This is a genomic window from Seonamhaeicola aphaedonensis, assembly GCF_003386195.1.
GTDB classification, from domain to species: Bacteria; Bacteroidota; Bacteroidia; order Flavobacteriales; family Flavobacteriaceae; genus Seonamhaeicola; species Seonamhaeicola aphaedonensis.
This window is the reverse complement of sequence record NZ_QRDX01000002.1, coordinates 279,675-337,345: the sequence shown is the minus strand read 5'-3', so window position 1 is coordinate 337,345 and position 57,671 is coordinate 279,675. Positions and strand designations below refer to the sequence as shown.

The 57,671-nt window shown below is 32.6% G+C and carries 56 protein-coding genes and 1 pseudogene (1 of these 57 only partly in view); 37 read left to right on the top strand and 20 right to left on the bottom strand.

Annotated elements, in window-relative coordinates; all coding sequences use genetic code 11:
* The 3 genes from DFQ02_RS05240 to DFQ02_RS05230 all read right to left on the bottom strand — a co-directional run.
* Positions 1–107, bottom strand: the 5' end (the start) of a protein-coding gene (locus DFQ02_RS05240) for a VOC family protein (RefSeq protein ID WP_116039942.1). Its footprint begins 265 nt before the window's first position; the window shows 107 of its 372 coding nt (coding positions 1–107); the start codon lies at positions 105–107; its stop codon lies beyond the left edge, outside the window.
* 135 nt (positions 108–242) lie between these two features.
* A complete protein-coding gene (locus tag DFQ02_RS05235) occupies positions 243–1,280 on the bottom strand; it encodes a ThuA domain-containing protein (protein ID WP_116039941.1) in 1,038 nt (345 codons plus the stop codon).
* A gap of 312 nt (positions 1,281–1,592) precedes the next feature.
* Positions 1,593–3,074, bottom strand: coding sequence for a TonB-dependent receptor (locus DFQ02_RS05230; RefSeq protein ID WP_116039940.1), 1,482 nt, complete (start codon positions 3,072–3,074; stop codon positions 1,593–1,595).
* Between the two features lie 216 nt (positions 3,075–3,290).
* On the opposite strand from DFQ02_RS05230, the gene DFQ02_RS05225 reads away from it, so the two are divergent.
* Together DFQ02_RS05225 and DFQ02_RS05220 are read left to right on the top strand one after the other, a co-directional pair.
* Positions 3,291–4,055: an MBL fold metallo-hydrolase gene (locus DFQ02_RS05225; protein ID WP_116039939.1), complete on the top strand. Its 765-nt coding sequence runs from the start codon at positions 3,291–3,293 to the stop codon at positions 4,053–4,055.
* A gap of 58 nt (positions 4,056–4,113) precedes the next feature.
* A complete protein-coding gene (locus tag DFQ02_RS05220) occupies positions 4,114–4,614 on the top strand; it encodes a hydrolase (RefSeq protein WP_116039938.1) in 501 nt (166 codons plus the stop codon).
* Here DFQ02_RS05220 and DFQ02_RS05215 read toward each other — a convergent pair.
* Both DFQ02_RS05215 and DFQ02_RS05210 read right to left on the bottom strand, forming a co-directional pair.
* Positions 4,611–4,982 (bottom strand): DNA topoisomerase IV, encoded by a 372-nt coding sequence (locus DFQ02_RS05215; protein WP_116039937.1) that lies wholly within the window; start codon positions 4,980–4,982, stop codon positions 4,611–4,613. The two genes, DFQ02_RS05220 and DFQ02_RS05215, sit on opposite strands and share 4 nt — an antisense overlap.
* Before the next feature lie 27 nt (positions 4,983–5,009).
* Positions 5,010–5,390, bottom strand: coding sequence for a helix-turn-helix domain-containing protein (locus DFQ02_RS05210; RefSeq protein ID WP_116039936.1), 381 nt, complete (start codon positions 5,388–5,390; stop codon positions 5,010–5,012).
* A 281-nt stretch (positions 5,391–5,671) separates the two neighbouring features.
* Here DFQ02_RS05210 and DFQ02_RS05205 point away from each other — a divergent pair, with 281 nt between their 5' ends.
* A complete protein-coding gene (locus DFQ02_RS05205) occupies positions 5,672–6,820 on the top strand; it encodes a M14 family zinc carboxypeptidase (RefSeq protein ID WP_116039935.1) in 1,149 nt (382 codons plus the stop codon).
* Positions 6,821–6,890: 70 nt separating this feature from the next.
* The gene (locus tag DFQ02_RS05200; protein WP_116039934.1) at positions 6,891–7,373 is read left to right on the top strand and encodes an Lrp/AsnC family transcriptional regulator; all 483 of its coding nucleotides are present in this window, start codon (positions 6,891–6,893) and stop codon (positions 7,371–7,373) included.
* Positions 7,374–7,427: 54 nt separating this feature from the next.
* Here DFQ02_RS05200 and aroB read toward each other — a convergent pair whose 3' ends face one another.
* On the bottom strand, positions 7,428–8,495 hold the full coding sequence (gene aroB, locus DFQ02_RS05195) for a 3-dehydroquinate synthase (RefSeq protein ID WP_116039933.1): 1,068 nt from the start codon (positions 8,493–8,495) through the stop codon (positions 7,428–7,430).
* A 95-nt stretch (positions 8,496–8,590) separates the two neighbouring features.
* Here aroB and DFQ02_RS05190 point away from each other — a divergent pair, with 95 nt between their 5' ends.
* Positions 8,591–9,778, top strand: a complete 1,188-nt coding sequence (locus DFQ02_RS05190) for a proline dehydrogenase family protein (protein WP_116039932.1) — start codon at positions 8,591–8,593, stop codon at positions 9,776–9,778.
* Positions 9,779–9,785: 7 nt separating this feature from the next.
* Here DFQ02_RS05190 and DFQ02_RS05185 read toward each other — a convergent pair whose 3' ends face one another.
* From DFQ02_RS05185 to DFQ02_RS05175, 3 genes are read right to left on the bottom strand one after another with little or no spacing between them, the layout of a single operon-like run.
* Entirely contained in the window at positions 9,786–10,379 is a 594-nt protein-coding gene (locus tag DFQ02_RS05185) for a sugar transferase (RefSeq protein ID WP_116039931.1), read from the bottom strand.
* A gap of 4 nt (positions 10,380–10,383) precedes the next feature.
* Positions 10,384–10,737 (bottom strand): hypothetical protein, encoded by a 354-nt coding sequence (locus tag DFQ02_RS05180; RefSeq protein ID WP_116039930.1) that lies wholly within the window; start codon positions 10,735–10,737, stop codon positions 10,384–10,386.
* A 26-nt stretch (positions 10,738–10,763) separates the two neighbouring features.
* Positions 10,764–11,963, bottom strand: coding sequence for an alanine dehydrogenase (locus DFQ02_RS05175; protein WP_116039929.1), 1,200 nt, complete (start codon positions 11,961–11,963; stop codon positions 10,764–10,766).
* A 186-nt stretch (positions 11,964–12,149) separates the two neighbouring features.
* Here DFQ02_RS05175 and DFQ02_RS05170 point away from each other — a divergent pair, with 186 nt between their 5' ends.
* Entirely contained in the window at positions 12,150–14,576 is a 2,427-nt protein-coding gene (locus tag DFQ02_RS05170; protein ID WP_116039928.1) for an outer membrane beta-barrel protein, read from the top strand.
* Here DFQ02_RS05170 and DFQ02_RS05165 read toward each other — a convergent pair.
* From DFQ02_RS05165 to porX, 4 genes are all read right to left on the bottom strand, one after another.
* Positions 14,573–15,043, bottom strand: coding sequence for a hypothetical protein (locus tag DFQ02_RS05165; protein ID WP_245940199.1), 471 nt, complete (start codon positions 15,041–15,043; stop codon positions 14,573–14,575). The genes DFQ02_RS05170 and DFQ02_RS05165 overlap by 4 nt on opposite strands.
* 13 nt (positions 15,044–15,056) lie before the next feature.
* Positions 15,057–15,203, bottom strand: coding sequence for a hypothetical protein (locus DFQ02_RS15175; protein WP_181896358.1), 147 nt, complete (start codon positions 15,201–15,203; stop codon positions 15,057–15,059).
* 169 nt (positions 15,204–15,372) lie between these two features.
* A complete protein-coding gene (tsaE, locus tag DFQ02_RS05160) occupies positions 15,373–15,804 on the bottom strand; it encodes a tRNA (adenosine(37)-N6)-threonylcarbamoyltransferase complex ATPase subunit type 1 TsaE (protein WP_116039926.1) in 432 nt (143 codons plus the stop codon).
* A 90-nt stretch (positions 15,805–15,894) separates the two neighbouring features.
* A complete protein-coding gene (gene porX / locus DFQ02_RS05155; RefSeq protein WP_116039925.1) occupies positions 15,895–17,448 on the bottom strand; it encodes a T9SS response regulator signal transducer PorX in 1,554 nt (517 codons plus the stop codon).
* A 66-nt stretch (positions 17,449–17,514) separates the two neighbouring features.
* Between porX and DFQ02_RS05150 the strand changes: the two genes are divergently transcribed.
* The 19 genes from DFQ02_RS05150 to hisIE all read left to right on the top strand — a co-directional run bounded on the left by DFQ02_RS05150 (position 17,515) and on the right by hisIE (position 36,810).
* Complete coding sequence (locus tag DFQ02_RS05150; RefSeq protein WP_116039924.1) at positions 17,515–18,735, top strand: HD domain-containing protein; 1,221 nt, start codon at positions 17,515–17,517, stop codon at positions 18,733–18,735.
* A gap of 94 nt (positions 18,736–18,829) precedes the next feature.
* Positions 18,830–19,852: a UDP-3-O-(3-hydroxymyristoyl)glucosamine N-acyltransferase gene (gene lpxD / locus DFQ02_RS05145; RefSeq protein WP_116039923.1), complete on the top strand. Its 1,023-nt coding sequence runs from the start codon at positions 18,830–18,832 to the stop codon at positions 19,850–19,852.
* Complete coding sequence (locus DFQ02_RS05140; RefSeq protein ID WP_116039922.1) at positions 19,843–21,249, top strand: bifunctional UDP-3-O-[3-hydroxymyristoyl] N-acetylglucosamine deacetylase/3-hydroxyacyl-ACP dehydratase; 1,407 nt, start codon at positions 19,843–19,845, stop codon at positions 21,247–21,249. Before lpxD ends, DFQ02_RS05140 begins: the two co-directional genes overlap by 10 nt.
* Before the next feature lie 93 nt (positions 21,250–21,342).
* The gene (gene lpxA / locus DFQ02_RS05135; RefSeq protein ID WP_116039921.1) at positions 21,343–22,128 is read left to right on the top strand and encodes an acyl-ACP--UDP-N-acetylglucosamine O-acyltransferase; all 786 of its coding nucleotides are present in this window, start codon (positions 21,343–21,345) and stop codon (positions 22,126–22,128) included.
* Between the two features lie 4 nt (positions 22,129–22,132).
* Complete coding sequence (gene efp / locus DFQ02_RS05130) at positions 22,133–22,699, top strand: elongation factor P (protein ID WP_116039920.1); 567 nt, start codon at positions 22,133–22,135, stop codon at positions 22,697–22,699.
* Positions 22,700–23,644 (top strand): UDP-3-O-(3-hydroxymyristoyl)glucosamine N-acyltransferase, encoded by a 945-nt coding sequence (locus DFQ02_RS05125; protein WP_116039919.1) that lies wholly within the window; start codon positions 22,700–22,702, stop codon positions 23,642–23,644. It abuts the gene before it with no gap.
* 98 nt (positions 23,645–23,742) lie between these two features.
* A complete protein-coding gene (gene sucD / locus DFQ02_RS05120) occupies positions 23,743–24,615 on the top strand; it encodes a succinate--CoA ligase subunit alpha (RefSeq protein ID WP_116039918.1) in 873 nt (290 codons plus the stop codon).
* A 115-nt stretch (positions 24,616–24,730) separates the two neighbouring features.
* The gene (gene fabG / locus DFQ02_RS05115; RefSeq protein ID WP_116039917.1) at positions 24,731–25,477 is read left to right on the top strand and encodes a 3-oxoacyl-[acyl-carrier-protein] reductase; all 747 of its coding nucleotides are present in this window, start codon (positions 24,731–24,733) and stop codon (positions 25,475–25,477) included.
* A 4-nt stretch (positions 25,478–25,481) separates the two neighbouring features.
* Positions 25,482–27,518, top strand: a complete 2,037-nt coding sequence (locus tag DFQ02_RS05110) for a VWA domain-containing protein (protein ID WP_116039916.1) — start codon at positions 25,482–25,484, stop codon at positions 27,516–27,518.
* Complete coding sequence (locus DFQ02_RS05105; RefSeq protein WP_116039915.1) at positions 27,518–28,294, top strand: SDR family NAD(P)-dependent oxidoreductase; 777 nt, start codon at positions 27,518–27,520, stop codon at positions 28,292–28,294. The genes DFQ02_RS05110 and DFQ02_RS05105 overlap by 1 nt, the downstream gene beginning before the upstream one ends.
* A 35-nt stretch (positions 28,295–28,329) precedes the next feature.
* On the top strand, positions 28,330–29,145 hold the full coding sequence (locus DFQ02_RS05100) for a prohibitin family protein (protein ID WP_116039914.1): 816 nt from the start codon (positions 28,330–28,332) through the stop codon (positions 29,143–29,145).
* A 310-nt stretch (positions 29,146–29,455) separates the two neighbouring features.
* Positions 29,456–30,313: an ATP phosphoribosyltransferase gene (gene hisG, locus DFQ02_RS05095; RefSeq protein ID WP_116039913.1), complete on the top strand. Its 858-nt coding sequence runs from the start codon at positions 29,456–29,458 to the stop codon at positions 30,311–30,313.
* A gap of 42 nt (positions 30,314–30,355) precedes the next feature.
* Positions 30,356–31,642, top strand: coding sequence for a histidinol dehydrogenase (gene hisD, locus DFQ02_RS05090; RefSeq protein ID WP_116039912.1), 1,287 nt, complete (start codon positions 30,356–30,358; stop codon positions 31,640–31,642).
* 99 nt (positions 31,643–31,741) lie between these two features.
* Entirely contained in the window at positions 31,742–32,779 is a 1,038-nt protein-coding gene (hisC, locus tag DFQ02_RS05085; RefSeq protein ID WP_116039911.1) for a histidinol-phosphate transaminase, read from the top strand.
* Complete coding sequence (hisB, locus tag DFQ02_RS05080) at positions 32,776–33,912, top strand: bifunctional histidinol-phosphatase/imidazoleglycerol-phosphate dehydratase HisB (protein WP_116039910.1); 1,137 nt, start codon at positions 32,776–32,778, stop codon at positions 33,910–33,912. Before hisC ends, hisB begins: the two co-directional genes overlap by 4 nt.
* Positions 33,913–33,971: 59 nt before the next feature.
* The gene (gene hisH, locus DFQ02_RS05075; protein WP_116039909.1) at positions 33,972–34,610 is read left to right on the top strand and encodes an imidazole glycerol phosphate synthase subunit HisH; all 639 of its coding nucleotides are present in this window, start codon (positions 33,972–33,974) and stop codon (positions 34,608–34,610) included.
* 1 nt (position 34,611) lies between these two features.
* A complete protein-coding gene (gene hisA, locus DFQ02_RS05070) occupies positions 34,612–35,337 on the top strand; it encodes a 1-(5-phosphoribosyl)-5-[(5-phosphoribosylamino)methylideneamino]imidazole-4-carboxamide isomerase (protein WP_116039908.1) in 726 nt (241 codons plus the stop codon).
* A 64-nt stretch (positions 35,338–35,401) separates the two neighbouring features.
* The gene (hisF, locus tag DFQ02_RS05065) at positions 35,402–36,157 is read left to right on the top strand and encodes an imidazole glycerol phosphate synthase subunit HisF (RefSeq protein WP_116039907.1); all 756 of its coding nucleotides are present in this window, start codon (positions 35,402–35,404) and stop codon (positions 36,155–36,157) included.
* A gap of 59 nt (positions 36,158–36,216) precedes the next feature.
* Positions 36,217–36,810, top strand: coding sequence for a bifunctional phosphoribosyl-AMP cyclohydrolase/phosphoribosyl-ATP diphosphatase HisIE (gene hisIE, locus DFQ02_RS05060; protein WP_116039906.1), 594 nt, complete (start codon positions 36,217–36,219; stop codon positions 36,808–36,810).
* A 55-nt stretch (positions 36,811–36,865) separates the two neighbouring features.
* Here the strand turns inward: hisIE and DFQ02_RS05055 are convergent, their stop codons facing one another.
* Entirely contained in the window at positions 36,866–37,285 is a 420-nt protein-coding gene (locus DFQ02_RS05055; RefSeq protein WP_116039905.1) for a hypothetical protein, read from the bottom strand.
* A 100-nt stretch (positions 37,286–37,385) separates the two neighbouring features.
* Between DFQ02_RS05055 and DFQ02_RS05050 the strand changes: the two genes are divergently transcribed.
* Together DFQ02_RS05050 and DFQ02_RS05045 are read left to right on the top strand one after the other, a co-directional pair.
* Positions 37,386–38,162 (top strand): tRNA pseudouridine synthase A, encoded by a 777-nt coding sequence (locus tag DFQ02_RS05050; RefSeq protein ID WP_116039904.1) that lies wholly within the window; start codon positions 37,386–37,388, stop codon positions 38,160–38,162.
* A gap of 68 nt (positions 38,163–38,230) precedes the next feature.
* Positions 38,231–38,914, top strand: a complete 684-nt coding sequence (locus DFQ02_RS05045) for a DUF2461 domain-containing protein (RefSeq protein WP_116040056.1) — start codon at positions 38,231–38,233, stop codon at positions 38,912–38,914.
* Positions 38,915–39,008: 94 nt separating this feature from the next.
* Here DFQ02_RS05045 and DFQ02_RS05040 read toward each other — a convergent pair whose 3' ends face one another.
* On the bottom strand, positions 39,009–39,425 hold the full coding sequence (locus tag DFQ02_RS05040) for a glyoxalase (protein WP_116039903.1): 417 nt from the start codon (positions 39,423–39,425) through the stop codon (positions 39,009–39,011).
* Between the two features lie 171 nt (positions 39,426–39,596).
* Here DFQ02_RS05040 and DFQ02_RS05035 point away from each other — a divergent pair, with 171 nt between their 5' ends.
* From DFQ02_RS05035 to leuB, 5 genes are all read left to right on the top strand, one after another.
* A complete protein-coding gene (locus DFQ02_RS05035) occupies positions 39,597–40,484 on the top strand; it encodes a DUF72 domain-containing protein (protein WP_116039902.1) in 888 nt (295 codons plus the stop codon).
* Between the two features lie 222 nt (positions 40,485–40,706).
* A complete protein-coding gene (leuC, locus tag DFQ02_RS05030) occupies positions 40,707–42,116 on the top strand; it encodes a 3-isopropylmalate dehydratase large subunit (protein ID WP_116039901.1) in 1,410 nt (469 codons plus the stop codon).
* A 53-nt stretch (positions 42,117–42,169) separates the two neighbouring features.
* Positions 42,170–42,769 carry a 3-isopropylmalate dehydratase small subunit gene (gene leuD, locus DFQ02_RS05025; protein WP_116039900.1) on the top strand — a complete coding sequence of 200 codons (600 nt, stop codon included), beginning with the start codon at positions 42,170–42,172 and terminating at the stop codon, positions 42,767–42,769.
* Between the two features lie 54 nt (positions 42,770–42,823).
* Positions 42,824–44,323, top strand: a complete 1,500-nt coding sequence (locus DFQ02_RS05020) for an alpha-isopropylmalate synthase regulatory domain-containing protein (RefSeq protein ID WP_181896357.1) — start codon at positions 42,824–42,826, stop codon at positions 44,321–44,323.
* A gap of 17 nt (positions 44,324–44,340) precedes the next feature.
* A complete protein-coding gene (gene leuB / locus DFQ02_RS05015; RefSeq protein WP_116039898.1) occupies positions 44,341–45,396 on the top strand; it encodes a 3-isopropylmalate dehydrogenase in 1,056 nt (351 codons plus the stop codon).
* Between the two features lie 66 nt (positions 45,397–45,462).
* On the opposite strand, the gene DFQ02_RS05010 is transcribed toward leuB, so the two are convergent.
* The 3 genes from DFQ02_RS05010 to DFQ02_RS05000 all read right to left on the bottom strand — a co-directional run bounded on the left by DFQ02_RS05010 (position 45,463) and on the right by DFQ02_RS05000 (position 47,956).
* Positions 45,463–46,257 carry a hypothetical protein gene (locus DFQ02_RS05010; RefSeq protein WP_147297732.1) on the bottom strand — a complete coding sequence of 265 codons (795 nt, stop codon included), beginning with the start codon at positions 46,255–46,257 and terminating at the stop codon, positions 45,463–45,465.
* A 116-nt stretch (positions 46,258–46,373) separates the two neighbouring features.
* Positions 46,374–47,669 carry a mechanosensitive ion channel family protein gene (locus tag DFQ02_RS05005; protein ID WP_116039896.1) on the bottom strand — a complete coding sequence of 432 codons (1,296 nt, stop codon included), beginning with the start codon at positions 47,667–47,669 and terminating at the stop codon, positions 46,374–46,376.
* Positions 47,666–47,956 (bottom strand): DUF3817 domain-containing protein, encoded by a 291-nt coding sequence (locus DFQ02_RS05000; protein WP_116039895.1) that lies wholly within the window; start codon positions 47,954–47,956, stop codon positions 47,666–47,668. Before DFQ02_RS05000 ends, DFQ02_RS05005 begins: the two co-directional genes overlap by 4 nt.
* A 395-nt stretch (positions 47,957–48,351) precedes the next feature.
* On the opposite strand from DFQ02_RS05000, the gene DFQ02_RS04995 reads away from it, so the two are divergent.
* The 3 genes from DFQ02_RS04995 to DFQ02_RS04985 all read left to right on the top strand — a co-directional run bounded on the left by DFQ02_RS04995 (position 48,352) and on the right by DFQ02_RS04985 (position 51,534).
* Positions 48,352–50,460 (top strand): elongation factor G, encoded by a 2,109-nt coding sequence (locus DFQ02_RS04995; RefSeq protein ID WP_116039894.1) that lies wholly within the window; start codon positions 48,352–48,354, stop codon positions 50,458–50,460.
* A 19-nt stretch (positions 50,461–50,479) separates the two neighbouring features.
* Positions 50,480–50,860 carry a hypothetical protein gene (locus tag DFQ02_RS04990; RefSeq protein ID WP_116039893.1) on the top strand — a complete coding sequence of 127 codons (381 nt, stop codon included), beginning with the start codon at positions 50,480–50,482 and terminating at the stop codon, positions 50,858–50,860.
* Positions 50,861–51,000: 140 nt separating this feature from the next.
* A complete protein-coding gene (locus DFQ02_RS04985) occupies positions 51,001–51,534 on the top strand; it encodes a DUF4251 domain-containing protein (protein WP_116039892.1) in 534 nt (177 codons plus the stop codon).
* A 6-nt stretch (positions 51,535–51,540) separates the two neighbouring features.
* Here the strand turns inward: DFQ02_RS04985 and DFQ02_RS04980 are convergent, their stop codons facing one another.
* Positions 51,541–52,161, bottom strand: coding sequence for a YqaA family protein (locus tag DFQ02_RS04980; protein WP_116039891.1), 621 nt, complete (start codon positions 52,159–52,161; stop codon positions 51,541–51,543).
* A gap of 850 nt (positions 52,162–53,011) precedes the next feature.
* Between DFQ02_RS04980 and DFQ02_RS04970 the strand changes: the two genes are divergently transcribed.
* Entirely contained in the window at positions 53,012–54,178 is a 1,167-nt protein-coding gene (locus DFQ02_RS04970) for an agmatine deiminase family protein (protein ID WP_116039889.1), read from the top strand.
* Between the two features lie 318 nt (positions 54,179–54,496).
* Here DFQ02_RS04970 and DFQ02_RS04965 read toward each other — a convergent pair whose 3' ends face one another.
* The gene (locus DFQ02_RS04965) at positions 54,497–56,290 is read right to left on the bottom strand and encodes a prolipoprotein diacylglyceryl transferase (RefSeq protein WP_116039888.1); all 1,794 of its coding nucleotides are present in this window, start codon (positions 56,288–56,290) and stop codon (positions 54,497–54,499) included.
* A 326-nt stretch (positions 56,291–56,616) separates the two neighbouring features.
* On the opposite strand from DFQ02_RS04965, the pseudogene DFQ02_RS15310 reads away from it, so the two are divergent.
* Positions 56,617–57,671 (top strand): annotated as a pseudogene (locus tag DFQ02_RS15310) (agmatine deiminase family protein); the annotation flags it as partial.

The window sequence follows — 57,671 nt, the reverse complement described above, 5'->3', positions numbered from 1 at the left end:
TTTTCAATATCACCGGCAAAAACTTTGAATCCGAGTGTTTCGTAAAAATCTCTTGATTTATAAATATCTTTCACCGCTAGACTTATAGAAAATGCTCCTAATTTCATGTTTTTAGTTTTTCTAAAAATACAAAATTAAACATCCTGAATTGGTTATTGAGATCAGCTTCATGATAAATAAATTACCATTATCTTTTTGTATTATAAGTCTTTATGGGTGTTTTTTGTCAATTTTAAGTTAAGCTAATGAACATTTTTAAATACCCAATTTCTAATACTAGAACTATCTTTCGTCGGGAAATCTTTAGGTACTAATTGAGTTACATTTCCAGTAGCTGCCCATTCAGCACCTCTTTGAAGTGTGGTTATAAAACCAACACACTCCATAGAATAGTCCATATGCCCTAAAGTAGAGTGGAATATTCTACCTTGACCATAATTTAATGTCATTAACATGGGTTCATGTCTTCCAGTTCTTTTACTATCTTCACTAGCATCAGAATATGCTGTAGCTAATATGGTCATATTTTTACCTGGACCACGTAAACGTTCATAAAGCTCATCCTTGGCATGCATCCATAATTTTGGTAGTCCATTCATAATGGGGTGGTCTGGAATTCTTGTTTGTATTTGGAATTCTTGTCTTTTGCCATGGGAACCACACATGCCTTCGGAATAATCATATTCAATTTCATCATCGCTGTTATAAAATACATACGGGCCTGAGTTTACATTTCTACCTCCCCAGCCACCAAGTCCTATCATCTTATTAAATTCATCCCAATCTCCCCAAGGATTATTAGCAGCATGTATAATTACCAAACCACCTCCGTTTTTTACATAATTTTCAAAATTTGTTTTTGTAGATTCTGGCCAATCAGATGAATTCCAACCAAAATTAGAGATAACCACATCATAATTTTCAAAAGCAGGACTAAAGTTTGGATCTGGTTTGGGAGTGTCAACCACTAATCTTTTCTTTCCATCATTAAGGGGGTAGTGGGTTAAAAGTTCTTTAATGTCTTGAATGCCCTCAACTTCATCATGATGTGGACCAACCCAATTATAAGCGGTTCGACTTATGTCTACTTCAAAAATACCTGTTTGTTCCAAATAGTCTTTTATCATAAATGTGCTTTTTGGCCATATACCATGACTATTCTCGCCATCTACAATCAAGGCTTTTAGTTTTTTAATAGGAATATTGGTAGTTGTTTTGCTTTTACAATTAGTAAATGCTACTACGTAAACTAGTAGTAAAATGGTATTTAGAAATCGCATTTCTAGTTATTTAAAAATTATTTTTTTGAAAGATACTTAATTATAAACTCTTAATCGTTTAAAATCTTTCATCGGAGTAATTTGTACAAGTAAAATATCCGTTAATTGAAGTTTTGTATGAGTAGGAAAAAGTAAATAAAATAGGTTTGTAGAACAGTTACTAATCCTACTCAATTTTTGATCTGACTTTTTCAATTCATACTCAAAAATTACTTTAGAACTTAAATCAAGAGATAATGAAATTTATCAATTTTATTAATATAAATTAATAAAAGAATATAATGAAACGAGAAAATTAAAGTATAGAATTATCTATCCTTTTGTTGAGTTTCTACGCTTTATTGCTAGAGGTTTTAATGGTTTTCTGGTATAGCCAAACAAACGATAGTCTTTAATTAAATCTGCAGTTCCTTCAGGGAGCATATCTTCCCAACCTGGTTCTCCTTTGTCAATCATATCTAGTGCTTTTCTTGAGAATATGTTCATAATACTTTCATCATAGTCCTTGATATCAACCACTTTTCCATTGTATTTAAAGAATTTATACAATTCTTTCATTCTTGGGTATACTTTTAAATTTTCACTATTAAGTAATTCACCATTTTTGGGATCAAGCATAGGGTATAGATACACTTTTAAATCTTTGAAGAATAACTTTCCAAACGCTTCCAAAATACCCCCACTGATATGACGGTAATATTTTTCATCAAAAATATCCACCAAGTTGCTTACACCCATAGCTAGTCCCATTCTGCCTTTAGTGTAATTAGAGAAATATTCAACAACTTTGTAATATTCTTTAAAATTGGAAATCATTACAGATTGCCCTAAAGCACAAAGTAAATCTGCTCTGTCTATAAAGTCCTGCTCATCAATTTCTCCTTCAGCCCTTAAGTTAGAAAGTGTAATTTCAAAAACTACCATGGTGTTGTCAGGGTCTACTTTCTTTTCATTGATAAACATCTCATAAGACTTTTCATACATAGCCATGTTTACCTTTGTAACTGGCCTAAAGCTACCACGTAATGCTAGAATATTCTTCTTATAAAAAACCCGAGCTGGAAGTATATTTGTGCCATCTGGACCAAAAACAACCGCATCTGTCATACCGTTTTTAACCAATTGCAAACTCATTAAACGGTTATCTACATCTTTAAAAACAGGGCCAGAAAAATTAATGGTATCAATCTCTAGTTGATCTTTATCTAAATGATCGTATAAGTATTTTAAAAGTTTTTTAGGTTCATTATACTTGTAAAAAGCACCATATATAAGGTTTGTTCCAAGTATACCAAGTGTTTCTTGTTGCAGTCTAGCATCCGTTTCTTTAAATCTTAAATGAAGGATAATTTCATTATAATCTTGATTTGCTTCTACTTGATATTTAATTCCAACCCAGCCATGACCTTTAAATTGTTTTGCAAAATCTATGGTAGCAACCGTATTTGCATAACAAAAGAATATTTTATCAGGATTTTTATCACGGGTAATACGCTTCTCCATTAAATCCATTTCATGAGCCAACATTTTGCGTAGTCTTGACAGGGTTACATATCTCCCGTCTTCTTCGGCTCCATAGATGGCGTCACTAAACGCTTTATCGTAAGCAGACATGGCTTTTGCAATGGTACCAGAGGCACCCCCAGCTCTGAAAAATTGTCTACAGGTCTCTTGACCAGCGCCAATTTCAGCAAAAGTTCCGTAAATATTTTGATTCAGGTTTATTCGAAGCGCTTTAGATTTTATAGGAGGAACATCATCAAATGGTCGGTCTCCTTTTATGGTTATATCCATATCATTTATAGGTTGTATCCGTTACTCACAAAGGTATTAAATAAGTAAGCCAAACAAAAAAATAACATTATTTTTGTCAGGGCAGTATTCTGACTTAATTATTTTGCAGAATTAATAATATAAGAAGAAAATATCCCCAAACCGTTAAAGGTTTATGTATACCTGAGGTTATTTTAATTGATTCAACATAAAAAAATATAAATAAACCCTTACGCTTTGAAAGTTACATTTTTAGGAACCGGAACATCTCAAGGCATCCCCATTATTGGGAGCAAACATCCCGTTTGTTTAAGTAAGAACCCTAAAGATAAAAGGCTTCGTGTTTCTATTTTAGTTGAGTGGGGTAATTTTAGTTATGTTGTTGATTGTGGACCTGATTTTAGGTGTCAAATGCTAAGAGCAGGTGTTGACAAGATTGATGGGATTTTGTTTACCCATGAGCATACAGACCATGTAATGGGCTTAGATGATATTAGACCTTTTTATTTCAGGCAAGGAGATATTCCTATTTATGGCCATAAACGCGTATTAAAAGCGTTAAAAAAACGGTTTAAATATATCTTTAAAATAAAGAATAAATATCCCGGAGCCCCTACAGTTATTTTAAACAGAATTAAAAATGAACCTTTTATAATAAGTGGGTTAGAGGTAATACCAATTAACGGAAAACATGCCGAATTACAAGTTTTTGGTTTCAAGTTTGGTGATTTTGCATATTTAACCGATATGAAAACTGTCAAGAACAAAGAAATTCAAAAAATTAAAAACGTAAAAGTTCTTGTGGTAAACGCGTTGCGCATAGAATCACACAGATCTCATTTTAATTTAGAAGAGGCTCTAGAGTTTATAAAAAAAGTGAACCCAGGAAAAGCCTATTTAACTCATATTAGTCATTTACTTGGTTTTCATGATGATGTTGAAAAAATATTACCAGACAATGTGTTTTTGGCCTATGATAGTCTTCAAATAACTATATCATAGATTCTATTAGAACTATATAACTCATGATTATTTAAAGAATCCTACAAAATTTATAAAGATGAAACAAAGAATTTTTATGTATCTGTTTATTTTTTCAATGCTTCTAGTGTTGTTTCAATATGTTAACTCTAAACGCGTATTTGAAGATTTAAATAGCAGATTAGAAAAAAATGAATCTAAAATCAAGATATATAAAGATTCTTTACGCATTATAGAAGATGCGTTTTTAGATGTTTCTCATTTTAATCTAGACAGAAATGAAGATGCTATCAGTTATTTTGAAAGAGATGGTTATAAGATAGATGAGCTAATCCCATTTATAAAAGATGAGCTTTATAAGTTGAATGAAGTTAAAGGCGAACACCCAATAATACCCTATGCTTCTAGTGAAGGGCGAAAAATGATGATTAACACTATAAAAATGCTAAACCACAAATGGATTATTGCCGATTTTTCAGATGGAGAATTTTGGGGAGAGCTCTTTTTAACATATGAAATAACTGATGATAAGCAGCTTTTATTCAGGTTGGTAGAATCATTTTTGTATCCTGTGTTTTAATTAGCTTTGAATGCTATACCTTTCTGCTTTTTTATTTCGCCTACATACGAATACTCAAAAGTATAGGAACTATCAGTAGTTGTTAAAATTTTTAAGTGAATATCCTTACGTTCTGATATGTTTTTTGGGTTAATACTTTTAAAAACAACCTCACAATCATTAATCCACCGCACTTGTGAAGAATCAACCTTGTTATTGTAGTGTTCCACTTGAAGGCCTCTAGTTCTAAAAAATTCTGATTTAAAAATCTTTCCATTAATGCTTATTTCACTATAAAATTTACCAGTTTTAAAATTGTTACAGTTTCGTTCTATATTCTGACAATTAAATAAAATAACAAGGAGGAGTAACAAATATAATAAGCGCATAATATAGTTTTTCAATACAAAACTAATTTAATTCTGAAAATTTTTAAACGATCCGTCTGAATAAAAAATAACAATTCGCTCAATAGTTTTGTCATTTTTATTTTTAAGTAAAATTTTTGATTCTGAATTTTCACGTTCCTGAATTTGATTTTCAGTTGGTTTAATGTCTAAGTTTTTTTTAATAGATGGAAATTCGCCCGTACCATTTAATAGCCAATACAATTCAACTTCTGGAAAGGAGGTAAGTACTTTTAGTACAAATTCTAAACTTGGCTTATTTCTACCAGAAAGGATATGAGAGATACTTGAGCGTTGAACTCCTATTTCCTCAGCGAAAGAAGAAGCGGATTGACCGTAATAATCGATGACTCGTTTGAGTCTTTTAGCAAATTTTTCGTTGTTTACCATTGTAAATAATATTGAGTTGCAGCTTGGTGTTACAAATGTAAAAAATTATACTTTAAGAAGCTTTCATTATGGAATAAAAATGACTATATATTAGTATTTTACTTCATATAAACATGCTTAAAGTATTGATATACAATTAAATGTATTTCATTTAGTTGAAAAGAAGTTTAATTATCATTTCCAAGCACATTAACGTATACAAATGTAACATATATGACCACAATTAAGTGTTAACAAATGTAAAAATGTAAATGTTTACATTTGTATCTTAAAGAAAACATATGCAAATTGATTATTTAAAATCTCTATTTGAAAACAATAAAGAAAAAGCGCTTTTCGGACGCTACATTACCAATAATCACATAGAGTCATTGCTTAAAAAGTTCAATAATAATTTCATTGTTGAGACCATTGGGTATTCTGTATTAAAGAAATCTATCTACGGCATAAAATTAGGAACTGGCAGGAAACGTATTTTAATGTGGTCTCAAATGCATGGAAACGAATCTACCACAACAAAAGCGTTGTTTGATTTATTGAATTCTTTCACCCATAAAGAAACTGGTTTAGACTATATATTAAAGGCCTGTACATTGTATATTATTCCTATATTAAATCCAGACGGTGCTGAGGCATACACTAGAGTAAATGCCAATGAGGTAGATCTAAATAGAGATGCCCAAAATTTATCACAACCAGAAAGCCTTGTTTTACGTAGTATTTTTGATAGTTTCCAACCTCATTACTGTTATAATTTGCATGGTCAGCGTACTATATTTAGCGCTGGCAAAAATAATAAGTCAGCCATAGTATCATTTTTATCACCAGCCCAAGATCAAGCATGTACGGTCACACCAAACAGAAAAGTAGCCATGGAAATAATAAGTGTTATCAATAGAGCTTTACAAAAAGTTATACCTAGTCAGGTAGGTGTTTATGATGATGCTTTCAATATTAATTGTGTAGGCGACACGTTTCAAAGCAAAAATGTGCCAACCATATTATTTGAAGCGGGGCATTTTTATGATGATTACCATAGAGAATATACTAGGGAGCTTATTTATTTGTCATATGTGACATCTCTGGACTATATAGCTAATAATGAAGTTGATGGCACTCATAGCGAAGCCTATTTTGATATCCCTGAAAATGAAAAGTTGTTTTTAGATGTCATTATCAGAAATGTTTCAGGATATTCTAATGGGCTTGTTGATATTGGTGTCCAGTTCAAGGAAACATTAGTTAATGCTCATTTGGAATTTATTCCAGTTGTAGAAAAGATTGAGAAATTAAATAACATTTACGCACACAGAGAAATAAATGCAGAAGGGGAAAAAGTGTTAGATGAAAATCAAAAACACCTATCAATTGGTAACGAAAACGTTTTCGTGATATTGAAAAATAAGAAAATCGTATTAAACCCAAAATAAAACCCAGTTATTATACATAATTATTAATAAAAATGTATTAATTTTGGCTTTTATCTAAGAAAAGCTAATTATGGGAAAAATAAAATTAGACGAAATTGACCACCAAATTCTTGATATGTTGATTGATAACACAAGAATTCCTTTTACAGACATAGCTAAAAAATTATTGATATCTGCAGGAACGGTACATGTACGTGTTAAAAAAATGGAAGAATCTGGAATCATTAAGGGATCTTCTTTAATGCTTGATTACAAAAAACTAGGATATTCTTTTATTGCTTATGTTGGAGTTTATTTAAATAATACATCACAAACTAAATTTGTTTTAGAGCGTATCAACGAAATCCCTTATGTAACTGTGGCTCATATCACTACTGGTAAATTTAATATTTTTTGCAAAATTAGAGCCAGAAGTACAGAACACGCTAAAGAGGTTATTTTTCTATTAGATGATATTGAAGGTGTTTACAGAACTGAAACTATGATTTCATTGGAAGAAAGCATTAACGACAAGAAACGTTTAATGCATTCTATTTTTAATGACATGAATTAAGATATTATGATTCTATAACTAAAAAGCCCTTTAAAAAAAGGCTTTTTTTTATGATTACGAATTGTAATAGTTAAAAGCATCCACAATAATATTGTCCTCAACTTTGCAGTCAATCTTTGGTTTTCCAATTGATTCTAGAAGTACAAAATTAATGTTCCCATGATTATTCTTCTTATCATATTTTAAAAGCTCCATTATGGGTTCATATTCACTTTTATCAATAGAAACTTTTCCGTAATAACCAATAAGTAAATCTTTGATATCGTTGGTTAGCTCTTTTGGAAAACCTGATAATTCAGAAGATATATAACATGCTAATATCATACCTATAACGATGGCTTCACCATGTAATAATGTTTCTTTCTTTGGGTTGCTCAAAAAATAAGATTCTATGGCGTGTCCTAAAGTATGTCCGAAATTCAAAGTTTTTCGTAGACCATCTTCAAAAGGATCTTCATTGACCACATTTCTCTTAATGATAACAGATTGGTAGATGAGTTCGTCTAAATCAACCAATGTAAGTGCCGACAAATCCTTGAACTTGTTCCAGTATTCATTATCACTAATCAATCCATGCTTTAACATTTCAGCTAAACCAGATCGCATTTGGTTCGAAGGTAATGTGTTTAAATAATAAGGATCTATGAGTACTAAATCTGGGTCGCTAATAACACCTATCTGATTTTTTAAATGTCCTAAATCAACACCAGTTTTCCCTCCAACAGATGCATCAACCATAGATAAAAGGGTAGTGGGGACATTTATATAAGCAATTCCTCTTTTAAAAGTACAAGCAACAAATCCACCTAAATCAGTAATAACACCACCGCCAATATTAACCATTAAACTTTTTCTATCGGCATCTAAATCAGAGAGTGTGTTCCATACACCAACGCAAGTCTCAATAGTCTTGTTTATTTCACCTGATTCAATTTCAATGATTTCAATTTCAGCATTCGCCTCAAGCTTTTCCAAGAAAAAAGGCAAACAATATTGGTGTGTATTTTCATCAACTAAAATGAAAATCTTAGAAAAGTTATGCTTTTTAAGATGCTTGTTAACAGCCGTGTAGCAGTCATTATTAAAATGAATTGTGCAATCTTTATAAGTGATAGAATCCATAAATAAATAGCTTTTTAAAGGCTGTGAAATTAAGGAGATTTTATATAAAATGATAACTTATGGTTAATTATATTTGTAGTAAGTTGTTGATAATAATGCAAAAAAACGAACGTATTTTCGAAAATACAGAAATTGCTTTTTCTCTTAAAAACGATTCTGAGTTAGAGAGAGCTTATTTTTTATTTAAAATGATATCTGTTCAACCCCTAGTAAGAATAGGTACAGCCGCTACCAATTTTGCATTAAAAGCAAATTTACCAATAGAAGGACTTATTCGTGCTACAGTATTTGACCATTTCTGTGGAGGTATTAATGAAGACGATTGTTTACCAGTCATTGAGAAGATGTTTAGTAAGGGAGTTAGTTCTGTGCTTGATTATTCTGTTGAAGGTAAAGAAAATGAAAATGAGTTTGATAATACCGTTGAAAAGGTTCTAAAAATTATTGATTTTGCTAAAAATATAGATGCTATACCTATAGCAGTGTTTAAACCAACTGGTTTGGGTAAATTAAGTTTGTATACAAAAGTGGGAATGAATAAATCTTTAGACGATACAGAACAAGAAGCTTGGAATAAAGTTGTATACCGTTATAATATAATTTGTAATAAGGCTAAAGAAAATGACGTTGCCGTTTTAATTGATGCCGAAGAAAGTTGGATGCAAGATGCGGCTGATACTCTTGCAACCGAGATGATGAAAACCTACAATACTGAAAAACCAATAGTTTTCAATACCCTACAAATGTATAGACATGATAGATTAAAATTCTTAAAGGCGGAACATAAAAAAGCTATTAAGGGTGGGTATTATTTAGGTTATAAATTAGTAAGAGGTGCTTATTTGGAAAAGGAAAATGATAGAGCCAAAGAACAAAGTTACAAGTCTCCAATTTGTGAAAATAAAGCAGCTACCGACGCCAACTTTAATAATGGGTTAAAATATATTGTTGATAATTTAGATAATATCTTTGTATTTGCGGGCACTCATAATGAAGAAAGTTCTTATTTGCTCATGCATTTAATGAAAGAAAAAGGTTTGAAAAACAACGATTCTCGGGTTTGGTTTGGGCAGTTGTACGGAATGAGTGATCATATTAGTTTTAATCTTGCTAATCTAGGTTACAATGTGGCTAAATATATTCCTTTTGGACCTGTAAAAGATGTTATGCCATATTTAATAAGAAGGGCTGAGGAAAACACCTCAGTTGCCGGACAAACAGGTAGAGAATTGAATCTTTTAAATAACGAAAAGAAGCGTAGAAGAAGTCAATATTCAATGTAGTTATAGTTTATTTATATATGACTTTAGCAAATGACTTGATAATAATTCTTAAATCAAAAAAGAAATTTCGTTTTTCAATATACATTTTATTATATCTAAGTTTGTCAGGAATGATGGTGTTTATATAAAAGTCTTCTGGGTTTTCAGCAGCTTTTAAAAGTTCTACCTCATTTCGATACTTTAGTGAAGCAAGTCCTGTAATACCTGGTCTAACACAAAAAACATTTATATCTTTTTCATCGTAAAAGTTAACGTAATACCTAAGCTCTGGTCTAGGTCCAACAAAACTCATATCTCCCTTTAAAACATTAATTAATTGAGGAAACTCATCAATTTTATAACGTCTTAGAAAATAACCTATTTTGGTAACTCTAGAATCATTATTTCCTAACGTAAGGAGACCTTCTTTTTCAGAAAGAATACGCATGGTTCTAAATTTGTAAATATTGAAGTCGGTATTATTTTTACCAACTCTACCTTGAATAAATAGCGCTGATCCCCTAGAATCAATTTTTATAAGTATTGCAATTAAAAGAAGAATAGGAAAGAGTACGATTAACCCAATGACAGCAAAAACAACATCAAAACTTCTTTTGAGCATAACTTTACGGAACCTCTTTAAAATCTAATACCGTAACAATGCTATCACAGTTCTTAATCACAACAGACACAAGATAATCATTATGCTTACCTTCAATAAAATAGTTTCCGCAAGGTTCTTGTCTTGGGTTGCTTTTAGAAAAATCTATATTGCCTTTTTGCAATATCTGCTTGATAGTGGAAGAATCACTAATAAAAGTTTGAGTATAATTAATAGGCTTAGAATTAATATTTTTCAAAACCCTGGCTTTTGGACCATAATCACAAGACACTTGTTTTCCGTTCAAGAAAAAAGCAAGTACTATTAACCCAATAGAGAAACCGCCTAAATAGTAGCCTAATCGTTGTATAAACTTCATTTAAATTACTTTGATTTGGGGTGCTTTTAGAAAATAAGTAAGTTAGCATCACTATAACTCAAATCAAACCATTCACCCACAGATTTGCTTGTTAAAATTCCGTGATAAAAATACAATCCATTTCTTAAACCCCTATCAAAACGTAAAGAATTTTCAATACCACCATCTTCAGCAATCTGTAATAGATATGGCGTAAAAATATTGCTAATGGATACTGATGCTGTTCTGGGGTATCTAGCAGGAATATTAGGTACGCAATAATGAACCACGCCATGTTTTATAAAAGTGGGGTGTTTATGAGAAGTAACCTCACTGGTTTCAAAACAGCCCCCCATATCTATACTTACATCAATAATAATAGCGCCTTTTTTCATAGTTTGTACAAGGCCTTCTGTTACAACTATAGGTGCTCTGTTTTTGCCTCTTACAGCTCCAATTACTACGTCGCATCGTTTTAAAGCCTTGGTTAAATTTTTTGGCTGAAGGGTAGATGTGAAAAACGGTCTACCTAAGTTAGTTTGAATACGTCTGAGTTTGGTAATGGAGTTATCAAAAATTTTGATACCAGCTCCCAGACCCATAGCGCTTCGAGCGGCAAATTCACCAACCGTTCCAGCTCCTAAAATAACCACTTCAACAGGTGGAACACCACTAATGTTTCCAAACATTAAACCGTTACCATCTTTGGTGTCTGATAATAATTCCGAAGCTATTAAAACTGAAGCAGTTCCTGCAATCTCACTCAACGATCGCACGGCAGGATAGTTGCCATCGGCATCTCTTATAAACTCAAATGCCAAGGCTGTAATTCGCTTAGATGCCAGAGCTTCAAAATACTTTTTGTTTTGTGTTTTGAGCTGCAATGCCGAAATTAATATGGTTTGTGGATTAAGAAGTTTTATTTGCTCAAGCGTTGGCGGTTCCACTTTTAATACAATAGGACAAGCAAATACTTTTGCTGTATCTTTAGTAATTTCGGCACCTGCTTCACTATAATCTTTATCGCTAAAACTGGCACCTTCACCAGCTCCTGATTCTAATAGTACTTTATGTCCGTTATTAACCAACGCAAAAACGGCATCTGGAGTAAGGCATATGCGTTGCTCTTGAAAAGCAGTTTCTTTAGGTATTCCAATAAATAAGTCTCCCTTTTTTTTAAATATTTCTAGGGTTTCTTCTTGAGGTAAAAGCTGTTGCTTTGTGAACGGAGAAAGTTGTTTAGACATCGAAAATTATAAATAAAAATCAAATTACAAATAAATTTTTTAATGCTTACAAAAACTAAAAATTTAATTAATTATTTTACTTCTCTAGAAAGCTAAAATTGTGGGATTTTTATTTATTTTTATTGGGGTTTTACCATAACTTAATTTAACATAAATACCTTAAGTTTGTATAGAGGTATATTTTGTATGCAAAAAAGATTTTTAGCTCTCTTATTTTTTTCTTTCTCATTTGTCTGCTTTTCTCAAGATTTAGTTATACAAGGTAGGGTACAGGATGAAAAAAATCTCCCTATAGCTTTCGCTAATATAGTCATCTTCAATGATAATGTATTTGTAAGTGGGACTACAACCAATGATAATGGCTATTTTCAAATTGAAAATTTAAACGCTTCAAACTTTATAATTAAGGTTAGTTTTTTGGGGTATGAATCTGTTGAAACACCCATTACTGTAGAGTCCAATACTTCAATTGAACCTATTATTCTGAAAGAAACCGTTGAGATTTTAGAAGGTGTTACAGTAATTGCTAAGAAACCTACAGTTAAAAGAATGGTTGACAGAATAATTTTTAATTTGGAAAATTCCACACTCTCAAACAGTAACGTGTTGGATGTATTAAAACAAACACCTGGTGTTATGGTACATGACGGTAACATAACCGTAAAAAATTCAACACCAGTGGTTTATATAAATGATAGAAGAGTGCACCTATCTGTAGAGGAAGTCCAACAACTTTTGGAAGGAACCCCAGCTGAAAACATAAAATCCATAGAGGTTATAACCAATCCTCCAGCGCGATATGACGCAGAGGGTGGAGCTGTTTTAAATATTATAACCAGTAAAAATATCGTTACGGGTTACCATGGTAGTGTCTTTGGTAATTTTAAACAAGGCCCAGAATTTCCTAAGTATACTTACGGTACCAGTCATTTTTTTAAAACTAAAAAAATTGACACCTATTTAAATTTTAGTGATAGCCCTAAACGCGAATTTAGAAATAATGACCAATTTATTAACTTTTTTAATGGCACCCAACCTGCAACCAGTTGGGAAACTGACGTAAAAAGTACCGTTAGAACTGCTGATAAGACTATAAGTGGTAATATTAATTATAAACTTAATAATAAAAATAGTTTAGGTTTTTCAACTAACATGCTTATAGCCCCAAGAGAAAGCACAAAAGACTTTGTTAATTCTACAACTGAGGTTTTTAACGCTAATAAAGAACTTGATTCTTCTTTTGTAACTGATGGTAGATCGGTTTATGAAACTTTTAATCTAGCGTTTACTTTAGATTATAATCACAAATTCAATAATCGAGGTGAACAACTTTCAGCTAGTATTCACCATACAAATTATGATTTTTCGAGTTTTCAGAATGTTGATACTGATTATTTGTTTCCAGACCAGAGTTTAATTAGAGATAATAGGTTTCAAACATTTTCAAGTCAAAAAATTAAATTATATACAGGACAAATTGATTATTATTTGCCCTTAAATGATGGTGTTGAGTTTGAAGCTGGAGGCAAAGTTTCAGATATTAATTCTGAGAGCCTAGTAACCCAATATATCTTTGACAATGGTATACGGGAGGAGGATTTGAACAACTCCGATACATTTATATATAATGAAACTAATTTTGCTGCCTATACAAGTTATTCACAGGATTGGGATTCATGGAGTATTAAAACAGGCTTAAGATTAGAGTATACGAGTATAGAAGGGAATTCATTATTAAATAATCAAATGAATAAAACAGACTATCTAAAGTTCTTTCCATCTATTCATATTTTGAATAGACTTAACAGTAATAACGAGATATATTTAAACTATAAGAGACGTATAGCTCGCCCTCGATATAATCAGCTTAATCCATTTAGATACTTTTTAAATGATAACACCTTTGTAGTGGGAGACCCTAATTTAATGCCTCAGATAGACGATGTAGTGACTTTTGGGTACACTTTTAACAAAGATTTTACTTTTGAAATTTATTATAGATATGAGAATGACCCTGCTCAAGAGATTGTTTTCCAAGATAATGAAGAAAATGTACTGAAATATAGTTTTACTAACATTGATAATAGTATTTCTTACGGCCTTGACTTTATTACATATACTCAGCTATTAAAGCGATGGAACCTATCGGTTGTCTCATCATTATTTTATTATGAAAACAAATTTTTTGCTTTAGAAAGTGATAATAGCTTGCAGTCTATTGACAGATGGTCTTTATACTTTCAAGTTGCTAACTTTTTTTACTTTTTAGAAGACAACAGTCTTACTGCTGATATAACGTATTTATTTATATCGCCTGTAGTTGCCAATGGTCCATCTGTAACCAGTACAAGATCTGGTTTGAATATTAATGTTAGAAAGTCGTTTTGGGATAATAAGGCATCTTTGAGTTTGGGAATAGCAGATGTCTTTAATAACTTAAATTTTAACCAGACCACCCAATATGCTAATCAAGATGTATTTATGAAATCTAGAATGGAAAATAGACTTTTTATCGTAGGATTCAACTATAAATTTGGTAATACTAGACTAAATAAAACTCGAAAATTAATTGACTTAGAAGAAAGAGACCGGTTAGAAAGAATCAAGGATTAAAAGTAATCTTTCACTTTTTCCCAGAAGTTTTTTGGTGACAATTTCATCTCTTCTTCCAATTCTTCCATTGATTTATTTACCTCATTAATTTTGTTGAAAATCCGAGCTCTAATTAAATAAATAGAAGGTATGATAATTGCCATTATAGGAATTAGATAGAATATTTGGTTATTGTCAGCAAAAGATAAATCGTCATCAAGTACAACTATAATCTGATAAAAATACATTGCAATGGGAACAAGAAGCACATGATACCACCAGTGTCTACAGGTAAAAATCCATATAAAAAGAAGAAACAACGGAATGATTTTGCTTGTCAAAGTCCATGCTAATACAAACAAACTTTCATAAAATTTACTTTCATAGGTACCAAAAAAAGTGTCCCATGATTTAACATCAGGAACACTTTCATGTAAGCTGAACAAGTAAGGTGTTATAGCTATTAAAGTAGCTATAACACTTCCCAAAACTAGATTTTTTCTATCTGCTGGTTCCAGGAACTTTGATTCTCGACTTCTCGATTTTTGCTGTTTGCTCTCCATCTACGTTGTATGTTGTTGCAGCACTAGCTAAAAACATCATACCTCCGAAAATTGCTATTGCAATTAAGTACTTTTTAGTTTTCATTTTATAAGGGATTTAATTAATTAATTACCCAAATGTAACTAAAGAGTTTCTTGAAGAATTTGGTAAAATGTTAAAAAAATGTTAAAAACAGGATTTTCTAAAAATACTGTTGAGGTTTTACCGTAAAACTTCAATTCAAGGAGGTTTTAGGTTGTTTTTAAGCGCAGTTTTAGCATGATTTTTCGGTTAAATTTGGTTCATAATTTAATCTTAATGTTCTAGAATTGTCATTATTTAATACAATATCAATTCTGTCATATTCTAGGGCTATTTGTTCAATTAACTCTGGCCATTCTATTATTTTCCATTCATCAGAATATAAATAATCTTCAATTCCAAAATTATAGGCTTCCTCCAAATCATTGATTCTATATAAATCAAAATGGTAAATTAAGTGGTCTTCAGTTTTATATTCATTTACAATTGAAAATGTTGGGCTAGTAACTTCGTCTTGGCTTCCAAGACATCTTACTATTGATTTTATTAATGTGGTTTTACCAACCCCCATATTTCCGTACAAGAAAATAGTTTTACTTTTTAAATTATTTATAATCTCTCTGGCTGTAATATCAACTTCTTCCAGTGTGTAATTGACTTTCAAAATCGAACAATTTTACTGCAATATTAATAATATATTTCGAGAAAACCTAGAAAAAAGTGTGTTTCGTCGATGTTTTTTGCTTTACATAGATTATTTTGGATTCAAAACAATAAATGGGATAATCATTTCTTCAAGAGACACCCCTCCATGTTGATACGTGTTTCTGTAATAACTTACATAATGATTGTAATTGTTAGGGTACGCAAAAAATAGATCACCTTTAGCAAATATATAAGAGCTACTCATACTTATGGATGGTAAATGAAGCTCATTTGGTTTTTTTGCTTCAAATACATCCTTACCATCATACGTTAAACTACGTCCTGTTTTATAACGTAAATTTAAACTAGTGTCTCTATCCCCTATAACCTTTGAAGGGTTTTTAACATTAATAGTGCCGTGATCTGTGGTTATAATTAATTTAAAACCAAGGTTCTGAGCCTGTTGGATCATTTCAAAAAGCGGTGAATTTTTAAACCAACTTACTGTTAATGATCTGTAAGCTTTATCATTTGAAGCCAATTCTTTCACAACTTCCATTTCTGTTTTGGCATGTGAAAGCATATCCACAAAATTATAAACAACTACAGTTAAATCATTTTTTTTAAGTGCATTGAAGTTTTCTACAAGCCTTTTGCCATTTTTAACGTTAGTAATTTTGAAGTATTCATAATTTAAATGATTGAGCCCTAACCGTTTCATTTGCGTTTCTAAAAATTCGGCTTCAAATAAATTTTTACCACCTTCATCTGTATCGTTTTTCCAATATTGAGGAAACAGCTTTTCCATGTCACTTGGCATCAAACCTGAAAAAATAGCATTTCTAGCATATTGAGTAGCAGATGGTAATATGCTAAAATATGCTTCTTCTTTTTCTTTTTTATAATAGTTGTTTATAATGGGTTCAAAGGCTTTCCATTGGTCATATCGCAAATTATCTATAACCACGAAAACGGTTGGTTGTTCTTCATTAATCTCCGGCACTACACGTTCTTTAAAAAGCGTATGAGACATAACAGGCGCATTGGTGTTGGGCTGAAACCAATTACTGTAATTCTTTTCAATAAACTTTCCAAATTGAATATTAGCTTCTGTTTTTTGAGACTCCAAAATTTCAAACATACCAGTATCTTCTATATCTTCAAGCTGAATTTCCCAATAAATAAGTTTTTGATAAAGTTCTACCCATGCTTCATAAGAGTTTACCATAGCCATATCCATGGCTATTTTTCTAAATTCTTGCTGGTAATTTGAAGTTGTTTTTTCAGAAACCAATCTAGAGTGGTCTAAATTCTTTTTTAAACTTAAAAGAATTTGATTAGGATTTACAGGTTTTATAAGGTAATCTGCTATTTTATTACCAATAGCTTCTTCCATGATATATTCTTCTTCACTTTTGGTAATCATAACCACAGGAAGACTAGCTCTTTTTTCCTTAATCTCATTTAAAGTTTCAAGCCCTGTCAACCCAGGCATATTTTCATCCAGAAAAACAATATCAAAGTTGTTGCTTTCTAATAAGTCTATAGCATCACTACCACTTGTGCTGGTGGTAACTTTGTAGTTTCGTTGTTCTAAAAATAAAATATGTGGCTTTAGTAAATCAATTTCGTCATCTACCCAAAGTATTTGTATGGTATTCATTAAGGCATTATTTTAAATGTTAATCTTATATTTATATTTGTGGTAGATAACCACAATTTTTAAAGTTTGAACAAACTTAAAATATTAAACGATCCAATTTACGGATTTATTACGATTCCAAATTCTCTAATTTTCGACTTAATACAACACAAGTACTTTCAAAGATTAAGAAGAATTACCCAAATGGGAATGTCTTATTTGGTATATCCTGGAGCACATCATACACGTTTTCATCATGCTATTGGTTGCGTACATTTAATGCAACAGGCTGTTAATGTACTTCGTTTTAAAGGAGTTACAATTTCCAGTAATGAAGAACATGCGCTTTATGCGGCTATATTATTACACGATATTGGTCACGGTCCGTTCTCACATGCCATGGAAAACAGCATTGTTGATAATGTATCTCATGAAGAAATTTCTCTACTTTTTATGGAGCGTTTAAACGAAGAATTTAACGGAACTTTAACGCTAGCTATTAAAATTTTTAAAGGTGATTATCACAGAAATTTTTTATGTCAGTTAATTTCTGGGCAATTAGATATGGATAGAGCGGACTATTTAAAGCGTGATAGTTTTTATACTGGGGTTGCAGAAGGAAACATAAATAGCGAGCGCTTAATTACGATGCTTAATGTGGTTGATGATGAGTTGGTAATTGAAGAAAAGGGTATTTATAGTGTAGAAAAGTTTATTGTTGCTAGAAGACTCATGTATTGGCAAGTGTATTTACACAAAACAGGTTTAGTAGCAGAGCTTTTACTCATTAGAGTATTAAAACGAGCTAAGGAACTTCATCAAAGTGGACGAAGTTTACAAGCAAGTGATGCCTTATTGTACTTTTTAGATAACAAGATTTCAATTGAAAATTTCAATAATGAAACACTTGATGTTTTTTCACAATTAGACGATTATGATATTATTTCTGCCATGAAGCATTGGCTGCATGATGAAGATTTTGTTTTAGGTAAATTATGCGAAATGATTATTAACCGGAATCTGCTTAAAATAAAAGTGAAAAGCAATAAAATAAAAGAGAAGCATCTTGAAAATCATATAAATACCTTTATGGTTCGCCACGCTATTAGTAGAGAAGAGGCTGAGTATTTTGTTTTTACGGGTAGTATTTCTAATCAAGCCTATCAAATAAAGAATAATCGTATAAATGTATTATTTAAATCTGGTAAAATTATAGATATTGTAAAGGCTTCTGATCACCTTAATATTAAAACCTTATCTAAACCAGTTACAAAGTACTATATATGCTACCCAAAAGAGCTATTGTAGTTAGCAATTTTTAATAAGCACCTTTCTGTGAAAAACTTTAGGACATTTTTCCTATTTTTGCGCTACCAAACTAAAACAACAAACTTAAAAAAGTGTGAAATTTACAGCACAACAAATAGCAGGTATTCTGGAAGGTGATGTTGTTGGTAATCCAGAAGCCGAAGTATCTAAACTCTCTAAAATTGAAGAAGGAACTGAAGGTTCCTTGACTTTTTTAGCAAATCCTAAATACACTGCGCACATTTACACTACAAAAGCTAGTGTTGCTATTGTTAACAAGACATTCAATCCAGAAACTAGTATTGAAACAACCTTAATAAAAGTTGATGATGCCTATAAATCGTTTTCAAAATTATTAGAGTATTATAATGAGGTTAAAAACAATAAAGTAGGGATTGAACTACCAAGTTTTATTTCGTCTACCGCAAAACATGGCGAAAATTTGTATTTGGGAGCGTTTTCTTATATTGGTGACAATGTATCCATTGGTGAGAATGTAAAGATTTTTCCAAACGTGTACATAGGAGATAATGTAACCATTGGAAATAACTCTGTTATTTTTGCCGGCGCTAAAATTTATTCTGAAACCGTTATCGGCAATGGTTGTGTTATAAACTCTGGTGCCATTATTGGTGCAGACGGGTTTGGTTTTGCACCCAATGAAAAAGGTGAATACAATAAGGTGCCACAAATAGGTAATGTTATTCTTGAAGATTTTGTTGATATTGGTGCAGCCACTACTATAGATAGAGCCACTTTAGGATCTACCGTAATACGAAGAGGTGTAAAGCTAGATAACCAAATTCAAATAGCTCATAACGTTGAAATTGGAAAAAACACTGTCATTGCTGCTCAAACAGGAATTGCGGGTTCAACAAAAATTGGAGAGAATTGCCAAATAGGAGGTCAAGTAGGTATTGTTGGCCATATCACCATTGGTAACAATGTTAAAATTCAAGCGCAATCTGGTATTGGAAGGAATGTAAAAGATAATGAAGTATTGCAAGGGTCGCCTGCTTTACCTTATGCAGACTACAACAAATCCTATGTGCATTTTAAAAATCTACCCAAAATTGTCAAAACAATTAATGATCTAGAAAAAAATAGATGGGAATAATAAATACAGACCTAAAACAAAAAACCATTAAAAAAGAAATTTCTTTGACTGGTGTAGGCCTACACACAGGTAAAGATGTTACTTTAACTTTTACCCCAGCTCCTGCCAATGTTGGTTTTGCTTTTAAAAGAGTTGATTTAGAAGGAGAACCCACAATTGAAGCAGACGCCAGTTATGTTACCAATACACAACGCGGTACGTGTTTAGAAAAAAATGGGGTTACCATTCAAACCACAGAACATGTTTTAGCTGCTTTAGTTGGATTGGATATAGACAATGTTATTATTCAACTAAATGCATCGGAGCCACCGATTATGGATGGGTCTTCTAAGTTTTTTGTAGAAGCTATTGAAAAAGCAGGTATTGTTGAATTAGATGCTCTTAGAGAAGAATTTGTAGTGACTGATATCGTGTCTTACACTGATGAAGAATCTGGGAGCGAAATTTTAGTAATGCCCGCAAAGGAATATCAAATCACTACAATGGTAGATTTTGGTACTAAAGTTCTAGGGACTCAAAATGCAACATTAAATAGAATATCAGACTTCAAAAAAGATATTGCAAATTCCCGAACTTTTAGCTTTTTGCATGAACTAGAAATGCTTTTAGAGCATGGTTTAATTAAAGGAGGCGACTTAAATAATGCTATTGTATACGTTGATAAACCCTTATCTCCTGAAACTATGGAGAAATTAAAAGTAGCTTTTAAAAAGGATGCTATTGCAGTAAAGCCAAATGGTATCTTAGATAATTTAACGCTGCATTACCCTAACGAAGCTGCAAGACATAAACTTTTAGATGTTTTAGGTGATTTAGCCTTAGTTAGAACACGTATAAGAGGAAAGGTTATTGCCAATAAACCTGGGCATTTTATAAATACTCAGTTTGCAAAAAAACTCTCAAAGATTATTAAAAATGAACGCCGGAACAATGTTCCTAATATAGATTTGAATCAAACGCCTTTAATGGATATTACTCAAATCATGGCCATGTTACCACACAGGCAACCATTCTTATTAATTGATAAAGTATTTGAACTCACTGATAATCATGTTATAGCTACCAAAAATGTCACTATGAATGAAGAATTCTTTAAAGGACATTTTCCAGGAGCACCTGTAATGCCCGGAGTACTTATAGTGGAAGCCATGGCACAAACAGGAGGCATATTGGTTTTAAGTACGGTGCCTGATCCTGAAAACTATCTAACGTTTTTCATGAAAATGGATAATGTTAAGTTTAAACAAAAGGTGATGCCTGGAGACACTTTAATATTTAAATGTACGTTAATCACACCTATACGTCGTGGTATTTGTCATATGCAAGGGTATGCTTATGCAAATGGAAAACTATGTGCAGAAGCAGAACTAATGGCTCAAATAACTAAAGTTAAATAATTATTTATCAAGTATTTACAGGTGATTTATTGTTTTGTTTACTATTAAGTTGTCAATCCATATTTTACCAATTATTAAAGTAAAAAAATAAAAATGAATCAACCACTTGCATACGTCCATCCAGGAGCTAAAATCGCTAAAAATGTAGTTATAGAACCATTCGCTACCATAGACAATAATGTTGTTATTGGAGAAGGTACCTGGATTGGTAGTAATGTAACCATCATGGAGGGGGCCCGTATTGGAAAGAATTGTAGTATTTTCCCAGGATCAGTGATTTCAGCAATTCCACAAGACTTAAAATATCAGGGAGAGGACACTACTGTTGAAATTGGCGACAATGTAACTATTAGAGAATGTGTTACCATTAATAGAGGAACAGCCGACAAAATGAAAACTGTTGTGGGTAACAATTGCTTAATCATGGCTTATTGCCATATAGCTCATGATTGTGTTGTGGGTAATAACTGTATTTTTTCAAACAACAGTACCTTAGCAGGTCACATCACCATTGGCGACTATGTTGTGCTTGCTGGTATGACAGCAGTTCATCAATTCGTGTCTGTAGGAAACCATGCTTTTGTTACTGGTGGATCTTTAGTTAGAAAGGATGTACCACCTTTTGTAAAAGCTGCTCGTGAACCGCTATCCTATGTGGGCATAAATTCGGTTGGTTTGAGAAGACGAGGATTCACCGCAGAAAAAATCAGAGAAATTCAGAATATCTATAGAATTCTGTATCAAAAAAATTATAACAATACTCAGGCTTCCAATATTATAGAAGCAGAAATGGAAGCAACTCCAGAACGTGATGAAATTCTTCAATTTATCAGAAATTCGCACCGAGGAATAATGAAAGGATATTTTAAAACAAATTAATTTTATGGCCACTACAAGTGATATTAGAAACGGATTATGTATAAGGTATAATCATGATATTTTTAAAATTGTTGAATTCTTACATGTTAAACCTGGTAAAGGTCCTGCTTTTGTAAGAACTAAACTTAAAAGCGTAACAACAGGAAAGGTTATTGATAACACATTCTCAGCAGGTCATAAACTAGATGATGTTAGAGTTGAAACTCATAAATTTCAATATTTATACAATGAAGGCGAAACCTATCATTTTATGAATACCGAAGATTATTCTCAAATTGAACTACAGAAAGCAATATTAGATAGTCCAGATTTAATGAAAGAAGGCGAAGTTGTAACGGTGCTTATCAATACTGAAGATAATATGCCGCTCTCTGTTGAAATGCCTGCCAATGTTATTTTAGAAGTAACTCATACAGAACCAGGTATTAAAGGAAATACTGCCACAAACGCTACTAAGCCAGCAACCGTTGAAACAGGTGCTATAGTTAATGTGCCTTTATTCATAAATGAAGGAGATAAGATTAAGGTAGAAACAGATAAAGGTACTTATAAAGAACGTATTAATGAATAAATGAAATTTCCGCAACCTCAGACACTTCAGGGAATAGCAAAATTAATAGATTGTAATTTTGTTGGGGAGGCTGACTTTCCAGTTCTTGGCATGAATGAAATTCATGTAGTGGAACCAGGTGATATTGTATTTGTTGACCATCCAAAATATTATGATAAAGCGTTAAATTCTTCTGCTACCATTGTATTGATTAATAAAGAGGTGGAATGTCCAGAGGGAAAGGCATTGCTTATTAGTGACGATCCATTTAGAGATTTCAACAAACTTTCAAATCATTTTAAACCTTTTCAGAAATCTAACAGTCAAATTTCTGATTCGGCTATAATTGGTGAAGACACCATTATTCAACCGAACTGTTTTATAGGAAACAATGTGGTAATTGGTAAAAATTGTGTTATCCATTCTAATGTTAGTATTTATGATGATACCATTATTGGTGATCATGTGACCATTCACGCTGGTACTGTACTTGGGGCTAATGCGTTTTATTACAAAAAGCGTCCCGAAGGTTTTGATAGGCTTTTATCTTGCGGGAGAGTTGTTTTAGAAGATGGTGTAGACCTTGGTTCAAATTGTACTATTGATAGAGGTGTTACAGGAGACACTACCATAAAGGCAGGTACTAAAATAGATAATCTGGTGCAGGTGGGGCACGATACAGTCATAGGTAATAAATGCTTAATAGCCTCACAGGTTGGTATTGCAGGTTGTGTAGTTATTGGAGATGAAGTAACCATTTGGGGACAAGTGGGTATTACAAGTGGTATAACTATTGGTTCAAAAGCAATTATATCTGCAAAGGCTGGTGTTAGTAAGTCACTAGAAGGAGGTAAAAGCTATTTTGGTATACCTGCAGATGATTTTAGATCTAAATATAAAGAGATTGCTTCCATTAAAAAGATTCCCGAAATTTTAGATATTTTAAAAAGCAAAAACAATATTTAAAAGATTATTCTCGAAATAAATGAGATAATGATTTAATAAATCACCTCAAAAAAATTACATTTGCTTTTCAATTTTATAGATAATAAAAATAGTTACGTATGAGCGTTTTAGTAAATAAAGATTCAAAAATAATAGTTCAAGGTTTTACAGGCAGTGAAGGAACATTTCATGCAGGTCAAATGATTGAGTATGGTACCAATGTTGTTGGTGGTGTTACTCCGGGTAAAGGAGGACAAACACACTTAGATAAACCTGTTTTTAATACCGTTGAAGATGCCGTTAAAGAAGTTGGTGCTGACACAACTATTATTTTTGTGCCCCCAGCTTTTGCTGCGGATGCTATTATGGAAGCTGCCGATGCTGGCATTAAAGTAATTATTACAATAACAGAAGGTATTCCGGTAGCTGATATGATTAAAGCTTCAGATTATATAAAAGGTAAAGACTGTCGTTTGATTGGACCAAATTGCCCTGGAGTTATAACACCTGAAGAGGCTAAAGTTGGTATCATGCCAGGTTTTGTTTTCAAAAAAGGAAAAGTTGGTATAGTGTCTAAATCAGGAACTTTAACTTATGAAGCGGCAGACCAAGTTGTAAAACAGGGATTAGGAATCACAACGGCTATAGGAATAGGTGGTGACCCAATCATTGGTACTACTACAAAAGAAGCTGTGCAGTTATTAATCAATGACCCAGAAACTGAAGCCGTTGTTATGATTGGTGAAATTGGAGGTCAGTTAGAAGCAGATGCTGCTAATTGGTATAAAGCTAGTGGAAGCAATAAGCCTATTGTTGGTTTTATTGCTGGTGAAACAGCGCCCGCCGGACGTACTATGGGGCATGCTGGCGCCATTGTTGGTGGTAGCGATGATACTGCCCAAGCAAAAAAGAAAATTATGAGGGCATGTGGTATCCACGTTGTTGATTCTCCCGCTGAAATTGGTAAGAAAGTTGCTGAAGTTCTAGCTTAAACTTTAATAATATATTAATTTAAAACCTCACAATAATTTGTGAGGTTTTAAATTTTAAACAACTTGTAATTAGTATATTTGAATATCAACTATTTTAATAAATTAGATTTAACGCATGAAATTATTAGAAGGAAAAACAGCCATTATCACAGGGGCTAGTAGAGGAATAGGTAAAGGAATAGCACAAGTATTCGCTAAACAAGGAGCCAATATAGCTTTTACATATAGCTCATCTGTTGAAGCAGCTAAACAATTAGAGGATGAATTGAATGTTTTAGGGGTGAAAGCAAAAGGATACCAAAGTAATGCTGCAAGTTTTGAGGAAGCACAACAATTAGCTAACGATGTTGCATCTGAATTTGGAAGTATTGATATTTTAGTTAATAATGCTGGAATCACTAAAGACAACTTATTAATGCGTATAAGTGAAGAAGACTTTGATACCGTTATTGAAGTAAACCTTAAATCGGTTTTTAATATGACCAAAGCCGTGCAACGTACCATGTTAAAACAACGTAAAGGTTCCATTATAAATATGAGCTCCGTAGTTGGAGTAAAGGGAAATGCTGGGCAAACCAATTATGCGGCTTCAAAAGCAGGTATTATAGGATTCTCCAAATCAGTGGCTTTAGAATTAGGATCAAGAAATATTAGAAGTAACGTGATTGCACCAGGCTTCATTGAAACTGAAATGACAGCGAAATTAGATGAAGAAGTTGTAAATGGATGGCGAGCAGAAATACCATTAAAACGAGGAGGCACTCCAGAAGACGTTGCAAATGCTTGTGTGTTTTTAGCCAGTGATTTATCGGCTTATGTAACTGGTCAAACGTTGAATGTTGATGGGGGAATGCTAACTTAAATTTATGTTTACAGAGACTTTAATTTATATCATATTATCTGGAATATTAGCGCTATTTATAGCGCTTTTTCAGTATAGATATAAATCAAAGACCAAACGTTTTAAATTAAATGCACTATTTTCTTTTTTAAGATTTATTACGGTTTTTTCAATTTTACTTCTCATAATAAATCCGAAATTTGAGCAAATTAGAGTGTATACTGATAAACCAAACTTAATAGTTGCTCTGGACAATTCAAGCTCCATAAAACACCTGAATAGAGATAAAGAAACTAAACTTTTAGTTGATAAGCTTCTGAATGATAAAAGTTTAAGTGATAAATTCAATATTTCAACATATACATTTGGAAACACTTTAAAATCTTTAGATTCATTAACTTTTAACGAAACTGAAACAAACATTAATAAAGCATTCAGTCAGTTTTCACAAGTTTATAACTCATCTATATCACCAACGGTTTTGATAACAGACGGAAATCAAACCTTTGGTAATGATTACCAATTTGCTTATAAGAATTATAAACAACCTATTTATCCTGTTATCTTAGGAGATACCATAACCTACAATGATTTAAAAATACAGCAACTCAATGTTAATAAATTTGCGTATTTAAAAAACAGGTTTCCTGTTGAAGCCATATTGGTTTACAGTGGGAGTAATAGTATAAATTCAAAGCTTGAAGTTACTAAACAAGGGACTACAATTTATTCTCAATCTGTAAGTTTTTCAAAGTCTGATAATTCTAAAATTATAAATTTTACACTTCCTGCAAATGCTATAGGCACAAATAGTTATAAGTTGAGTTTAAAACCCATTGAAAAAGAAAAGAATACGGTTAACAACTCTAAAAATTTTGCTATTGAGGTCATAGATCAAAAAACTAAAATAGCATTTGTAACTAATATTTGGCATCCAGATATTGGGGCATTCAAAAAAAGTATTGAAAGTAACGAACAGCGTTCAGTTACTGTTTTAAACTCTATCGACATTATTGATCAAATCAATGACTATCAATTGATAATTATTAATCAGCCTGATAACAAATTCAGGTTACTCTTTCAAGAACTAGATAAACAAAATAAAAATAGGTTTATCATTATTGGGGCTAAAACAGATTTAAATTTCATTAATAATATCAATGAAAATTTTTCACATGAAATTATTTTACAAACTGAAGATTATCAAGCTGATTTTAACTCTAATTTTTCACCTTTTCAATTAACAGATATTGATTTTGAATCGTTTCCACCATTAACTTCCAATTATGGTGCTACTGTTTTCAAAGTTCCTTATCAATCTATTTTAACGAAAAGAGTTGGTGAAGTCTCCATTAATGAACCCTTATTGGCTACCATAGAAACTAACAACAGGAGAGAAGGTATTTTATTTGGTGAAAACATCTGGAAATGGCGCGCTCAAAGTTATTTAAACTCTAAGTCTTTTAAGGACTTTGATAATTTTATTGGAAAATTGGTCCAATACTTGGCTTCCAATAAACAAAGAAGTCGTTTAAATATAGACTATGAATCCTTTTATGTAGGCAGAAGTAACATCATTATGAATGCACAGTTTTTTGATAAAAACTACGTTTTTGATGATAGAGAAATCTTAAATATAAAAGTAAAAGATAAAGCGTCAGATAATGAGATTGAATTTCCATTTGTTCTCAAAAACAAAAGTTATCAAGTAGACCTTAGTAGTTTACCTCCATCAGAATATAATTTCACTGTCAAGGCTTCAAAAAATAATATGAGTAAGTCAGGCAGTTTTACCGTTTTAGAATATGATGTTGAACAACAATTTTTAAATGCCGATGTGACTAAGCTACAACAATTAGCATCAAATAGTGGTGGTAAAAGCTATTTTATTAGTAGTGCAGATAATTTGATTAATGATTTAATGACTGATAATAGATACACTTCCATTCAAAAAACAACTAAAAATGTCATACCTTTGATAGATTGGAAATTTCTTTTAGTTGTCATTTCTTTTTGTTTATCTGCTGAATGGTTTCTGAGGAAATATAACGGATTAATTTAATGGATAAATCAAAAGAAATTAAAACTGTTTTGATAACAGGTTCTTCCTCTGGAGTTGGAGCGTCTGCATGTGTTGCGTTTGCTAAAAGAGGCTGGAATGTTGTCATAAATTATTCAAGAAGTGAGGATGCAGCATTTGCATTAAAAGAAAAATGTGAACAAATTGGTGTTAATGCGCTAGTTTGTAAAGCAAATGTTGCAAATGAAGAAGATTGTAAAAGTATGGTGAATAAAACCATTGAAGTTTTTGGCAGAATAGATGTTTTAGTTAACAATGCAGGAGCAACTAAATTCTGTGACTATAATGACTTAAATGGGTTAAATGAAAAAGATTTCATTGATGTTTATAAAGTGAACGTTATTGGCGCCTACCAAATGGTAAAATATGCTGCTTCGCATTTGAAAAAAGTAAAAGGAAGTATTGTAAATATTTCATCTATGAGTGCTATATCCGGAGTTGGTAGTTCTATAGCTTATTCAGCATCTAAAGGTGCTTTATCTACCATGACATTATCACTAGCACATGCTTTGGCTCCAGAAGTAAGAGTAAATGGTATTTGTCCTGGTTTTATTCAAACCAGATGGACCAAAGGCTTTTTAGGAGATCGTTATGAATCGGTAAAAAAGAAATTTGAAAATGCTGCACTTGTGGGTAGAACATCTCTACCTGAAGATATTGCTAATGGCATTGTCTATCTGGGGGCTGATGCTCATACAACGTCTGGTCAAATGTTAACAATTGATGGGGGACAGTTAGTCAATCAAGGCAAACTATAAAATTTTATAAATAAATAACAATAAACATAATTAAAATGGAAAAATTACCTAAAATAGGATTACCAATAATAATTGGAATCATCATACTAGTAATTGTAATTGCTAAATCTGCCGTAACTATTGGTTCTGGTCAGGCAGGAGTGCTTTATAAGACTTTTGATAAAGGTGTTGTTACAGATCAACCGCCATTAGGAGAAGGGTTTCATATTGTTGCGCCTTGGAACAAAGTGTATATTTATGAAGTTAGAAGACAAGAAATTTTTGAAAAAATGAAGGTTTTATCATCTAACGGATTAGATATTCAATTAGATGCTTCAGCTTGGTATAAGCCTAAATATGATGAATTAGGAAAGTTGCATCAAGAAATTGGTGAAAATTACTTAAATCGTATTTTATTGCCAACCATAAGATCTGCAGCTAGAAGTGTTGTAGGGCGCTATACACCAGAGCAATTATACTCAAGTAAAAGAGATGCTATACAAGCTGAGATTTTTGAAGAAACAAAGAAAATTGTAAGTGATCAGTATATCATTCTAGATGAAATACTAGTAAGAGATGTGACCTTACCACCTACAATTAAAGATGCTATAGAGCGTAAATTAAAACAGGAACAAGAGTCTCTGGAGTACGAGTTTAGGTTAGTAACAGCCGAAAAAGAAGCAGAAAGACAACGTATTGAAGCGCAAGGTAAAGCAGATGCCAATAGAATTTTAAGTGCTTCATTAAATGATCAAATTTTGCAAGATAAAGGCATTGAAGCTACTAACAAATTAGCAGAATCACCAAACAGTAAGGTAATAGTGATTGGTTCTGGAGACAGTGGATTACCTCTCATCTTAGGAAATCAATAAACAAAAAAATCAGTTTTCTAGCTTATATTTTAAATTTTAAATAATGATTAGTCATCATATTTGATTTAAAATTAAATTTTAAAAAATCAGTGGCTTTATTTGGAATTTTAATCAAGTTTTATAGATATTTGCAGAAACAAAGTAAAAATGACTTTTATTCAAACACATCATCATTTTCATATTTGCTCTCAAGCGAAGTGAAAATGTATTGAATAAAATCAAAAATATATTTAAACCCGTTTGAGACCATCAAGCGGGTTTTTCATTTCTAAAATCAACTAGGTGGTTTCAAACTCATAACAAAATCAAAATGAGTAAGTTAAAAATTGCAGTTCAAAAATCAGGACGATTAAATGAAGAATCGTTAGAATTATTAAAAAATTGTGGTATTTCTATTGATAATGGCAAAGACCAATTAAAGGCAGAAGCTAGAAACTTTCCTATGGAAGTTTTGTATTTACGTAATGGTGATATTCCTCAGTATTTACGTGATGGCGTGGTTGATATTGCTATTTTGGGTGAAAATACTTTGATAGAAAAAGGGCAAGATTTGCCAATTGTTGAACGATTAGGTTTTTCTAAATGTAAGGTATCTATTGCCGTTCCTAAGGATGTAGAATATAATTCTATCAAAGATTTAAGAGGTAAAAAGATAGCAACCTCTTATCCAAATACTGTAAATCAGTATTTTGAACAAAAAGGTGAAAAAGCAGATATTCACATCATAAATGGGTCTGTAGAAATTGCCCCAAACATTGGTTTAGCTAATGCAATTGTTGATATTGTATCTAGCGGAAGCACCTTGTTTAAAAATAATTTAAAAGAAGTTGAAGTACTTTTTAAAAGTGAGGCTGTTTTAACGTCTACACCTAATTTGTCTGAGGATAAGCAAGAGATTTTAGACACTCTTTTATTCAGAATTAAATCAGTACTAAAAGGAAAGAACTCCAAATATGTGCTATTAAATGCACCCAACAATAAACTTGAAAAAATAGTTAGTTTATTGCCAGGAATGAAAAGTCCAACCGTATTACCATTGGCGGAAGAAGGTTGGAGTTCTGTACATTCTGTAATTAGCAAGAACGAATTTTGGGATGTAATTGATGAACTTAAAGCTAATGGAGCCCAAGGTATTTTAGTATGTCCAATTGAAAAAATGGTGCTTTAGTATCATTCTGAACGAAGTGAAGAATCTCAAAAAAAGGTTAGAATGAAAGTAATTGAAAATCCAAATAAAGATTCCTGGGTTGATATTCTTAAGCGTCCTACAAAAACTGTTAATGATATTGAAGGTATTGTTAGTGAAGTTTTTACAGATGTTCAGAATAATGGAGATGAAGCCATACGTAAATATACCCAGCGCTTTGATAAGGTACTTCTAGATAGTAATTTAGTATCTGATGAAGAAATTGAAGACGCTATTGAAACAATTCCAGAGGCTTTGAAGAACGCCATAAAAATGGCTAAAAAGAATATAAAAACCTTTCATGCTGCTCAAAAAACATCGAGAGTTAGTATAGAAACAGCCAATGGTGTTCAATGCTGGCAAGAAAAGCGTGCTATTGAAAGTATAGGATTGTATATTCCTGGAGGAACAGCGCCTTTATTTTCTACAGTTTTAATGTTAGCCGCTCCGGCGCAAATTGCAGGTTGTAATGAAATTGTATTATGTTCTCCACCTAATAAAGAAGGGAAATTAGCGGCGGAAATATTATATGCTGCCAAACTTTGTGGCATTACTAAGATTTTTAAAGTTGGAGGAATACAAGCCGTAGCAGCTCTAACGTTTGGAACAAAGAGTATTCCACAAGTATATAAAATTTTCGGACCCGGAAATCAGTTTGTAACGGTTGCAAAACAGTTAGCCACAAAATATGGTGTGGCTATAGATATGCCTGCTGGGCCTAGTGAATTATTAGTCGTTGTAGATAAAAGTGCAAATCCTGCATATGTGGCCTCAGATTTATTGAGTCAGGCAGAACATGGCACCGATAGTCAAGTAATCTTAGTATCAACTTCAAAAGAAATGATTGCTAAAGTTTCTAAGGAAGTGAGTTCACAAGTTGCTGTTTTACCTAGAAAGGATATCGCTGAAAAAGCCATTGATAATTCTAAGTTGATATATGTAGAAGATGACCAGACTGCTTTAGAATTAATTAATAATTACGGACCAGAGCACTTTATAATCTGTACAGAAAATGAAGAATACTATGTGAATGGTATAAGAAACGCTGGTTCTGTTTTTATTGGTGATTATACCCCAGAAAGTGCAGGAGATTATGCTTCTGGAACCAATCATACCTTACCAACCAATGGATTTAGTAAAGCGTATTCTGGAGTTAATTTAGACAGCTTTCAAAAGAGTATGACCTTTCAAAAGATATCTAAAGAAGGTATTTTGAATATTGGTGAGACTATAGAATTAATGGCAGAAGCTGAAGGCTTACAAGCACACAAAAATGCTGTAACCATTAGATTAAAGGATTTAAAAAAATAATATTTTTCATGCTGAACTGTTACACTGAGCGCAATCGAAGTGTTGTTTCAGCATCTCAAAACTAATAAGACACTGAAATGAATTCAGTGTGAGAGTACAATGAGTATTTTAGATTTAATAAGACCCAGTATAAAGGCACTGAAACCTTACTCTTCGGCTAGAGATGAGTTCAAGGGTACAACGGATAACATGGTGTTTTTAGATGCTAATGAGAATCCTTATGAGAATGGTGTAAATCGTTATCCAGACCCCCAACAAAGAACAGTAAAAGATTTACTTTCGAATTTAAAAGGAATTCCTGTAGAGAATATTTTGTTGGGTAATGGAAGTGATGAAGTTCTAGATTTAATTTTTAGAGCATTTTGTGAACCAAATATAGATAATATTATCACTTTGCCGCCAACCTATGGCATGTACAGTGTATTGGCTAATATTAATGCAATTGACATAAAAGAGGTCCAATTATCTGATGATTTTCAACCACATGTCGATAAGATTTTGGGTATAGCAGATGAAAATAGCAAACTTTTGTTTTTGTGCTCACCAAACAATCCAACAGGTAATAGTTTTTCTCAAGAATCTATTGAAAGATTACTAAAAGAGTTTAATGGTGTTGTGGTTATTGATGAGGCTTATATAGACTTTTCTGATATTCCAAGCTGGATTGAAAGGTTAGATGAGTTTCCTAATTTAATCGTCACCCAAACTTTGTCTAAAGCGTATGGAATGGCTGGTATTCGATTGGGGATTTGCTATGCTTCAAAAGAAATTATTTCGGTTTTAAATAATATTAAACCGCCTTATAATGTGAATGAGTTGACGCAACAACGGGCTATAGAACAACTTAAAAATCACGAATTAATCAAAAGTCAGGTACAATTCATTTTAAAGGAAAGGGATAATTTGGTTAATAAACTTAAAGCAGTTTCTTTTGTATCGAAAATATATCCTTCAGATGCTAATTTTATTTTAGCTAAAGTTGATAATGCTACCATGCGCTATAATCAGCTTATTGAAAAGGGTATCGTCATAAGAAATAGAACCACACAGCCAGGTTGTGAAAACTGTTTGCGTTTTACAGTTGGAACACCTGAGGAGAGTAGTATACTAATAGATGCTTTAAATTCTATATCATGAAAAAAGTATTGTTTATAGACAGAGACGGCACCTTGGTATTAGAACCGCCAGTAGATTGCCAATTAGATAGTTTGGAAAAATTAGAGTTTTACCCTAAAGTGTTTCAGTACATGGCAAAAATTGCTAGCGAATTAGATTATGAACTGGTAATGGTCACCAATCAGGATGGCTTAGGGACAGAATCCTTTCCAGAAGATACCTTTTGGCCAGCTCAAAATAAAATTATTGAGGCGTTTAAAAAAGAAGGTGTAGAGTTTACTGCTATCCATATTGATAAAACTTTTCCTAATGAAAATGCCGATACACGTAAACCTAGAACTGGCTTGTTAACTCAATACTTTTCCGAAGACTATGATTTAGCAAATTCATTTGTGTTAGGAGATAGAATAACCGATATGGAACTAGCTAAAAACTTAGGGGCAAAAGGCATATATCTTTCAGAAAACCCTAAGCTGGGAGCTGATGAAATTGAGGGTTCTATAAAAGAAATACAGGATTGTATCGCATTAACTAGTACAGACTGGAAAGAAATTTATGAGTTTTTAAAACTTGAAGATAGAGTTGAAGAAATTACACGTAACACCAATGAAACTCAGATATATATAAAATTAAATTTGGATGGTTCTGGTGAAAATAATATAGATACAGGGTTGTCATTTTTTGACCATATGTTAGATCAAATTGGGCGTCACGGTGCCATGGATTTAACCATAAAAGTAAATGGTGATTTAGAAGTTGATGAACACCACACTATTGAGGATACCATGATTGCTTTAGGAGAAGTTTTCAACAAAGCATTAGGCAATAAATTAGGTGTCGAACGCTATGGGTTCTGCCTGCCAATGGATGATTGTTTAGCGCAAGTAGCCGTTGATTTTGGAGGAAGAAATTGGTTAGAATGGGACGCAGAATTTAAGCGAGAAAAAATAGGGGATATGCCAACAGAAATGTTTTTCCACCTATTTAAATCGTTTACTGATGGCGCCAAATGTAATTTAAACATCAAAGCAGAAGGTGTAAATGAACACCATAAAATTGAAGGTATTTTCAAGGCCTTTGCTAAAGCCATGAAAATGGCTGTGAAGCGTGATGCTAATAAAATGTTTCTACCTAGTACAAAAGGAATGTTATAAAAGCCCCCTAACCCCCGAAGGGGGAATTACAGGGATGTGAAAAATGATGAAATAAAAGTATGACTGAGTTTGTAGATTCGAGTAAGGATTCCTCCCCTTCGGGGAGGCTAGGAGGGGCTTCTGTTGTAATTATAGATTACGGTGCAGGAAATATAAAAAGTATTCAATTTGCCTTTAATCGCTTGGGATATGAAGCGGTCTTGTCAAAAAATCCAGAAGAAATAAAGGCAGCAGATAAGGTGATTTTTCCTGGGGTAGGTGAGGCAAGTTCAGCAATGGCTATGCTTAAAGCGAGTGGCTTAGATAAATTGATACCTACGCTAAAACAACCAGTGTTAGGTATTTGTTTAGGAATGCAACTCATGTGCTTACATACCGAGGAAGGTAATACTGACGGTTTAGGGATTTTTCAAACTAATGTTAAACGCTTTTCAAAGGATGTTAAGGTGCCACAAATGGGCTGGAATGTCATTAAGGATTTGAAATCTGATTTGTTCAAAGACATTAAAGAGAACGAATATATGTATTTAGTGCATAGTTATTACGCAGAACACTGCGATGAAACTATTGCAGCTACTGATTATGAAATCAATTATGCATCGGCATTACGACATGAAAACTTCTATGGCACACAATTCCACCCTGAAAAAAGTGGAAATGAAGGTGCTAAAATATTACAGAACTTTTTAGAATTATAAAATGCGAATAATCCCAGCTATTGATATAATTGAAGGTAAGTGTGTTAGGTTATCCAAAGGAGACTATAACACAAAGAAGGTGTATAATGAGAATCCATTAGAAATTGCTAAGCAATACGAAGACCACGGTATGGAATATTTGCATTTGGTCGATTTAGATGGTGCTAAGGCCAGTCATATTGTAAATCACAAAGTACTTGAACAAATTGCAACTAAAACCAATTTAAAAATCGATTTTGGAGGTGGTTTAAAAACCGATGAAGATTTGAGAATCGCTTTTGAGTCTGGTGCTGGCCAAATTACAGGTGGTAGTATCGCTGTTAAGAAACCAGATGTTTTTGAAAGCTGGTTGTCGAAATTCGGAAGTGATAAAATCATTTTGGGAGCAGATGCTAATAATGAAAAAATAGCGATTAGTGGATGGCTAGAAGAATCTGATGAAGAGTTAATACCATTCGTAAATAATTATATGAGCAAAGGTGTGTCCTATGTCATCTGTACGGATATTGCCAAAGATGGCATGCTTGAAGGTCCTTCATTTGATTTATATAAAAAAATGCTAAATGAATTAGAAGGTATAAAATTGATTGCATCTGGAGGCATCTCAAAGTTTGATGAATTACCAAAATTAGCAGAACTAGGTTGTGAAGGTACTATCATTGGAAAGGCTATTTACGAGAATAAAATTAGTTTAAAGCAATTGGAAGATTATATAATTGAAAAATAAGCTATTAGCCTTTAGCTGTTAGTTTTTTGCTAATAGCTAAAAGCCAAAAGCCAAAAGCTAAAATATGCTAACAAAAAGAATTATTCCTTGTTTGGATATTAAAAACGGTCGCACCGTAAAGGGTGTAAATTTTGTGGATTTGCGTGATGCTGGAGATCCTGTAGAATTGGCAAAACAATATGCCGATTATGGAGCAGATGAGTTAGTCTTTTTAGATATAACCGCAACACTTGAAGCACGTGCAACCACTTTAGAAATGGTATTGCATGTGGCAGAACAGGTAAATATTCCATTTACTGTAGGCGGTGGTATATCTTCTGTTGAACATGTTGATGCGCTTTTGAAAAACGGAGCAGATAAAGTATCTATTAATTCTTCGGCGGTAAAACGTCCTGAATTAGTAAATGAATTAGCAGACAAATTTGGTAGCCAATGTGTTGTTGTTGCTATTGATGCCAAAGAAATTGATGGTACATGGAAAGTACATTTAGCTGGAGGAACCATACCAACCGAAATAGATTTATTTGAATGGGCAAAAGAAGTAGAGCAGAGAGGTGCTGGAGAGATTTTATTTACTTCAATGAATCACGACGGCACTAAGGGCGGTTTTGCTAATAAAGCCTTAGCAAGATTATCTGAAGAATTGAACATTCCCATCATAGCTTCTGGTGGAGCAGGAAATGTTCAGCATTTTATTGATACCTTTACGGAAGGAAAATCGGATGCAGCTTTAGCGGCAAGTGTTTTTCACTTTGGTGAAATTCCTATTCCTTATTTAAAGACAAAATTAAAAGACAACGGAATTGAGGTTCGAATTTAATTTTTCACACTGTTACACTTATTACAATCAAAGTGTGATCTATTTTAACTTAAAATAAAATGAAAATAAAATACGATTCAAACGGACTAATACCAGCTATCATTCAAGATGCTACAACAAAAAATGTATTGATGTTAGGTTATATGAATGAAGAGGCTTATCAAAAAACAATTAACACTAAAAAAGTAACTTTTTTTAGTAGAAGTAAGCAGCGTTTATGGACTAAAGGTGAGGAAAGTGGAAATTTTTTGAATTTAGTTGCTATCAAAAATGATTGTGATGCGGATACCTTATTAATTCAAGTAAATCCTATAGGTCCAACATGTCATAAAGGTACAGGTAATTGCTGGGGTGAAGATAATGCATCAAACTTCGGTTTCTTTTCTGCTTTAGAGGATGTGATTGCAGAACGTATTGCCAATAAAGACACAGCCAAATCTTATGTTGCCAGTTTATTCTCAAAAGGAATCAACAAAGTAGCTCAAAAAGTAGGGGAGGAAGCTGTTGAAACCGTTATTGAAGCAATGGACAATAATGATGAGTTATTCTTATATGAATCAGCAGATTTATTATTCCACTACCTAATGTTACTTCAAGCAAAAGGTTTTACATTAAAGGACATTGAAGCAGAATTAAAGAGGCGTCATAAATAAAAAATAAGTTTTAACTGATCATAACTAATGCCTGCTAAATTAATTGCGATTTGACTTATTTAAGCCATCCTTCTGAACTAGACATTCTTGAAAACCAATAAAAGAATATTGCCAAAACAATTATCATAATGGTCATTCCAATACTTGAGGCATAAACATTAATTAAAATGTAAGCCATTTGGCTTATAACAGCTATTAGCGATAATAACCAAAGTTTAGTGGCCCATTTTTTTCGTAGCAAAAGACCAATGGACGCTATAGAACCTCCAAAAACCGCAATAGCAAAAAGTGCTGTAACCCATGCAGGCATGTTGGCTGCAATTTCAAGTTGTTCTGCAGTGTACATTTTCTGGTATGCTTCAGTGTTATAGGCTTGTTGCAAATAAGCTTTAACACCCATGCCATTCCAAAGTAGAGCAATAACACTTACAATCCAAAACGTAATGGGGGGTCTGTTTGCTACAGAATCTGACATAGATATTGATTTTTTAGTTGATTATTTAGTACTACTAATTTATAAATTTTTTGCTACAATTAGTAAAACAGTGTATTTTTCAAGACGTTAAAAGCACATGATGAAAAAGTATTTTTATGTTATTACAATTCAATATTTAGGATACCGGTTTCACGGTTGGCAAAAACAACCCAATGTTAAAACACTACATTTAATGGTTGACCGAACTTTGAATTTTATATTAGAAGGAAAGCCTTTTAAAAGCTTAAGCTCAGGAAGAACTGATGCAATGGTATCAGCAGAATGTGCTGCTTTTGAGTTGTTTTTAAATGAGCCCATAGAAGATTTAGAAACCTTTTTAGAGTTGTTTAATTATAATCTTCCTCAAGATATTAGAGCTTTATCAATAAAGGAAGTGGACTCTAAATTCAATATTATTAATCACCCTAAAACAAAGGAATACATTTATTTGTTTACTTATGGCAAAAAATGCCATCCGTTTTGTGCGCCCATCATGACTACTATTTTAGATGACTTAAATATCGATTTGATGAAGCAAGGTGCTAAATTGTTTGAAGGAACACATTATTTTAAATCCTATTGTTTCAAACCAACACATAAAGGTGTATACTATCGAGACATTGAATTATGTGAACTGGTTGAAAACAATTTATACAGTGCTAATTACTTTCCTGACAAAACGTATTTGTTAAGGGTTAAAGGCAAAGGTTTTATGCGTAATCAAATACGTTTAATGATGGGAACTTTGATTGATTTAGGAAAAGGCAAACTTTCATTAGAAGACATTAAACATAGTTTGCAACCTGATGTTTTTGTTAAGATGGAATATATAGCCCCAGCATCTGGATTAATTCTTAATGGTGTAGAGTTTGAATAAATCCTTACTTTTTGTAATTTTCGGTTTTGCCAAAGACTATTAATTCTCAAAAAATAAACAAACATAAAATGAGTGTTTCTGTACCAAAAGCTGCTTTAGATTTCTTTAAAAAATTAGAAAAAAACAACAATCGAGACTGGTTTAACGAACATAAAAAGGAATTCAAAGCTATTGAAGCCGAGGTAAAGGGCGTTTACAATTCCATTTTTGAAAACTTGAATATGCACGACGAAATCGATAAAATGAAAATGTTTCGTATTTACAGAGATGTTCGTTTTTCTAAGAATAAATTACCATATAAAACCCATTTTGGTGGATCTTTCCATAGAACCAAACCTAAATTAAGAGGCGGATACTATTTGCACATTCAACCAAATGATGAAAGTTTTATTGCCACAGGGTTTTGGGAACCTAATCCTGCTGATTTATTACGCATTAGGAAGGAGTTTGAAATGGACGATGAAGAAATCCGTGACATTTTGGCTAATGAAGATTTCAATAGAGTATGGGGAAATACTTTTGTTGGTGATGAAGTAAAGACAGCTCCAAAAGGATTCAGTAAAGAACACAAAGCCATAGATTTAATTAAGAAAAAGCAATATATTTTTATTAAAAAATATACCGATAAACAGGTACTTTCAACTGATTTTTTAGACGATGTAAACGCTTCCTTTAAGGCAGTGCGGCCGTTTTTCGAATACATGAGCGATGTCTTAACTACAGATTTGAATGGGGTGTCAATCATAGACTAACTTCATTACAAGGAAACCAGATAGCTTTCGCGATGACCGAAGCAATCTTTTAAATTGAAAAATAACAGATTGCTTCACTGCGTTTGTAATGGCACTACACAGCCGCCAACAACTCCGGTCTTTCAAATAATTGAATTTGACTTAATAAACGTTCTTTAACCAAGTTCATCATGCGTTTATTTAAGGCAGATGAATTCTGAATATACAGAGTGTATTCCTCAACAGTAAATAATCCTATAACCATGCCTTTCATAGAATTTCGGAATTTCATATCCTTATGAATCGCGTTTTCAATATAATCAATGCGTTTATCTATTGTTAAATCATAAAAAACCGATTTATGCTTCACAATATAATTTTTGAACACAGCAATTAACAAATCGTTTTGAAGCTTTATAACTGGTCTTAATACCTGATTTTGAAAACGCTCATCATCACTCATATTGTTATTAATAGTTGTAGAATAAATCTCAGGACGAATATCCTTTAGGTTGGTTTGTCTCGGGTTCATAACTATTGGGTTTTAATAAAAGTAGAGAATAAATAAAATGAAAAACGGTAGTGTTTACATAGTTTTTAACGAGGTTATCAACAATTTTAAATAACATGTTTACTTTCAGTTGGTTAAGCTTTATGATTTTTTTAAAAGACTGAAATTATTACTTTTGAAGAAAGCCAAACTATGAAATTCGGAAGTGTAGATAATCCCCAAGATATAGATTTTAGATTACCAAAAGACCATCCTAAAACTAAAGACGTACTTAACAGGGTTAAAGATGACAATGTTCCTGAAATCTATGTTGGCTGTGCAAAATGGAATAGGGCAGACTTGAAGGGTTTTTACCCAAGAGGCACCAAAGATGAGTTAGAATATTACTCTAGACAATTTAATGCAATTGAGTTAAATGCTACATTTTATCGTATTTTTCCAGCTGAACAATTTGAAAAATGGTATGATAAAACGCCTTCAAACTTTAAGTTCTTCCCAAAATTAAATCAGGAAATAAGTCATTGGAAACGACTCAATGAAACTAAAGAAGTTGTTGAACATTACTTATACAATGCAACCAATCTAAAAGAAAAACTAGGAACTATATTTCTACAAATGCACAATAATTTTGCGCCAAAGGATTTTGACAGGGTAGTAAATTTTGTTGAAGAATGGCCAAAAGAAATACCGTTAGCAATAGAGTTTAGACATACCAACTGGTATAATGATGAATTGGTTGCCAATGAATTGTATGAACTTTTAGAAAACAATAATATTTCTAATGTTATAGTAGACACTGCCGGAAGGCGTGATTTAATGCACATGTGTTTAACAAACTCAACAGCTTTTGTAAGGTACGTTGGAGCCAATCATGAAACAGATTATAGTAGATTAGATGATTGGGTAGATCGATTAAAACTTTGGCAAGAACAGGGTGTAAAGGAAATCGATTTTTTTATCCACCAAAATATTGAAAAAGAATCCCCTTTATTATCAGCATACTTCATTAAAAAATTAAATGCAACGTTGGGCAGTTCTTTAAAAATACCAAATGATAATAACCAACAAACTTTACTTTAACTTATAATTTTTAGATTTAAAAATTATAAGTGATTATAGGAATACATTGAATAAAATTCATTTTATAATACCTCCTTTATTAATTTTATAAAAAGTTAATAACAAACCACTGTAAAGCTTTATAAAACTGGTTTAATGTTTTAACTTTGTCGACCTTTATAGCCCCAGGAGGCTATATTTTATTTAGCAAAAAGTAGCTTTTTTACAATTAATAAAAATATTATGAGCAAGACATTATTTGACAAAGTATGGGATTCGCATGTGGTCAGAAAGATTGAAGATGGACCAGATGTGTTTTTTATAGATCGTCATTTTATTCACGAAGTAACAAGTCCAGTAGCCTTTGTTGGTTTAAAGAATCGTGGTATTGGCGTTATGTACCCAGAAAAAACATTTGCAACTGCAGACCATAACACACCAACTTGGAACCAACATTTACCTGTTGCAGATCCTTTATCTGCTAATCAACTAGAGGCTTTAGCAAATAATGCTGCAAAATACGGTATTTCGCATTGGGGGTTAGGACATAGAAATAATGGAATTGTACACATTGTAGGTCCTGAAAATGGAATTACGCTTCCTGGTTCTACAATTGTTTGTGGTGATTCTCATACGTCTACACATGGCGCCTTTGGTGCTATTGCTTTTGGTATTGGCACCTCTGAGGTTGAAATGGTATTGTCAACACAATGTATCATGCAACCTAAACCAAAAAAGATGCGTATTAACGTGAATGGTAAATTAGGTTTTGGAGTAACACCAAAAGATGTTGCACTTTATATCATTTCACAGCAGACTACTTCTGGTGCTACAGGATACTTTGTAGAATACGCTGGTGATGTTTTTGAAAACATGACCATGGAAGGTCGTATGACCGTTTGTAACCTTTCTATAGAAATGGGTGCTCGTGGCGGTATGATTGCTCCCGACGAAAAGACTTTTGAATACATCAAAGGCAGAAAGCATACCCCAAAAGGAGCTGATTGGGATAAAGCTATGGAATACTGGCAAACATTATACACCGAAGAAGATGCTGAGTTTGATGCTGAATTTACTTATAATGCGGCTGATATTGAACCTATGATTACCTATGGCACCAACCCAGGAATGGGAATAGGTGTTACTAAATCAATCCCAATGGCTGAAGAAGTTGAAGGAGGTATAGCAACATACAAAAAGTCGCTAGGTTACATGAAGTTCAATGAAGGTGATGATATGATTGGCAAAGAAGTGGATTATGTGTTCTTAGGATCTTGTACTAACGGAAGAATAGAAGACTTTAGAGCCTTTTGCTCAATTGTAGAAGGTCGTCAAAAGGCAGATAACATTACAGCTTGGTTAGTTCCTGGGTCACACAAAGTAGTAGACCAAATAAAAGAAGAAGGTTTAGATAAAATATTAGAAGCTGCAGGTTTTGTTTTGAGAGAGCCAGGATGTTCTGCTTGTCTTGCTATGAACGACGATAAGGTTCCTGCAGGTAAATTAGCCGTATCAACATCCAACAGAAATTTTGAAGGCCGTCAAGGACCAGGTTCGAGAACTTTGTTAGCGTCACCATTAGTAGCGGCGGCAACGGCAGTTTCGGGTGTTGTTACAGACCCAAGAACTTTGCTAGAAGAAGTTACTGTATAATCAATTATTAAAATATTGCCAATAACAACTATTTGGCTAAAAGCATAAAAAACATGGCTTACGATAAATTTGAAGTATTAACAAGTACAGCGTATCCGTTACCAATTGAAAACGTAGATACAGACCAAATCATTCCTGCACGTTTCTTAAAAGCTACAGAGCGTAAAGGTTTTGGAGACAACTTCTTTAGAGATTGGAGATATGATTCTGAAGGAAACGCAATTCCAGATTTTCCTTTAAATGACGCAAAATATGCAGGTTCTAAAATATTAGTTGGTGGAAAGAATTTTGGTTCTGGATCATCAAGAGAACACGCTGCTTGGTCTGTGTATGATTTTGGATTACGTTGTGTAATATCATCATTTTTTGCAGATATCTTTAGAAATAACTGTTTAAACATTGGTGTACTTCCGGTTCAAGTATCTCCTGATTTTGCTCAAAAATTATTTGATGCTATTGAAGCTGACCCTAAAACCGAAATAAAAGTAGATTTACCAAACCAAACAGTAACCTTGCTATCAACTGGTGATTCTGAATCTTTTGATATTAATGGTTACAAAAAAGGCAATATGTTAAATGGTTTTGATGATATAGACTACTTACAAAACATGAAGGAAGAAATTGCTGCATTTGGTGAGACTAGACCTTTTTAAAGCATACAAAACAATTTAATAGCTCATTCATTTTCCATGAAGAAAATTGAGATAATGGACACGACATTACGCGATGGAGAACAAACCTCGAGTGTGTCGTTTTCTGCTTCTGAAAAACTAACACTTGCAAAACTATTATTAGAAGAACTTAAGGTTGATAGAATAGAGATTGCTTCGGCACGGGTATCAGAAGGTGAATTTCAAGCAGTCAAAAACATCACAGAATGGGCTAAGGAAAACAACCATTTAGATGCCGTAGAGGTGTTATCTTTTGTAGACGGTGGTATTTCAATAGATTGGATGGTCAAAGCAGGAGCTAGAGTGCAAAACCTCCTTACTAAAGGTTCGCTTAACCATTTAACTCATCAGCTTAAAAAAACACCTAATCAGCACTTTAAAGAAGTAGAAAATACAATCTCGTTGGCGGCAGATCAAGGTATAGCTACCAACGTTTATTTAGAAGATTGGAGTAATGGGATGCGTAATTCAAAAGCATATGTTTTTGAATTTTTAGAGTTTTTATCAACGCAGCCTATTAAGCGCATCATGCTTCCAGATACTTTGGGAATCCTTACCCCAAAGGAATCTTATGACTTCGTTTTTGAAATAAAAAATAAATATCCCAATTTACATTTTGACTTTCATGCGCACAATGATTATGATTTAGGAGTTTCAAATGCCATTGAAGGATTAAGAGCTGGCGCAGACGGATTACATCTTACTGTTAACGGAATGGGTGAACGTGCTGGAAATGCTCCCATGTCTAGCACTATTGCTGTGATTAACGATTTTGTTCCAGAAGTTAAGATTGGGGTTAATGAAAAAGTACTCTATACAGTAAGTAAATTAGTAGAGAACTTTTCTGGAATTATAATTCCTGCAAATAAGCCTATTATAGGAGCGAACGTTTTTACACAAACTGCTGGTATTCATGCCGATGGTGATAACAAAAAGAACCTATATTTCAGTGATTTGTTACCAGAACGATTTGGTAGAACCAGACAATATGCACTTGGTAAAGCTTCTGGTAAAGCCAATATTCAAAAGAATTTACAGGAGTTAGGTTTAAAACTGAATGAAGATGAACTTAAAAAAGTAACCCAGCGTATCATAGAGCTTGGTGATAAAAAACAAGTGGTTACAAAAGAAGATTTACCATATATTATTTCTGATGTTTTAGATAGTGGCTCTTATGAGGAAAAAATAACGGTTGATTCTTACGTTTTAACTCATTCAAAAGGCTTAAAACCTTCTACTACTATTGCACTTAATATCGAAGGAGAATCGTTTGAAGAAAATGCACAAGGCGATGGCCAATTTGATGCGTTTATGAATGCTATCAGAAAGATATTTAAAAAGAAAAATAGAGTGCTACCAGATTTGGTAGACTACGCTGTGAGAATCCCCCCAGGGAGTCGTTCTGATGCCTTGTGTGAAACTATAATCACATGGAAAAATAAAGAATCTGAATTTAAAACCAGAGGGTTAGATTCAGATCAAACTGTTTCGGCAATAAAAGCTACCGAAAAAATGCTCAACATTATTAATAATTAGATATAATATAATTTAAAATGAAATTAAACATAGCCCTTTTAGCAGGAGATGGAATTGGACCTGAAGTTATTGACCAGGCTGTAAAAGTAAGTGATGCCGTTGCCAAAAAATTTGGTCATGAGATTACTTGGAAACCAGCATTAACAGGAGCTGCAGCAATTGACGCTGTTGGAGAACCATATCCGGATGAAACTCATAATGTTTGTAAATCATCTGATGCTGTATTATTTGGAGCTATTGGAGATCCAAAATATGACAACGACCCATCTGCACCTGTACGTCCAGAACAAGGATTATTAAAAATGCGTAAAGCACTAGGGTTATTTGCTAATGTACGTCCAACATTTGTATTCCCATCGTTACTAGATAAATCTCCATTAAAAAAAGAACGCATTGAAGGAACAGATTTAGTGTTCTTACGAGAGTTAACTGGTGGTATCTACTTTGGAGAAAAGGGTAGAAGAGATGACAGAAATACGGCTTATGATAATTGTGTTTACACAAAGGAAGAGGTAACCCGCTTAGCAAGAAAAGGCTTTGAATTGGCTATGCAACGCTCTAAACGTTTATGTTGTGTTGATAAAGCCAATGTATTGGAAACATCGCGTTTATGGAGAGAAACGGTTCAGGGTTTAGAAGCTGAATATCCAGAAGTACAAGTGTCTTATGAGTTTGTAGATGCTGTAGCGATGCGACTAGTTCAATGGCCTTCTGATTATGATGTATTAATTACAGAAAACTTATTTGGTGATATTTTAACTGATGAAGCTTCTGTAATTTCAGGGTCCATGGGGTTAATGCCATCGGCATCTTTGGGTTCTGATATAGGTTTATTTGAGCCTATTCATGGGTCATACCCTCAAGCAGCTGGAAAAAATATAGCAAATCCTATGGCAACTGTATTATCAGCAGCTATGATGTTTGAAAACTTCGGTTTAACAGAAGAAGGTAAAGTAATAAGAGAGGCAGTAAACAAAGCACTAGCAGAAGGTATAGTTACAGAAGATCTAGCAGATGGTGATAAAGCTTATGGAACTAGCGAAGTAGGAGACTGGTTAGCAGCTAGTATTTGATAATACACATTACATAAACTAACTAAAACTTGAAAGACCTATCAAATTTGATAGGTCTTTTCAATTCTACATAATTTTCAATAAATTTCTATTATATTCTACAATAATAGCATCTAACTTTTTATCTATCTCATTAGTATAGGTAGCAGATAAAGTAATTTTTCCTCTATATTTATTTTGGGAAGCCACCATGTTAATTGGATATTTTTCTAAAAAATCTGGATAAACCATATATATAACATTAGTTTTTACATTTTGAATTAATTGAAATGTATTATCCAAGAGAAAGTGTTTTTTTGTTAATTTATTTTTTTGTGCATCGGCAACAGAAATTAATGTTCTTTCAGGGTAACCATCAAAACCTCTAGTAACGTAATATGCACCTAAACATTTAAATTTTCCAATCAGTATGTTTTGTGGTTTAAAAATACTTCGGCGCATTTTTAAATCTTCCCGTTTTTCCAACACAATTTCACTTGGGACTAATTCATACTTCTCAGTATTCTCTAAGATTCGTTTAGCAGTTTTTAAACGATTATTAACTTCTGCTATTTTGAGTTTTTTTGCCACCTTGGGCGTGTACAGAGAGTCTTTTTTTAGTTGCGCTATTTGTATGCTATCGCTTTTAGCTTTATTAGCATATGCTAAAGCCTTTGTGTAAAATTTAGATATTCTTTTTGTTTCAGGTTTTTTTATAGCGGTGGTATACTCTTTTGATAAGACTTCAAATACGTAAGGAGAGCCTCCTTCTTTTAAAACAATTAATTGGTTTAGATCTTTATTAAAAAGAAATTCTTCACTTTGAGCATTTAATTTAGAGCACATTATACCCAAAGTAACTACAAAACATAAATATTTCATAACCGATATAATAATTATAATGAAAATTAAGCACCGTAACTGCAGACACTTAATTGAGGGAAGTGTTCAAATATACGTCATTATTCGTTAAAAAGTAAAATTATATCGACAAAAGGTTATTCTTGTTGTTTCAAAGTGAAACTAGAGCCACTAGGTAATTCAAATATTTCTAAATCAAAATAAGGTGTAGCAGCAATAACATGATCAAAAATGTCGGCCATGATATATTCGTAATTAACCCAGCGTTTATCATTACTAAAGGCATAAATTTCAATGGGTAGGCCTTGTGATGATGGTGCTAATTGTCGCACCATAATAGTCATATCCTTGTTTATAGCAGAGTGGTTTTCAATATATTCTTGAACATACTTTCTGAAAACTCCAAGGTTGGTTAGGTTTCTTCCGTTTATAGCTAAGGATTTGTCTATGTTATTGGTTTTATTGTGAGTCTCAATATCACTTTGCCGTTTATCTAAATATTTTTGGATGAGCTGAATACCTTTAAGTTTTTCAATATCTGCTTCACTTAAATATTTAACACTATCCATTTTAATACTTAAAGAGCGTTTGATACGTCTGCCGTCAGAACTTGTCATTCCACGCCAGTTTTTAAAAGAATCCGAAATCAGCGCATAAGTTGGAATAGTAGTGATGGTTTTATCCCAATTCTGAACCTTTACAGTGGCTAAGGTAATTTCTATAACATCCCCATCAGCACCAAATTTTTCAAAAGTTACCCAATCTCCAATTCGTACCATATCGTTTATAGACACTTGTATACTGGCAACGAATCCTAGGATAGTATCTTTAAAAATTAATATAATAACAGCAGAAGCAGCTCCCAAGCCAGTCAAGAATTTTAAGAACGGAATACCTGTTATGACTGCTATGGCAGACATGATACCTGCTACCCAAGCAAATATCATAAAAACCTGTATGTAGCTTTCAACAGGCTTATCTCTTAAACCTGGTAAGGTCTTTAAATAATCTTTTAAGGTAAATAAAAGGCTTCTCACTATCCAAAGCGTTAATACAATGGCAAATACCTGTAACGCTTTTTCAACAACTATTTCAAAATCAGGGAAATCATAAAAAATAATGGGAACCAATTCTAACGCAAGAAGTAATGGAATGATATGTGCTATATTTCTTGGGACTTTATTAGCCACCAACAAATCATCAAAGTTAGATTTTGATGCCTGAGCAAACCGTGTAAACATTTGCAATAGAATCTTTCTAATTAAAAAATCAATTAAAAACACAATAATTATAGAAGCAATTAATAATCCTGCCATGTTTAACCATACAACTGTTTCGTTTTCAATGCCTTTGTCAGTAAGAAACTTGGAGAATTTATATGCTAATTCAGGGACTTTAGATACTACTTCGGTATTTTCTGTTTCCTGTATCATTTTGCCAATTTTAAATATTTGCGTTCAATAAAGAACGTTCCAAACGGAATAATTGATGCTAAAAGTACACCTCGAAATGCTTTTTTATTCCAGTTAAAATCAGGTTTTAAAACAAAAGCCAATACCACATAAATCATAAAAAGAATACCATGAGGCATTCCCAATAGTTTTACATACTGTGGTTCATCTGCAAAGTGTTTCATTGGGGTAGCAATAAAAAGTAGAAGTATATAAGATATGCCTTCTAAAAAAGCAATGACTTTAAACATATTAAGTAGTGAAAACATAAGACCAATTTTGAAACAAAAATACGCAGACTGATTAAATAATGGTTGAGATACTACAATTTTGTTGTAACTTTATAAGACTTGCCACATTTATCATTTGATACTTACCTAAGGGTATGACAATAATCATATTTTTTTATAAATATTGAGAGTAGCTTTATATCATCTTTAAAAATTTAAAGAGTTTCTTTTTTTTCAAAAGATAAACATATCAACTGTAAATTAAACCAAAGGCATATGAAACAAATGTTAATGAATTTTGAACATCTTTTTACTGAAATGTTTGAAATTCCTGCCTACTAGCAGGCAGGTTTAATGCGAGAGCATAGCATATGCAAACGTTCTCAATTTTAAAATTAACACGAAAATCAGCTAATTATTAAAATTTTAAACGTATGAAAGTATTTGATGATAAGCACATAAAAAATGTGGTTTTTGTAGGGGCTCATAATAGTGGTAAAACCACTTTGGCCGAAACGATGCTGTTTGAAGCAGGACTAATTAATAGACGAGGTACCATTGAAGACAATAATACGGTTTCTGACTATCATGATATAGAACACCAACGTCAAGCATCGGTATTTGCAACGCCCATACATACCGAATGGCGCAATTACAAGATTAATATTATTGATACCCCAGGCTTAGACGATTTCATTGGCGAAATTATTTCATCCATCAGGGTGGGAGACACCATAGCTACCGTGATTAATGGAAAACACGGCGTAGAGGTTGGCACTGAAATTATCTGGAATTATATAGATAAATACAACAAGCCAACCTTATTTATTATAAATCAAATTGATCACCCAGATTGTAATTTTGAAGATGCTTTTAGAAGTATAAAAACACTTGTAGGAAATAATGTGGCACAAATACAATACCCAATAAAACTTGGTGGTGCCCAATGTATTATAGATGTGTTGAAAATGAAATGTTATAAGTTTGGACCAGAAGGAGGGAAGCCTGAAAAATTAGAAATTCCTGATTTTGAAAAGGCAAAGGCAGAAACGCTTCATAATGAACTTGTAGAAAAAGCCGCCGAGAATGACGAGGAACTTATGGAACTCTATTTTGACAAAGGTACTTTAAATGAAGATGAAATGCGGCAAGGTATTAAGGCAGGAATGCTAAACCACGATTTATTTCCAGTATTCTGCGTATCGGCCTTGCAAGATATGGGTAGCGGACGATTAATGGGATTCATTGATAACGTAGCACCAGCTGCAGCCAATTTAAAACCAGAACAAAGTTTAGAAGGCGAGGAGATTGTACCCAAGCCATCAGCAGACACCTCTCTTTTCGTTTTTAAGACTCTCTATCAGCCTAATTTAGGTCAAATTACTTTCTTTAAAGTGAAATCTGGAGAGATTAATATAAATGATAGACTAACCAATTCTAGAACTGGAGAAACCGAGGTTATCAATCAATTATTTATTATGGATGGTAAAAATCGTGAACCAGTAAATAAATTAAGTACGGGTGATATTGGTGCTAGTTTAAAATTAAAAGACACTGAAACCAATGACACACTTTACAGTGGTAGTAAACCTATTACCATAAAACCCATTCAATATCCAGAACCTAGAATTAATAAAGCTGTGACCGCTAGTAATAAGGCCGATGAAGAAAAGTTAAGTGATGCACTTCGTAAAATTCACAAGCAAGATCCAACGGTGGTTATTAATTACTCAAAAGAATCTAAAGAGCAAGTTTTAGGGTGTCAAGGTGAGTTACATTTAGCCATTATAGATATGACATTGAAGAATGATTATAAAATAGTAGCTCAATACGAGAAACCTAAAATTAAATATAGAGAAACCATACAACGCTCTTCAACAGCTAATTACCGACACAAAAAACAGTCGGGTGGTTCTGGCCAATTTGCACAGGTACATCTTAAAATAGAGCCATGGTTTGATGGGATGCCAGACCCCGAAGGGTTTAATATTAGAGGTAAAGAAGAAGTCGACTTACCTTGGGGTGGAAAACTGGTTTTTTATAACTGTATAGTAGGTGGCGTTATTGATGCACGCTATATCCCATCGGTTATGAAAGGGGTTCTAGAAGTTATGGAAGAGGGGCCGTTAACAGGATCATTTATTCGCGATGTAAGAGTCATGGTTTATGATGGGAAAATGCACCCGGTAGATTCTAACGATATATCGTTTAAAATAGCAGGAGCGCATGCTTTTAAAGAAGCCTTTTTAAATGCCAATCCTAAGTTATTAGAACCAACAAACGAGTTAACCGTTAAAGTACCGGAAGATATGGTAGGGAATGTGATGACCGATTTACAAAGCAGACGTTCCATTATTCAAGGGTTTGATAATTTAGAGCATTATCAAATACTAAAATGTACCATTCCTGCAGCAGAATTGTTTGACTATTCTACAGATTTACGCTCGTTAACTCAAGGAAAAGCAACGTTTAGCTCCAAGTTTTCATCTTACCAACCGGTGCCTAATAACATCCAAAAACAACTAGTAAAAGAAGAAGTATAATTAAATAAGTATTTAAACTATGATAACGAAAGCAAATTATTTGAGTGATCTTAAATTTAATTTAGATACCTGGAAAAGAGAATTACAGTTTCATTTCAGCGAAATGGATACGTTTGAAGAAAAATTAGAGGAAATAGCGGGACGTGAATTTGGTAAAAATGCAACAGTACCTTTAGAGAATTTTCAAAACAGAATCATGATTGAAAAAGACGCCATTTCTAAATTAAAACACCGAATTAGAAATAAAATGGCTAATATTAATCAAGCTGATTATAACGAAAATATTGATGGTCGTTTACAAAATGAACAGCATACGTTAAAAGATGACATGCGTACATATATAAAAATGCACTATGATCTTAAAGAAGAAATGATGGACTATTTTAGAGAGTGGTTGTAAATTAAACGTTAACAAGTAAAAAAAGCTAGAATGTTAAAATATTCTAGCTTTTTTTATGTTAATCAATTAATTAGTAATTTAAAAACAAGGATTTATATTGGTATGAATGTTGTGCCATTATTAAATAAAAACACAGGGTTATGATGCTTAGAATTGTTTGGGTCTTAGTTTTTTCTATTATTGTTATAAGCTGCAGCTCCAGAAAACAGCTAAACAATACAGAAGCTTTAGAGAAAATGCATACCGTATTAAAAATGGATACTATAAATATAGAGGCGCAATGGGCCAACCCTTTAAATGCTTACATGATAGCAAATCTAGGGTTATTACCATTTGATTCCACTGGAGGAAATATTAGTTTGATTGGAAACGCTAATTACTTTAAGATTATTAGTGATAGCGTATCGGTGTACCTACCATATTATGGTGAATGGCGATTTGCACCTCCGTATGGCACCAGTGAAACAGGAATAAGTTTTAATGGTAAACCAGAAGTTTTCGAACAAACCTTCAATAAGAAAAAGAACAAGTATGAATATTATTTTGAGTTAAAAAATAGTGCAGAGGTATATCAAATTAACCTGACCGTTTTCCCTAGCTTAAAAACTGATATTCATGTAAATAGTAATTTACGTTCCTATATTGGTTATAGAGGTGAAGTAACTGTGGAATAATAATATTTAAAATACATTAAAAATAACCAGTCCATAAATTACAAAACGCAATAAACGTAAGGACCCAAAAGACAAAACGCCTTTAAACGGGTAGTTAATAATACCAGCTGCTAAACAAGAAATTGAAAAGGGTAGTGGTAATAAAGCACCTACCACAATCAAAAAACCACCCCATTTTTTAGAATTCTTTAGTTGCTTTTGCATTTTTTCTTCTAAATAACGGTGTACTCTTGGAATTCTGGTAATCATATCACCAATAAAATAACTTAGCAAACCCCCTAAATAAGATAAAGAAGCCAACAAAATAAGATAACCCCAAGGTGTACTAAGTTTACCAGACCATGCAATAAACAATTCTGGTGGAACAAGACCCAATAGGGTTTCAGAAGTAAAAAAGAAAATTAGTACACCATAAACTGGTAAAACTTCGGTTAAATTTGTGAGCATGGTATTTATGTCAAAAAAAGTATTAATAACATAGATAGCTACCACCGCCAAAACAATATAAGGTAATGCTTTTAAAACACTTTTACCCACAAAGCTATAAAAGCCTGTATAGCTATAATATTGATGCAATAAACGCAAACGAGATTTCCCGTAAGTTTTTGTTCTAGCTTTGGGTTTCATTTTAATAGCAATTCCAAGAATGGCGAAAATAGGTTCTTTTTTTGGTCCAAAAAAGAAATAGGAAACCTTTAAACTATTTTTAACATGATTATTCGATGTAGTGGAGCGTTCTTAGTTCTAAAATTACTATTTGACATAATATAAATTATAGCACAAATGTGTTTGTATTGCTGTTTATCCCAAATGTACATTTGATAGCTATAATTCTCTATTATGTAAAATATCCCAGAAGCATTTGTTTTCATTAGAATAATTAGAACTTGGGTCATTAAACTATTAAGCGGTTTGTTTCGCAGAGTTTTTTAAAACATTTGTATCTATAATTTGCCGTTATGTAAAATAGCCGCTACCAAGCGCTCGATTGTTTTGTAAAATCAAATTGTTACCACAATTTATTTTACACACAATTATCCATCGCTTGCCAACGCCAAATAAAAGCTTCACTTTTTGCACTGTTTTAAAATTCGCGTAATTGATAAAATGTATGTCAAAAAAAATTTTACGCAATTCTCGTCAAGTTGCCACAAGAGTATAAAATTTCTCTGCGAGCAAATTTCTATACACTTGTTCTATGTAGAACTTCAATTAAAGTTTTCTTTTTGTGCGTTATCTTTTGCCTTGATGCAAACTACCAAGTGTTAATTAACATTCTTAAGCTGTAAATTCTCTATTGTGTAAAATACCCCATGAAGTTTGGAAATACTAAAGAAACATCCTGCTCCTGTATTAGTAAATACTTCGCATTTCTCGTCAAATTGCCCAAGATTATAAAATTATGCTATGTATAGCATTTTCGTATTTAATTTATATTTAATTTTGACATGTTCCTATTTACAGGAACGAGTCCTGAATGAAAGCAAAAATAATTTTACTTGCTTGTCTTGTAATGGCAGCAAGTTTTGGTTGGTTTTTCTTATTTTTTGATCAAGACTATCAACCTTCTACAGATTTTGATGAAACTGAATCTCATTTACTTGTTTGGTCTCGTGACCACAAAAACACCTATATTAATTTTATTAAGTATTTAGCTGATGATGAACATGTTTCGATATATGTTCCTAAATCAACTCCAATTGATAGTGTATTTAATGCACTTCAATCTGTTGGTGTTAACATGGATAACGTTCAGCTAGAACCTATATTTAACGAGAAAATATGGATTAGGGATTTTGGCCCTGTATTTTTAATGAACAAGAGCGGAAAAACTAAAACTTTAAGTTTTAAATATTCCGATTATGAAGAAAACTCCTTTCCTTATGAATACCAAGATATAATGAAAGAGCGCTTGCGGGCTTCACGTATTATTGGCATTGGTGGTGCCAGAGAGCTAAATGGCAAAGGGTTGGCTATTTTGGTTGAAAAACATGAACAAGCTGCAAACCCTAAACTTAGTAAAGATGAAATATTTAAAGAGCTGAAAGAAAAATTGGGTATAAAAAAAATTATTTGGTTAAAAAGCGGACTTCCACAGGATGAAGTGCATCTTGTTACACCACTATTCGATAGTATATTTAGCAATGGAGCCGGACACCATATTGATAGTTTTTGCAGATTTATATCTCCAAATACACTTTTGCTGGCTAAGGTAGATAGTAGTGAGCTAGATAATAACCCTATTATGAAAACAGCTAGTGATCGATTGGAAGAAAACTATAATATTCTTAAAAATGCCTCGGATCAAGATGGAAATCCTTTAAATATTATTAGAGTACCTATGGCTCCTCTACTTTTTGAAATTGAATCATATGAAAATACAATCAGATCATTTTTAAGATCTACTAGTTATTTAAATTTCATCATTACTAAAAATAAAGTTATTGTACCAAGTTATGCACCATACTTAGGAAGTGATGAGGCTATTTCTAAAGATGCCGAGATTGAAATTATATTTAAAAGTATTTTTCCTGAAAAAAAAATAGTTATGCTAGACTGTGTAGAACTTAATAGAATTGGTGGCGGTTTTCATTGTATATCAATAAATAGACCAAAGAAAAAGAAAAAGAAAAAAATAGCATAATTTTGTATACATGTATTAGCCAACTTTATACTTAATACTAAAGTTTTACATTCCACACACATTACACTATTCTCCTACCGTCATTTCGTGCTAAGAGTGTTTTACTCAAATTTTCATTTTCAATTTAAGATTCGTGAACCAACAGAGTTGGTTTCTCGCTCCACTCCTATTTCAATAAATAAGAGCCTGCGAATCTTTTTTGAGTTTATTTGGTTTCACTACGTAAAACCTAATCTCAAAATTAGATTTCATTAACATCAACCATACCTTTACTTTTAAACACATTCAAAACGCAATGTTATACCAATTCAAAAAACACTACTTCTGTTTATAACCAAAGCGATAATTTAGTGAAAACATAAATTTTCCTGAGGATTCTTCTTGAAAATCAAAGTTGTTTTCTTTAAACACATACATTACATTGACACCTAAGTTATCTGATAGTAAAGCTTCGGCGGAAACATAATCTGTCTCTAAATTCCAAATATGCCCGTAACGAAAACTATAATCTTCAGAAAGTCCAAAGCTGCTTCCTATACTTGATCTTGAGTACAGTGTTGGAAACGCTGAAGGCATCATAAAACCGTAATTATAATCAATGTCTAAATATTTTCTTGGTCCTATCCGAGCATGAAACTCTGGTAAAATTATATGGTTTTTTTGCGCATCTTCAATATTTGTGACATCTAATCTATCGTCTTTATTTAGGCGTAATTTTCCGATTTGAAAACCAAAACCGGCTCCAAACCATTTACTATCCCACTTCATGTATGGATTGACTCCAAAAATGAATTCAGATTCAGAATCTCCTGTACTTAAATTAGTACTTTTTATAGTTCCACCAGAAATGTTAGCTCCAAAAGTGTTGGTATGATTCTTTTTAGTTACAACATGAGAATAGCCAACACCACCAATTTGGTAGACTTGTTTAAAGTACTCATAAGAGTAGCTGGTTGAAGTACCACATTCATTCTGAACTTCTTGAGGATCAAAAGCAACCTCATTATTAAAATTACCAAAAGAGGCTCCTACATCAATGCGGTTATAGCTTTTAACTCCTAAAGTGTTTTCTTGCATAGATTGACCTAAGACATAAAATGGGGTTAGTAAAGTTACAAATATGAGTTTATTATATCCATTTAGTTCTTTGGTAGTGAATAGATAGTATCCCGAAAAAAGAACGGCTGTTATAAAAATTGTCCATATAACATTAAACTCAAAAGGGCTCAATACGTTTTGAAAACTATAGATAAGTATAGATAAGATAATTATATAGATAAACTCAGAATGTATATAAGGTGCCTCTTGAATTGTTTTTATTTTTTTAGTATTTACTTTACCTTCTAAAAACCACAATAGCAAGCCTAAAACAAACACCAAGGCTAACATGGCCCACTGATATACCCATACTCCATAGAAATGTAACGTACCAAATTGTGACACACTATGATCTCTAAAAAACTCTATTCCAAAGCGTAATGAAAAGTATAAAATCATAGTTAATAGTATTGTACTCAAACTCCCTTTCCATCTATTTTTGGTTTTCCATACTATATACCCAATTGTAAATAGTGTTAGGCTTTCATATAATTGTACGGGGTGTACAGAAAGTGAATATAGGGCGTCTTGTCCTATGTTCTCAGTTAACCAATGGTTGTGATGCGCATTGGTACCGGCAGGATATTTAATACTCCAAATAGCATTAGACGCTAAACCATAACAACAACCATTTAATAAACAACCTAATTTTGTAATACCAAGTGCAATTGGGGCTACCCATGCAAATAAATCAAACATGCTCTTACCAAATTTAAATACGCGCTGTATGATTAAAAGCCCCACTAACCCAAAAAGAATACCACCGATTGAAGATCTATTATTGAATTCAGAGTACGGTGAACTCATAGCGTCGTACCACTCAAATAATGGAATTGTAAATAAACGTGTTCCAATAATAATAAATAATGTTAATGTAGCAAACATTAATAATACTGATCTTAGATGATGCCCTTTTTTGATGCTTTTATAGATTACTACACAAAACATAAACACAAAAGCCAATGCATAAAAAAGCTGGTAGAAAAACTGCGGGGTTGATAGTGATAGTGTCATGATTTTAACCTTTAAAAATTAAACTGTTCCATAAATTTAATATGTTGTGATTCAGAAATGTTCCGAAATAGTCTCCGAAAGATATTTTCGGACATATATCAATAGCTTGGTACTATCATTCACTGGAGTCTACAGAACCTAAAACCCAATAAATTATTGGTGAGACACATTTTTGTTCTTAAAATATTCGAATAAATAAATGTAGTAAATGTTAAAAAAATTCATTTCGTACCCATTATACCCTAATGTTTTACTAAAAACTTTTATTTTATATAAAAATTTATATCTAATTTAGTATTAGTATGCAATCCATACGATAGCGCTCAATGAAAAGAAAAATAATTGTGCTTATTTGCCTTGTATTGGCAATAAGTTTTGCTTGGCATTTTATTGCTTTAGACCAAGATTATCAAGCCTCAACCGATTTTGATGAGACAGAATCACATCTATTAGTATGGTCTCCTGTTTATATAAACACGTACCGTAATTTCATTAAAAATTTAGCAGAAGATGACCATGTTATCTTATTCGTGCCTAATACAATTGAACACCTTAGTGTCTTTAATGATCTTAAGTTATTTGGCGTTAATATAGACAATATTCAATTACAAACTGTTTCGAATACCGATATTTGGATTAGAGACTACGGCCCATCCTTTTTATTAAATGAAAACGGAAAATTAAAAACTTTAAGTTTTAATTATTATAACCTAAAAAGACACAGTTTTCCTTACTAATACCAGTATTTATTTAAAGAAAGGTTAAGAGCCTCTAAACTTATTAGTGTTGGTGGGGCAAGGGAGTTAAATGGCAAAGGATTAGCTATTTTGGTTGAAAAGCACGAAATGGATAACAACCCAAAACTTACTAAAAAAGAAATTGGTAACGAATTGAAAAAGAAATTGGGTGTTAAAAAAATTATTTGGTTAAAAAAGGGGCTTCCACAAGATGAGGTACAAGCTGCTATGCCTTTATTTGATAGTATTTATACCAATGGAGCGGGTAATCATATTGATGCTTTTTGCAGATTTATATCTCCAAATACACTTTTGCTGGCTAAGGTAGATAGTAGTGAGTTAAACACAAACCCTATTATGAAAATAGCTCATGAGCGCTTAGAAGAAAACTATAATATTCTTAAAAATGCCTCGGATCAAGATGGAAATCCTTTAAATATTATTAGAGTACCTATGGCTCCTCTACTTTTTGAAATTGAATCATATGAAAATACAATCAGATCATTTTTAAGATCTACTAGTTATTTAAATTTCATCATTACTAAAAATAAAGTTATTGTACCAAGTTATGCACCATACTTAGGAAGTGATGAGGCTATTTCTAAAGATGCCGAGATTGAAATTATATTTAAAAGTATTTTTTC

Excerpts from the sequence above, each read along its gene's own strand:
- DFQ02_RS05205 (WP_116039935.1), top strand. The coding sequence starts at position 5,672 with ATGCAAATTGATTATTTAAAATCTCTATTTGAAAACAATAAAGAAAAA.
- DFQ02_RS05100 (WP_116039914.1), top strand. The coding sequence starts at position 28,330 with ATGGAAAAATTACCTAAAATAGGATTACCAATAATAATTGGAATCATC.
- lpxA (WP_116039921.1), top strand. The coding sequence starts at position 21,343 with ATGAATCAACCACTTGCATACGTCCATCCAGGAGCTAAAATCGCTAAA.
- DFQ02_RS05110 (WP_116039916.1), top strand. The coding sequence starts at position 25,482 with ATGTTTACAGAGACTTTAATTTATATCATATTATCTGGAATATTAGCG.
- hisG (WP_116039913.1), top strand. The coding sequence starts at position 29,456 with ATGAGTAAGTTAAAAATTGCAGTTCAAAAATCAGGACGATTAAATGAA.
- DFQ02_RS04980 (WP_116039891.1), bottom strand. The coding sequence starts at position 52,161 with ATGAAACCCAAAGCTAGAACAAAAACTTACGGGAAATCTCGTTTGCGT.
- hisD (WP_116039912.1), top strand. The coding sequence starts at position 30,356 with ATGAAAGTAATTGAAAATCCAAATAAAGATTCCTGGGTTGATATTCTT.
- DFQ02_RS05125 (WP_116039919.1), top strand. The coding sequence starts at position 22,700 with ATGAAATTTCCGCAACCTCAGACACTTCAGGGAATAGCAAAATTAATA.
- DFQ02_RS05055 (WP_116039905.1), bottom strand. The coding sequence starts at position 37,285 with ATGTCAGATTCTGTAGCAAACAGACCCCCCATTACGTTTTGGATTGTA.
- DFQ02_RS05185 (WP_116039931.1), bottom strand. The coding sequence starts at position 10,379 with ATGCTCAAAAGAAGTTTTGATGTTGTTTTTGCTGTCATTGGGTTAATC.
- DFQ02_RS05045 (WP_116040056.1), top strand. The coding sequence starts at position 38,231 with ATGAGTGTTTCTGTACCAAAAGCTGCTTTAGATTTCTTTAAAAAATTA.
- hisA (WP_116039908.1), top strand. The coding sequence starts at position 34,612 with ATGCGAATAATCCCAGCTATTGATATAATTGAAGGTAAGTGTGTTAGG.
- DFQ02_RS04965 (WP_116039888.1), bottom strand. The coding sequence starts at position 56,290 with ATGACACTATCACTATCAACCCCGCAGTTTTTCTACCAGCTTTTTTAT.
- DFQ02_RS05040 (WP_116039903.1), bottom strand. The coding sequence starts at position 39,425 with ATGAACCCGAGACAAACCAACCTAAAGGATATTCGTCCTGAGATTTAT.
- DFQ02_RS05050 (WP_116039904.1), top strand. The coding sequence starts at position 37,386 with ATGAAAAAGTATTTTTATGTTATTACAATTCAATATTTAGGATACCGG.
- DFQ02_RS04970 (WP_116039889.1), top strand. The coding sequence starts at position 53,012 with ATGAAAGCAAAAATAATTTTACTTGCTTGTCTTGTAATGGCAGCAAGT.
- leuB (WP_116039898.1), top strand. The coding sequence starts at position 44,341 with ATGAAATTAAACATAGCCCTTTTAGCAGGAGATGGAATTGGACCTGAA.
- DFQ02_RS15175 (WP_181896358.1), bottom strand. The coding sequence starts at position 15,203 with ATGAAAACTAAAAAGTACTTAATTGCAATAGCAATTTTCGGAGGTATG.
- hisF (WP_116039907.1), top strand. The coding sequence starts at position 35,402 with ATGCTAACAAAAAGAATTATTCCTTGTTTGGATATTAAAAACGGTCGC.
- DFQ02_RS05000 (WP_116039895.1), bottom strand. The coding sequence starts at position 47,956 with ATGTTTTCACTACTTAATATGTTTAAAGTCATTGCTTTTTTAGAAGGC.
- leuD (WP_116039900.1), top strand. The coding sequence starts at position 42,170 with ATGGCTTACGATAAATTTGAAGTATTAACAAGTACAGCGTATCCGTTA.
- leuC (WP_116039901.1), top strand. The coding sequence starts at position 40,707 with ATGAGCAAGACATTATTTGACAAAGTATGGGATTCGCATGTGGTCAGA.
- DFQ02_RS05020 (WP_181896357.1), top strand. The coding sequence starts at position 42,824 with ATGGACACGACATTACGCGATGGAGAACAAACCTCGAGTGTGTCGTTT.
- DFQ02_RS05220 (WP_116039938.1), top strand. The coding sequence starts at position 4,114 with ATGAAACAAAGAATTTTTATGTATCTGTTTATTTTTTCAATGCTTCTA.
- DFQ02_RS05210 (WP_116039936.1), bottom strand. The coding sequence starts at position 5,390 with ATGGTAAACAACGAAAAATTTGCTAAAAGACTCAAACGAGTCATCGAT.
- aroB (WP_116039933.1), bottom strand. The coding sequence starts at position 8,495 with ATGGATTCTATCACTTATAAAGATTGCACAATTCATTTTAATAATGAC.
- DFQ02_RS05035 (WP_116039902.1), top strand. The coding sequence starts at position 39,597 with ATGAAATTCGGAAGTGTAGATAATCCCCAAGATATAGATTTTAGATTA.
- DFQ02_RS05175 (WP_116039929.1), bottom strand. The coding sequence starts at position 11,963 with ATGTCTAAACAACTTTCTCCGTTCACAAAGCAACAGCTTTTACCTCAA.
- DFQ02_RS05170 (WP_116039928.1), top strand. The coding sequence starts at position 12,150 with ATGCAAAAAAGATTTTTAGCTCTCTTATTTTTTTCTTTCTCATTTGTC.
- DFQ02_RS04990 (WP_116039893.1), top strand. The coding sequence starts at position 50,480 with ATGATAACGAAAGCAAATTATTTGAGTGATCTTAAATTTAATTTAGAT.
- DFQ02_RS05215 (WP_116039937.1), bottom strand. The coding sequence starts at position 4,982 with ATGCGCTTATTATATTTGTTACTCCTCCTTGTTATTTTATTTAATTGT.
- DFQ02_RS05190 (WP_116039932.1), top strand. The coding sequence starts at position 8,591 with ATGCAAAAAAACGAACGTATTTTCGAAAATACAGAAATTGCTTTTTCT.
- hisH (WP_116039909.1), top strand. The coding sequence starts at position 33,972 with ATGACTGAGTTTGTAGATTCGAGTAAGGATTCCTCCCCTTCGGGGAGG.
- fabG (WP_116039917.1), top strand. The coding sequence starts at position 24,731 with ATGAAATTATTAGAAGGAAAAACAGCCATTATCACAGGGGCTAGTAGA.
- DFQ02_RS05010 (WP_147297732.1), bottom strand. The coding sequence starts at position 46,257 with ATGAAATATTTATGTTTTGTAGTTACTTTGGGTATAATGTGCTCTAAA.
- DFQ02_RS04995 (WP_116039894.1), top strand. The coding sequence starts at position 48,352 with ATGAAAGTATTTGATGATAAGCACATAAAAAATGTGGTTTTTGTAGGG.
- DFQ02_RS05180 (WP_116039930.1), bottom strand. The coding sequence starts at position 10,737 with ATGAAGTTTATACAACGATTAGGCTACTATTTAGGCGGTTTCTCTATT.
- porX (WP_116039925.1), bottom strand. The coding sequence starts at position 17,448 with ATGAATACCATACAAATACTTTGGGTAGATGACGAAATTGATTTACTA.
- DFQ02_RS05105 (WP_116039915.1), top strand. The coding sequence starts at position 27,518 with ATGGATAAATCAAAAGAAATTAAAACTGTTTTGATAACAGGTTCTTCC.
- DFQ02_RS05230 (WP_116039940.1), bottom strand. The coding sequence starts at position 3,074 with ATGGATATAACCATAAAAGGAGACCGACCATTTGATGATGTTCCTCCT.
- DFQ02_RS05140 (WP_116039922.1), top strand. The coding sequence starts at position 19,843 with ATGGGAATAATAAATACAGACCTAAAACAAAAAACCATTAAAAAAGAA.
- hisIE (WP_116039906.1), top strand. The coding sequence starts at position 36,217 with ATGAAAATAAAATACGATTCAAACGGACTAATACCAGCTATCATTCAA.
- efp (WP_116039920.1), top strand. The coding sequence starts at position 22,133 with ATGGCCACTACAAGTGATATTAGAAACGGATTATGTATAAGGTATAAT.
- hisB (WP_116039910.1), top strand. The coding sequence starts at position 32,776 with ATGAAAAAAGTATTGTTTATAGACAGAGACGGCACCTTGGTATTAGAA.
- hisC (WP_116039911.1), top strand. The coding sequence starts at position 31,742 with ATGAGTATTTTAGATTTAATAAGACCCAGTATAAAGGCACTGAAACCT.
- DFQ02_RS04985 (WP_116039892.1), top strand. The coding sequence starts at position 51,001 with ATGATGCTTAGAATTGTTTGGGTCTTAGTTTTTTCTATTATTGTTATA.
- DFQ02_RS05005 (WP_116039896.1), bottom strand. The coding sequence starts at position 47,669 with ATGATACAGGAAACAGAAAATACCGAAGTAGTATCTAAAGTCCCTGAA.
- DFQ02_RS05200 (WP_116039934.1), top strand. The coding sequence starts at position 6,891 with ATGGGAAAAATAAAATTAGACGAAATTGACCACCAAATTCTTGATATG.
- DFQ02_RS05235 (WP_116039941.1), bottom strand. The coding sequence starts at position 1,280 with ATGCGATTTCTAAATACCATTTTACTACTAGTTTACGTAGTAGCATTT.
- sucD (WP_116039918.1), top strand. The coding sequence starts at position 23,743 with ATGAGCGTTTTAGTAAATAAAGATTCAAAAATAATAGTTCAAGGTTTT.